A 57,671-nucleotide genomic window follows, 5' to 3' on the forward strand; every position below is an offset into this window, starting at 1 on the left:
CGCATCCACTCGTGATCCTGGTAGAACTGCTGGCGGCCGGTGATGGTGCGCCAGGGGATCAACTCGTGCACATTGGTGTAGCCGGCGTTGTAGCTCACATGCTCATCTTCCAGGCCAGACCAGGTTGGCGAGGAGATAATCTTGCGAGGCTGCGCCACGATATCGGCGAAGCGAATTTTTTCGTCTTCCTTGGGCTTGGCCAAATGGGTGTGATCGCGCCCGGTAACCTCACCGAGGGCTTCCCAGGCCTTCACGGCTACCTGGCCGTTGGTTTCAGGGGCCAGTGACAGAATCATCTCCGCAGCATCTACCGCACTGTCGATACGGGCGCGGCCATCGCGAGCAGTCTCATCTTTCCAAGTGCGATTGAGCTTCTTGAGGAAGTCCACCTCATCGTCAGTATTCCAGCTGATGCCCTTACCGCCGTTGCCGAGTTTCTCCAGGAGCGGGCCGATAGAGGTAAAGCGGTTGTAGGTGTTGGGGTAGTCGCGTTCCACCTCAATCATGCTCGGCGCGGTAACGCCGGGGATCAGGTCGCACTCGCCTTTCCACCAAGCCTGTACACCGAACGGCTGGGCGATTTCTCCGGGGGTATCGTGGTGGATCGGCAGAGTCACCAGATCCTTTTCCACCCCCAGGTGGCCATCGGTCAGGTTGGAGAATTCCTTCGCTATGCCCTTGAAGATTTCCCAGTCACTTCGCGCTTCCCAGGCCGGGTCCACCGCCTTAGTGAGCGGGTGAATAAAGGGGTGCATGTCTGAGGTGTTGAGGTCGTCCTTCTCATACCAGGTGGCCGTCGGCAATACGATGTCGGAGTAGAGACAGGTGGTGGACATACGGAAGTCCAGTGTCACCAGCAGATCCACTTTGCCCTCGCTGGGGGCGTCATGCCAGGCCACGTCTTCTGGTTTTTTGCCGCCTTCTTCACCCAGGTCTTTGCCCATCAAACCGTGCTTGGTACCGAGCAGATGGCGCAGCATGTACTCGTGGCCCTTACCAGAGGAGCCGAGCAGGTTGGAGCGCCAGATAAACATATTGCGCGGGAAGTTCTGCGGGTTATCCGGGTCCTGGTTGGAGAATTTGAGCGCACCGCGCTTGAGCTGCTGCACCGTGTAGTCTTTGGCAGACATACCTGCGGCGGCGGCATCTTTAGTCAGTTGCAGGGGGTTGATCCCCAGCTGCGGCGCGGAGGGCAACCAGCCCATGCGCTCGGCGCGGCTGTTGTAGTCGATGATGGAAGCCTGCCACTTGCTCTTGTCGGCCAGCGGCGAAACCACTTCATCCATCTCCAGCTTCTCATAGCGCCATTGGCTGGCGTGGTTATAGAAGAAGGAGGTGCCGTTCATATGGCGCGGTGGGCGCTGCCAGTCGAGCCCGAACGCGAGTGGGGTCCAACCGGTCTGCGGACGCAGTTTTTCCTGCCCCACATAGTGGGCCCAACCACCGCCGCTCTGGCCGATACAACCGCACATCATCAGCATATTGATGATCCCGCGGTAGTTCATATCCATGTGGTACCAGTGGTTGAGACCCGCTCCCAGAATTACCATGGAGCGTCCACGGGTCTTGTCGGCGGTGTTGGCAAACTCACGGGCAACCTGGATGACATTCTCACGACGACAGCCGGTCACCTTTTCCTGCCAGGCGGGGGTGTAGGGCTTATCTTCGTCGTAGTTCTGAGCACAGTTGGGGTCGTCAAGGCCGTGCTCGACACCGTAGTTCGCCAGGGTCAGGTCGTAGACGCTGGCTACTTTTAGAATCTCGCCATCTTTGTTTTGAACAAGCTTCACCGGCACCTTGTAGTCGATTACTTCATCGTGTTCGGTGTGCTGGAAGTAGTTGTGCTCGTGGGTCTGGCCGCCGAAATAGGGGAAGGCGACCTGTGCGATTTCATCGGCGCAGTCTTTGAGGCTGAGCTTCAGCTCCAACTCTTCGCCACTGCGACCATCGCGCTGTTCAATATTCCACTTGCCACGGCCTTCTTTCGCTGAGGGCTCTCCCCAGCGATAGCCCATGGAGCCCTGAGGGGAAACCAGCTGGCCATCGTGATTAACACCGATGGTTTTCCATTCCGGGTTGTTATCCTGGCCGAGGTTGTCCGCCAGGTCAGAGGCGCGCAGGAATCGGCCCTGTACCAGCTTGCCGTCGCGCTCTTCCAGGGTCACCAACATCGGCATATCGGTGGTGGTGCGCACATACTCGGTGAAGTAGGCGCTGGGCTTGTCGACGTGGAATTCTTTCAGGATCACATGGCCGAAGGCCATCGCCAGAGCCGCATCGGTACCCTGGCGCGGTGCCAGCCAGGTGTCGCCAAACTTGGAGCACTCTGAGTAGTCAGGGGTGACCACACAGGTTTTGGCGCCCTTGTAACGTACTTCACTGAGGAAATGCGCGTCCGGGGTACGGGTTTGAGGCACATTGGAGCCCCATACGATCAGGTAGTTGGAGTTGTACCAGTCGGCGGACTCGGGTACGTCGGTTTGCTCACCCCAGACCTGCGGTGAGGCGGGCGGCAGGTCACAATACCAGTCGTAGAAACTCAGGCAGTTGCCGCCGATCAGAGACAGATAACGTGCACCAGCGGCGTAAGACACCATGGACATAGCGGGAATCGGCGAGAAGCCGGTCACCCGGTCGGGACCGTATTTCTTGGTGGTGTAGACGTTGGAAGCGGCAATCAGCTCGTTAACTTCATCCCACTTGATCCGCACAAAGCCGCCCATACCGCGACGCTCTTTGTAGGACTGCGCCTTGGCCGGGTCTTCGACAATACTGGCCCAGGCCTCCACCGGATCACTGTGTCTCAACTTGGCTTCGCGCCAGAGTTTTACCAGACGTTTGCGGATCTTCGGGTACTTGAGGCGGTTAGCCGAGTACATATACCAGGAGTAGCTGGCACCACGGGGGCAGCCACGAGGCTCGTGATTGGGCAGGTCCGGGCGGGTGCGCGGGTAGTCAGTCTGCTGGGTTTCCCATGTGACCAGGCCGTCTTTGACGTAGATCTTCCAGCTGCAAGAGCCGGTACAGTTCACCCCGTGGGTAGAGCGCACGATCTTGTCGAACTGCCAGCGACGACGGTAGCCATCTTCCCAGCTGCGGTCGTCATTCGTCTTTTCCCCGTGTCCTCCGGAAAAGGGCTCTTTTTGTTTCTTCAGATATTTCAGTCGGTCCAGGAAATGGCTCATGCGGTACTCCCAGGGCATCGGCATGCGGTTAAAGCATCGGTTTACCGGGAATATAAAAGGGAGGGACGGCGGGATCACCTGACCAAAAAGGGGTAGAAAAGCGACGAAATACCCCCGAATAGGTAGGGAAACGACGCCAGGGGGCCGTTATGGTGGAGTCCTATCCCAGCAATAACAGGGCCTCTGTGTAAAAAACAGGCGCCAGGTTAAATTATGTGCAAAACTGGCGATCTTTAGTGGTACCCACAACTTTGTGCGCCAATGGACGGCACAATAGAGATCAGCCATCCACAACCGCCCCAGGGCGAAGTGAACCCGATATGCTGAACCGAATTCGACAGTCCATCGTCTACCGCATCGGCACCCTGATGCTGCTCACTGTGCTGGTAGCACTGAGCTCTATGGTGGCGTCCTATATTATCTCCGATGCCGCCGAAAACGATGCCGCCGCCGTTAACCTGGCCGGCTCATTGCGGGCTATGAGCTACCGACTTGCGGCCACCGCACCCTCCGGGGATATCGAAGCCACGGCTGAGTTGGCAGACGAGGTGACCGCACGCCTGACCCGGGTACTCAGTATTTCCGACTTCACCGCCAGCGATAACCTGCCCGCAGCGCGCAATTACCGCAAGGTTATCGAAAGCTGGGAGGGAGAAATCCGCCCACTGCTGGAGTCCATTGCCGCCGGGCGCACTTCTATGGACTCCTTACAGTTAGCCAACCGCCTGGAGCCCTTTATCGGTGATGTGGATACACTGGTGTTCGATTATCAGACCATCGCCGAGGAAAAAATAAGCCTGCTGCGTTTGGTGCAGGTGGGCTCACTGTTTGCCATTGTGACTCTGGTTTATCTCTCTTTGTGCATACTGCACCGTTCTGTGGAGCAGCCTCTCAAGCAGCTGACCAACCGCTCCCTGAGCATCGCCCAGGGAGACTTCAACCAAAACCGCCTGGAGATTAACAGCGAGGACGAGCTGGGGGTTTTAGCGCGCACCATCAATTACATGAGCGATGAAATTCACGCGACCCACAGGGATCTTGCCCACCGCGTGGAGTTGAAAACCTCCCAGTTACAGAAGAGCCATGAAGCGCTGGACTTCCAATACCGCTTGGCTCGGCGGATCAGCGAGGGTCCACTCTCGGGAGCGGAATTGGGCCAGTGGCTGGGAGAGTTTGCCAATGTCGCCAGCCTGGACAACCTGGATCTGTGCCTGATGACCCCGGAGGGCGAAGCACCCTATGAGCATCTGGTACAGGGGCTCGGCAACACCCAGTGCACAGGTAGTGAATGCCACATCTGCGTAAACACCTGCGGCCCCTCCGATGAAGACCAACAGCGCGTGTACCGATTCCCGCTGGAAGTGGACAAACGCAATTACGGCGTACTCACCTGCACCCTGCCCCGAGGTGAAAGCCTTGATGAAGAACAGCAGCAGCGCCTGGCTACCTTTGCCGACAGTGTCACTGCGGCCATCGCCATTAATGAGCGGGAGGCACAGGAGCGCCGTGTTGCCCTACTGGACGAGCGCGCGATCATCGCCCGGGAGCTACACGATTCCCTGGCCCAATCCCTGTCCTATCTGAAAATTCAGGTTACCCGACTCAACCGCGCCAATCGCAGTGAGCAGGTGGACAAATCCAAGGTAGAGGAGATTATTACCGAACTGAAAGAGGGCCTGGATTCCTCTTACCGACAGCTGCGCGAACTGCTCACCACCTTCCGTCTGCAAATAGGACCCGGCGGCCTTCGCAGTATCCTGGAACAATCTATCCTCGCTTACCGGGAGCAGCACCCGCAGATTAACGTCCTGTTGGATTACCATCTGGACGAAGTACCACTAACTCCCCACGAGGAAATTCACCTGTTACAACTGGTGCGCGAGGCCTCACAAAATGCTGTGTACCACTCCCAGGGCGATATGGTGCAGATCAGCCTGACCCAGGCCGACAACCACTCCCTCAATGTACGCATCTGCGACAACGGCATCGGCATCAGCAATGCACCGGAGAAACGCAATCACTTCGGTATGTCGATCATGCAGGAGCGCGCCAGCAACCTGAATGGCAAGCTGAATATCCGCCGCCGCGACGAAGGGGGCACCGAAGTGCAATTCAATTTTATTCCCCTCTACGCCCGCGAGCGGGAGTTGGTGTGGAAAGACGTGGGGTGATAACTCTCTACCTTTATGAAAGGTCACTTGGGGCTAGCAAATAATTGCCGCCCCTATCTTTCGGAATCCGCCAGTATCTTTATTGCTAAAAAGGGAGAAGGAGAGAATACACCGCGCTCGGGACCCTATGAGGCATGGATGCCGATTAGGAGCTTACAGGGATGTATTCACTGCGTGTCTCGAGTGCGGTGTATTCTTTCCTTCCACCCCAGTAGTAACTATCTTCAACGACCTTATTACCTATCCAAACGCTCTTCCATCCTGAAGCTCCTCCAACACCCAAGTAGCTATCGTCAAAAATACTGACTCTTAAATTGACCCCCAAGGGCCAACCGCGAGCCCATATGCTACAAGTACTTATCGCTAGCCTATCCCGTGATTCACACCAATCACATTGGTGAATATCAGCCTCCTCGATGGCCTGGCATCCAACCATTCCATCAAGCAATGACTATATCTATTTAATAGAGAGGAGAGGTTTATGAAACTGAGTTCATTGCCCAGAGCCACTTTCTTAATGTTGGCAGTATTTCTGCTGGCTTATTCTGCATTCACGGTTTCCGATAGCCATAACAAAAAAGAGAAAGATCCATCAGCTGCCAAGCATGGGGCTGGTGGTGAGAAAGCCTGGTCCAAAGCGGGCAATGACAAGATGTTCACCATCTTTAAATCTGACTTAACCACCGCTAATGAGAATATGCTCGGCAAGAAGGTGAATCCACAAACCCCCAAAGATGCCAATGGCTTCTTTATTGGCGCCTACAACAAACAGTCACATATGCTGCACTTTATGGTGGGCTACAGCGATCTATCAAAGGGCGGGGTGGCAATGTCGCACTTCCATATGCAATGTGCAGGCGATGGCAAAGAACCCCCTATTTGCAAGCCGGGTAAACCCAGTGGCCCAATTATTCAAACTATCTGCGGAATGCCCAATCACCCGGGCATGGTTCCCGACTGGCCCGAGACTAAAACTGACAAGGGCAAGCATGGCTTGGCAAAAAAATGTGCTGAAGGCACCAGTGGATATATTATGGGTAAATGGATGGTGGAGGAGCCCTATCGCAAGGCGCTAATGGATGGGAAGGTCTTTGTTAACTTGCATACCCAGCTGGACCCCAAGGGTGAGGTTTCTGGCCTGTTAACAATGGACAAGTAGATTGCAAATTTACTGACGCATCTATAAGCCAGAGTTTACTACAGAGATAAGAAAAAGCTGGGCTTCGTTATTTAGAATCCCAGCTTTTTATATCTACCTGAAAATTGTTAATTAACAATAATTAGAACTTTGCTGTAAGCATCAACCAGAGCTTATCGGTATCCTCACTGTAATCTTCTGCATCGTAAGCAGCGTATTTTACCAACGCTGAGAAATATTCATTAAACTCGTGACCGTAACTGATATTCCACTCGGTACCGTAGTCCGCTGAACCTTCATTGGCCTCAAAACTGTGATAAGTGATACCCAAATCACCCCCGGCAAGCGCCAGGCTGGCACCGAGATATAAATCTTCAACACCATCTGCTGGAGTTTCTATGAACTTATCTGTGTAGCCCTGGAATTTGTGTAGTGTCGCCAGTGGTGTGCTAAAACCCACACCGTCGTCAGAACCCAGAACTTCATAACCCAACTTGCCTTTTACTGGCCCCAATGGTGCGGCAACTTCAGCAAGGTAATAATCCGCCGCAAAATTATTGGGATTATTGCCGATATCCTCCTGGCGGGCATAACTCAGCTGAGTTTCAAACAGGCCAAAATCTCCCCGGTAAGCGGCACCGAAAGTACGGGATGAGAAGTTCTCAGCGTTATCCAGGTCCAGGTTGTAGAAGAAGGCAGTTAACTTATGCGCTTCTACCAGTGGATAGCTGGCATGAAACAGTTGAATATCCCCATCCAGGTCCGATAAGTCACTGTCTTCACCAAAAATACGGTTTACGTTGTAGATATAGCTGTAATCCAGCTGTAACTCCCCTTCCCCGCCAAATTGGTAACGCAGGCCGTCATACGTCTGTTCATTCTGGCGCCAACCCACGCCACCGATAAAGCGCTGATCGTCCAGGTTAATTCGCTGTCGACCGGCAACCACCATAGAGTTAAAACCACTGTACTTTAAATAGGCTTGATTAACCTCAGTGCCCTGGGGGTCGACAACGACGGGGTGCTCAGTATTGCCATTCACTGTTGAATTGTAATTGTCGTTGCCAATTTCACTAATGTCATCCACTTCAAAAAACGCATCAAAACCACGGTAGTTGCCACTGGTCCAGTTCAGCCGGGTTCTCAGGGTCGAGGCGATAGCAACATCGTCCATATTGTCCTGGTCAACGTTTTCTACCCGGTAACGAAGATTCACTCCCACCTCTCCTGAAGTCAGTGCATCAGTGAGTGTGGCGCTTTCATTCTCTGCTGCGATAGTCTGGTAGCTGGAAATCCCAAGGATGATGGCCGCGATTACGGTGGACAATTTCTGTTGTTTCATTCGCCGTTCCTTTGCAAAAATATTTTGGGTGGAAGGCAACTGCACAAATATGATCGAAACCATTCCCGATCACAGCAGTTATCCCAGTGCGAGTGCATTATGCAGGCGGAGTACCCAGCGATTTATTGATGTATATCAGATTGATGCCTCGCTTTAGAAAGATTTCCTAGAGGTTTCTGAATAAAAAATTTGTTTTGGAAAATAACATTGGTTAAGCAAAGTTAAAAAAATTAAAGGTGGCGGCTACTAACAAAAAAAACCGTAAAAATTTTTATATTTATCGACCAAATTAATGGGCCTTAAAAACTTGTGAAATTAGTGCCAGCTGCTAAAAGTTATATTCAAATTAGCTCCAGCAATAATAACCAAAAGGGAAAGACAATCATGCCTGACTACACCACCTCTTTCTTAAGCCCAGTCACTCAGGAAGAAGCTTACCGGGCAGTTGCTGAAAAGATGTCCCAATGGTGGACGCCAACTAGCGGTCCTTTCCTGGCAGTGGGTGATACCGCCAAGACCGGATTTGGTGGCGAGTCCTATTGGGTGTTTCGCGCCAAAGCTTTGGTCCCGCAGAAGTTAATCGAACTTGAGTGTATAGAGTCCAATATGGTTTCTGAGCAGGTTGATGATCCACAAGAGTGGCAGGGCAGTACTCTTCGCTTTGAATTTTCTAGCGAACCCGGTGGCACCCGCCTCACCTTTACCCATATCGGTCTCTCACCGGAGATGAAATGCTGGAAAATGTGCAAAAGCGGATGGGATTACTATTTGCCAGGAAGCCTTCAGGATTACCTCAAAGATGGGGCTGGCAAACCGAATAGCTATTAGTGAGATAGAAGGGCCCCGCAGATGCGGGGAACAAGAGGTGTGAAAGCAGGGCTTTTAATCGCCTTCCGGTTTACCGCTGCATCTACAGAGAACACTAAAACTCTAACCTATTGTTTTTAAACAATTTTTCGACGGCTTTGGCAATGTCTCAGGGCTGGGGCAACCCAGCCCCTTGTACCTAACATCGGGCTTTCTTTTCTCTTAGCAGTTCTCAACCACTACTCGCCACTGATCCTCTCCCACTTGGTTCAAATCGATGGTCACTCCTGTTATCTGACGCACGACTTCGATATTGGTCAAGAGGTGGAGGCTCGGCTTCAGGGTAGTGAAGCTTCCACCGACCCCCAGCACCAATGGGAGTATTAGCTGGTCGGCCAGATGTTCGCCCACTGGCACGCCGGCGTGCATATAGCGCTGCATCTGCCGAATCGCGCGATCGGCAACGCGCTCAGCGCTAACACCCTGCTCCCCCATAGCCTCAAACACCTCAGTCACTTGCTGGGATTGCAGACGCAGGGAAAGTACATTGCCAGGCCCTTGGGACTTCACCTGCCTTTGATGCAGACGCTCCGATCGCCATTCGCACTTCTTACGTACCTGCGCCAACTCCCGCTGGGCCACATGAGCAGGAATATGGGCCGAGATCGCCACAGCTTCAGCATCCAGAAGTTCACCCCGTTCTGTCAGCTCCAGTTTTGACCACTGCGATAGCGGCTGGATACGTGTGCGCCATGAACCACCCCCGGCAGGATAGAAACCGTAATCATCCAGAGCCACTTCCACACCAGCGCCCATGCGAGCCAACAGGGGTAAATATGCCTGGGCTATAAAATCAAAGCTGGGAGCCTTTTTATTATGAGTGCCGCCTTCAAGACACAGCTCACTGACACCATCGGACAATAACAGCGGTAGCAAGACGGTTTGAAACACCAAACTGGTACTACCGGCCGAACCAATAGGAAAGTGGTATTTACCGGGACGCACTTTTCCCGGTGCAAAAGTAATTTCCGAAGCACCCAATTGTTCGCCGCTGACTTCGGCATGGCTAATCGCTTTGGCTGCTCGCAAGCAGGCTAGGTGCTGACGCAACAAACCGGGTTTTTTACGACCTGCTCGAATATTCTTAATTCGAACCGCTACTCCCAAACAAACAGACAAGGTGAGGGATGTCCGCAAAATCTGTCCGCCGCCCTCCCCCTGGGCGCCGTCTATCTCAATCACTGTTTAATTCCTTAAAATTTACATCTTTTTTTGGTGAGTAGCGCCTTTAAGCCGTAGGGCGCAACTTCACCAACTCATTCATCACCCCATCGAGACCGCCATATACGGAAATCTTATCGATGCGGGTGCTGACCCGCTCCAAAGCTTCCAGTTCTTTCAAGCGCAACAGTACCGGGTTGTTATCCATCAGCTTGGCGGTATTGTGCAGAGATCGCATAGCTTGGGTTTCTTCCCGGCGCTTAATCAGGTTTGCCTCAGATTCCTTCTGCGCTTCTACGACCTGGTTGAGGATCATCTTCATATCGCCGGGCAAAATAATATCCTTGACCCCGACACTGGTAAGCTCGACACCAAATGTCGCCAGCTTGTCACGGATGCCGGTCGCAATCACAATATTCAGCCTGTCCTTATCGGCCAATAAGCTATCCAGAGTTTGTGTTCCCACAGCCTCCCTTAAGTGCAGCTGCAATTCTCGATAAATAAAACCTGTGCAATCACTGAGCTTTAGCGCCACCTTTTTCGCATCAGTAATTTTGTAAGCGCCGGTTAAATTGACACGCAGGCTGACCCGATCCTTGGTCAGAATTTCCTGGCCACTGACTTCGATAGTTTTCAGCCGCAAGTCCAGTACCTTGACTTCGATAGAGCGGTTGTATTTCCAGTAGCCATAGCTGCCGGGCTGTAGCACCTTTTCCAACTTGCCATTGACCATTAATAGTCCCACATGCTCATCGGGAATCTCGTTGTAGCTTACCGCCTGAAGAGCGGTGCGCATTTGCCCAGCACGTACACCTCGCCCCAATAGACCCAGGACTTTTTTATCGATGGCATACTCCTCGGAGATATCCACGATTTCCACCCGCACGGATTCACCGCCTTTCCACACAGCGCGAAAAGTACCGGGTGGCAAAATATCTACCAAATGATTATCCCGGTAGAATAATCCCACTTGATGGTCCGACAATTCATAAGATTGCAGGTATTTACCAAGGATTTCACCGTAGGTGTTCAATAAAAATTTGGCTTTGATTTCACCGAATACCACATCGGTAATATCGTAAGTTTCTACCCGCACATCACCGGACAATAGAGATATACGATGGCTGCCTGGTGGCAACACCCCTTCGAAACGGTTGCGGCGAAATAGCAGCACTCGCTCGCTATCCGCAACATCCACGTTCTTCCATATTTTGAACAGAGATATCATGGTTCTTATCTTTTATTCCATTTCCATTCTGCGTTACCCCATGGGGCCGCAAAGGTGGGGCCGGTCCAGCGACTGGTGGTAAACCGTTTGTGCCGAGCAGGACCCAGCGGCAGAGGAATTGCAACCTTCTCCACCAGGCTCACCCTGAGCCTTCAGCCAAATTCCCTGGCCAGGAGAAACAGTCACAAATCTTGCCGCTGGATCGCACAGGGCAAACCCACGATTAACGACACAGCTGCCGGAGCACCTCCGCGATAAACCGTTAAATCCTATTTACCGCATCGGGAGGTTGTCGGACCCCGGATAGATTTTTAACAGGGAGTCGAACCCCAGGCTCTCGCCTCTTTTCCAGATCGTTTTGAGAACGATGGGACTTTGGCAGGAATCGAACCTGCTACCAATCGATGAGTTATCGACTGCTCTACCAAATGAGCTACAAAGTAAATGTTTGAACTTCTATCCCGTGGGTACACCTGCCGCCATAGGCGGTGATGCCAGGCCGGGATTCAGAACCGGCTCCGCTGACGGGCTAAAGAACTCAAACTCGGTTGCGGCAACCCGGCAAATTCGCCCGGCGGCCTGCATACTTTAGCAATTGCCTTAGTTCGGCCGATCCCTGGCCTAAAACGCGTCAGCCTTTGACGCAAACCACTTGCTTGAGGGTGTAGACGATTTCCACCAGATCTTTCTGTGCTGCCATAACCTTTTCAATAGGTTTGTAGGCCGATGGGGTTTCATCGATCACACCCTCGTCTTTTCGGCACTCCACATCGGCGGTGGCCGCGCGGTGCTCCTCCAAGGAGACCAGCTTTTTGGCCTTGGTGCGGGACATCACTCGCCCGGCCCCATGACTACAGCTACAGAAGCTTTCTTCATTACCCAGCCCCCGCACAATAAATGACTTGGCGCCCATACTACCGGGAATAATGCCCATTTCGCCGGTACGCGCTCTTACAGCGCCTTTCCGGGTCACCAATACATCCTTGCCGTAATGATGCTCGCGGGAGACATAATTGTGGTGACAATTCACCGCTTCCATACGCGCCTCAAAATCCATCCCCAGGGCCTGCTTCACCGCGTTAATAGTGCGCGCCATCATCACTTCACGATTGATACGGGCAAACTCCTGCGCCCACTCCACCGCTTGCACATAGTCGTCAAAGTGCTCGGTACCTTCCGGGAAATAGGCCAGGTCATTGTCCGGCAAGTGGATATGCCAGCGCTCCATATCCCGCTTGGCTTTCTCAATAAAGTAAGTGCCTATTCGATTTCCCACTCCCCGGGAGCCACTATGCAACATCAACCACACGCTACCCTGTTCATCCAGGCACATCTCGATAAAGTGATTGCCTGTACCAAGTGTTCCCAAGTGATTGATATTATTAGTATTTTTTAATACCGGATGCCTCTCTTTGAGCAGTTCAAACTGGGCGGCTAGAGGCGCCCAACCGGCAAGTGCATCGTCCGGTGGGTTCTCCCAAGTCCCCTTGTCCCGCCCTCTCCCCCGGTGCCGGCCAGTGCGGCCGTGGGGCACAGCGCGTTCGATGGCGCTGCGCACTCCAGCCAGGTTGTCCGGCAGTTGCGCCGCCGTCAGGCTGGTGCGAACCGCCATCATGCCGCAGCCAATATCCACCCCTACGGCAGCGGGAATTACTGCCCCCAGAGTTGGGACCACGCTGCCAATAGTGGCGCCTTTGCCCAGATGTACATCAGGCATCGCCGCGACCCATTTATGGACGAATGGCATCTGCGAGATATTTTTGAGCTGCGCTTTGGCTTCATCTTCAAAAGGCACACCCAGGGTCCAGGACTTAATCGGTACCCCACCTGCCTGCATTACTTCATATGGCATTGGTTTCATCTTCCACTCCTTTTGAAACCGCGCTTGGTATTCATGTGTTTCATTTAGTTATTGATATAGCGAATTGGGTGCCAACTTTTGCAAACAGCTGAAAAATACTTGTAACTTGTTGTTTTTTAACGATTTATTTTCTATCTCAGGGTTTTTTAGTAGATTTCTTGAGACAAGGGATTTATAAATATCTATCTTTTTTGATAGTTAAATCATATTTTAGATAGCATGAAGACAATCGCTATCAGTATTCTCGGTACCAGTAAGGACCGGCGCGGCAAAGGCGACAAGCGCTGGGATAAGTGGCGCCCAAACATTTCCATGTGCCAGCACGATGACCTATTGATCGATAGGCTGGAGCTCCTTTTCGACAACCACTCGAGAAGCCTGGCTGACCAGGTCACAGAAGATATTGCGCGGGTCTCTCCAGAGACCGAAGTGGTCCACCACCGGGTGAACTTCAATGACCCTTGGGATTTCGAGAGCGTGTATAGCAATCTGCTGGATTTCGCCCGCGCCTATAGCTTCAAGCCGGATGACGAGCAGTACCTGGTGCATATCACCACCGGTACCCATGTAGCTCAGATCTGCTTGTACCTGTTAACAGAGGCGGGGTATTTCCCCGGGCGTCTGCTGCAAACTTCCCCGGCGCGAAAGAACAGTAGCTTGCCGGGCGAATACCAAATCATCGATTTGGACCTGTCCAAATACGACCAGATTGCCTCGCGCTTCCAGAGGGAACACCAGGAGGGCACCACCTATCTGAAGGGGGGAATCGAGACCAACAATCTCGCTTTTAACCAGATGATCGAGCAGCTGGAGCAGGTATCGATTCGCTCCGACGCCCCCATACTAATTACCGGTCCCACAGGGGCAGGTAAATCCCAGCTGGCCCAGCGTGTCTTTGAACTACGCAAGCAGCGGGGCAAGCTGGAGGGTGGCCTGGTAGCCGTTAACTGCGCCACCCTGCGCGGCGAAAATGCCATGTCCGCGCTGTTCGGCCATCGTAAAGGCGCCTATACCGGTGCCACCACCCACCGGCCAGGCTTGCTAATAGAAGCAGATAAGGGTCTGCTGTTTCTCGATGAAATCGGTGAGTTGGGATTGGATGAGCAGGCCATGTTATTGCGTGCGATTGAGCACAAACGCTTTATGCCTTTCGGCTCTGATAAGGAAGTAAGCAGTCACTTCCAGCTGATCGCCGGTACCAATCGGAATCTGGTACAGCTCTGCCAAGAAGGTAAATTTCGTGCAGACCTGCTCGCCCGTATCGATCTGTGGACCTACCGACTGCCCTCTCTACGAGAGCGCATTGAAGACCTGGAACCCAATATAGATTTTGAGTTAGAGGCTTTCTCCAGGAAATCCGGACATCTTGTCAGCTTTAATAAAGCAGCACGGGAAAAGTACCTGAGTTTTGGGCGCTCCCGCGAGGCCAGCTGGTCTGCGAACTTTCGCGATCTTAACGCCAGCATCCTGCGTATGGGTACCCTCGCCGACGGTGGGCGTATCACGACTCAGGTAGTGGAAGAGGAAATCCATAGGTTGCGAATTAAATGGCAAAACCCACTAACAGATTCATTGCTACCCCTTGCCCGTATCGAAACACTGTTGGGGCGTGACCACATCGAGCAGATGGATTACTACGAGCAAATCAAACTAGCTGGGCTAATTCAGGTTTGTGCAGAGTCCAATTCGATGGCAGAGGCCGGACGCAAATTATTTCAAGTGAGCCGCACCTCAAAAAAATCCAACAACGACTCACACCGGGTACGCCAACTTTTAGATAAATACGGTCTTAAATTCGACCAGCTGAATAAAACATAGAGGCCCTTTGGCATCTTTTTTTGTTAGTCTGATTCCAAAAGCCGGACGCTGGATCATGGAATGAGATACACCTATTTAACGCCGTTTATTTTCTTACTCAGCGCCTGTGAGCCAACCCAATTCGCAGGTGGTACCGCCTTGCCAGATGGCTCTGTTTACAAAGGCGAGATGCTTAACGGTCTGTTTCATGGGCAGGGTCAGCTCGAATGGCCCAATGGCAGCCATTATCGTGGCGACTTTCGAGAAGGTCGCATGACAGGTGAAGGTGAGCTAACTGGAAGTGATGGCTGTAGCTACGAAGGGGAGTTCCTAAACGGAGAATTCCATGGCAAAGGCCGCTATAACTGCGATGAAACTGAATGGGCGGGAGAATTCCATGAAGGGGAGCTGCAAAGCGGTACTTTAAATTGGGATGAAGATGGGAGCTATCATGGTGAATTTTTAGACTTTGATCCCCACGGCGAAGGCAAACTCACTGCGGAAGATGGCAGCCTTTATCAGGGCGTCTTTGAATACGGATACTTAATACAGGGCAGCTACTCAGATAGCGATGGCTATCGCTATACCGGCAGCTTCGAGTACGGCTCCTATTCCGGCGAAGGTGAACTCACCCAGCCTGACGGTACGATTATCCGTGCCACTTTTCGCTATGGAGAAGCAGAAGGAGAAGGCGTACGAATAAGTACGGATGCTGAAGGAAACACTGTCGAGGAGTCTGCCTATTTCTCCGGTGGTACCTATTATCCCAGCGAAGACGCCTGGCGCGCACAGACAGATATTCCCGGTGCCCAAGCAGAAGCCAGGCTCTACAGTGAGAGTGAGCGCTTACAAAGTGCCATAGCCGCCCTCCCCTCACAGCGGCCCGGCGTACGCGATATTTACACCCTACTGATAGGTGGTGACGGTACCTCTCCAGTATTTGCCAGGGAGCTGGACTGGGTGGCAGAGCGCCTCGATGAAGCCTTTAGCATTGACCAACGTATGCTGCGCCTCAGTAACGGCGGCGGATACGGTTTTCCCCTGGCTACCCGCACCAGTATCCAGGAAAGCCTCAATGCAATTGATCAGTTAATGGACCCCAAAGAAGATTTACTTCTTATACACCTGGTCAGCCATGGTGCTCGAAATGGAGATTTCAAAATTGCCGAGGGGGAGATTCCCTTAAACGATTTCTCACTGAAAGATGGGCAACAATGGCTGGATAATATTAACGCTCAGTACCAGTGGATCGTTGTTTCAGCCTGTTTTTCCGGTCAGTGGGTAGAGGTTCTGAATAGCCCCAATCGGGTAATCTTCACTTCGGCTGCAGCTGATCGCAGCTCCTTTGGATGTAGCGATGACTCTGAGCGCACCTGGTTTAGTTCCGCGCTTTACGGTGAAGCCCTCAATCAGGGAGTGAATAATCCTGAGGCATGGTTTGAAGCCGCCAAGTTAAAAGTAACCGAGATGGAACAGGAACAGGGGATTAAAAGAAGCCGCCACTCCCTGCCCCAATATTCAGTGGGAGAGAATTTCCTAATGTGGTGGCATGGAAAAAAATCGATTTATTAATTTTGGAATTCCGGTGCAAACCGACTAAAAAATTATTTTTGGTACTATTCACTATCTACCATAATACCAAGCGAAAGGAGATACCTTCTTGGAGTTCGCTAGCCTCTCTGTAGAATTATTGTTTATTTTGTTTTTCGTCGCCGTTATTGCGGGCCTACTTGATACACTAGCAGGTGGGGGCGGCCTGATAACTGTACCGGCCCTTATTCTTAGTGGCGTCCCGCCACTAGCTGCCTTGGGTACCAATAAGCTACAAGGTAGTATTGGTACTGCAACTGCTACCTACATGATGCTTAAAAACAACAAGATCAGTTGGGATGGGATTAAAAATCTAATGCTATCTGCCTTTATTGGCGCAGCCATGGGCACAATAGCAGTACAGTTCATCAATACTGATGTTTTGTCATTTATTATCCCTGCTGTTCTTTTATTTATCGCTATTTATTTTATAGTTTCTCCATCCCTTACTTATAGTAGTAGTAAACCCAAGGTCTCAAGAAAGAAATACCAATATGGCGTAATCCCATTTATTGGTTACTATGATGGTATGTTTGGCCCCGGAACTGGATCATTTTTTGCTTTATCAGGCGTTGCCTGTAGGGGACAGGATTTACTAACCTCCACGGCCAATGCAAAACCTCTCAATTTTTCCACTAATATCGCATCTTTAATCGTATTCTTATTTGCCGGTCAAATTTTATGGGTTGCGGGAATCTTAATGATGATTGGACAAGTTATAGGTGCCTGGCTGGGATCTCATTTTCTATTTAAAATTAATCCTGGTTATTTACGGGGATTGGTAGTTCTTATGTGTGGTGGAATGTTAATAAAATATATCCACTCTATGGGATGGATAGATTATATTTTCTGAAGGGTATGGAGGTGGCTGGAATTCAGAAAAATCAGATTAAACATTAAGACTTTGGATTGTTTTATGGAGCATCTAAAAAGATCTTTAATGAACTTCTTTTTTAAGCTCCATCAACTCCTTCTTGATCTCGGCAATTTGATTCGATAGCTTGCTCTCAAAATCCTCATTGATTATCGACATATACTGCTCAAACCGGCTCTGTTTTATTAGATATTCTAATCTTTCTAGCAATTCATCATTGGAAACTCTTCTCTTGGCTCGTTTCCTGGTAAATTTTATCAGTGGCTTTACCCAGTCAGGCAGTCGATAATAAGTATTTTGAAAACCTCTGCTCATGGAGTATCTAAAACCATTTTTCCGTATATAGATAGATAGCTTTGATGGTAGTAACCTACAAAATAGATTTAAATATTTATCCATCTTACTGCAGTCGGAATACCACTCTCTCACCAAACTCTGCTTATCTCTATCTAACTTCAGAGCGCCTAAAGCTTCATTAAATTCTCTTTCTGTATATTTCTCTATTAATTTTGACTTAATTAATAGAGAAATTACTTTTTTATCACCATAAAGCGGTCGTAATTCTATCAAATACAGCAACCAACACCCCAGAAGATCATTCTTATAATCCGCATCACTAGCATTTTTTGTTAAGTAGTCAAATACAAAGTGGTATTGATTCACCAATTGCTGAACCATTAGATCACTTTCCTTTTCATCCATGTTGACTAAACTATACGACCCAATTTCTGGCAAAACTAATATTGATTTAGCCTTGATGGTTGTTATCCAATGTAGAGAGTGACCATTAACGCAGGAACCCAAAATAAATTCGGATACTTTATTTCCACAAACAAAGTCCCTGCGATAAAACCTCCTGACATTTATAGAATTTATTTTTAAAACAAACCTGGATTTATCGCCAATAGATTCTGAAAATTTTTGTAGGGGTTTATTATGGCTAAAAAATACTATATCCGGATTCTCTCTATTGACTATACTCTGTAATTTGGGGATCAATGTAGGGTACCAACAATCTCCCTCATCGATAAATCCAACATACTCTCCAAAAGTATTTTTTACTCCAAATTCAAAAATTAGCTGGTCATCAATCTGTGAAGTACTCGGAATATAAATACTTCGAATTCTGGGCATTGAACCTGTAAAATTATTAATCCGACTGCACTCATCATTTTCGCAAAAATGAAGAACAAGAATCTCTATATCCTTGTATTGCTGTCGAATAATACTCTGCAGACAGGTATTGAGATAGACACCGCTAGACTTTGAAATAACGACAATCGAAATCATGCGCATACCACTGAAGTTCGGTAATCTAATACAGAATTAGCAGTATCTGGATCTTTGTCAAAGAGCATTCTCAAATCCGCATTACTCAATGATAGAAAAGATCTTGTAAACTGAGATAGAAAGCTCCCCCTATACTCTTCGTCAAGATTACGCCAGCACCAGTTAAACAATGCTAACTTGCTTTTGACATACAAGTGGTAAAATCTATCTCTAAGATTAATATTCTCATTAAAGAAATCTTCAATCTCATCAAAAACCTGTAATACAGATATACGCCGTGCATCTGAAATATTTGACAGCCTATTTCCTGTGGAATCGACATGATGAATACAAAAAGGGGATTCAAATAATGCAATATCTTTAGCATTTGTGAGCAAATTCCAATGTGCTAACACATCATTATGTACAGGCGTTTGTGAAAACCTAAGGGAAACCCTTTTTGCATAACTGGTTTTAATCAATCTATTCCAAGGGAAGGGTGTTAAACATAGAATGCTATCAAGATCAAAAGTGGAGAAAGTCCTGTTAACAAAGGCTCTAAGCGCCCTGTAGAAAATGGAATTGTCATCACCTGCCATACCGAGATTAATAGTGCTTCCGGGAAATCTACACTGATAGGCCATCAACAAAACATCACTGTTAACTTTTGTAGCAATTGAAACAGCTCGATCCAACATATTTGGGAGGATTAGATCATCGGCATCAAAAAATAAAGTCAGCGGTTCAGATATTTGATCAAGAGCACTATTCCTACAATAGCCTGCCCCATTGTTACCATCGTTTAAAATAATTTTATATGGGGTTCTATTTTTCTGAAGAAAATCAGCGGCCAACCCAACCGTGGTATCTGAGGAATTATCGTCAGATAAGTAAATTTTTACATCAGTCGTATTATTATGAACAATAGAGTTCAACGTATTGACAATATTATTTTTTTCATTGTATGTTGGTATCACCACCCCAACTTTACTGTTAGGCATACAAATTCTCTTTATAATTCTCTCAATTATCCCAAAGCAGCAGAATTAAATGAAAACACAATAAATAAATTAATTTGAATATAATCAAGTCTGATAAAGGCTGTACCACTTAAAGTAGACAGCTATACACCTTTTTTCAAACTTATTAATCGATAATTTGCTTAAGCTAGATGCTTTCGGGAAGGCTAGGGTATGTAACAAGAGAATTGGACGCCTACTCAAGGCGCCTAGATTTTCCAGAACCAACTCTTAGAGTTTTGATTAGGTGTTATATGGCAAGAATAATATCTTCAATCGGTTTATCAAATTTTATTAAATCTTTATTTTTCTCATATTTATACAGCTTGATATAAGCTTTAAACATAGCTGAAGGTGATTCCTGCAAAAGTGAAACCAGATAATCCCTCCCCTTTAACTCTTCGATTCTATTGCCGATATAGAAACCTACAAAATACAGCGGGCTATCCCATACTGCAGAAAAACCCAAATGATAGATTTTGTCAAAGTCTAAACTTGAGTCAATGCATGCACGAAAAAGCATTGTTTCAAATAAAACAAAGTTACTATCTATTCGCTGCAAATTTCTTTTAAATTTTTTCTTAAACCATTCTGTGTACTCTTTTCCGTCTGTAACATTTAATGGAGAACCCACAATAGAGGCTATACCCTCCAGACGGGTTTGATTTAAGATTTTCTCACAATTAGAGTCTGGATTTTCTCCCTTTCCATAAAAATTGGACTGAACAACATGATATAACTCATGTGTTGAAAGTGTCAGTAAACCTTCATAATCTCCTTTAAAATACTGCAGCGCAATATAAAAGTTATCATCTTTGGCCCAACCGTCAGAAGTTCCCCCGACTACCATAAAAATATTGGTATCAAAGGAAATATCTTTAGGAGAATAATCACCAATCCCCCTCTTTACACTGTTTAAGTATTGCTGAGGATTGCTCTTTATTATCTTGAGTATATCTTCAACTTCGGACAATCGTTCATTTAACTGTTGAAATCTAAAGGGATCATTTTTAACTGGATTATCTTCAACAACGTCGATCAAACTAGACCGAAATGACTCAGTATTGGCTTTACTGTCAAATCTTGAGGTTTGATGGATCGTTGCTTGTATACCCTGCAAACTCACCAGCTTATCTAATTGATCATCAGATACTTTGTCTCCGGATAAAATATCAACTAATCTATCAGCACTCTCAAAATCAATTGTTATATTATCCGTTACTTTCCCTGAGGAAAAAGCCGTAAGACTTATCAGTGACAAGCCTAAAAAAATCACGCACTTAAAGATATTCATTTTACCTCTCGTAAAAATGTAAAAGAAAAGAATAACCAGGTATTTAATCTAAAAAGAATGCTTATTGTGTGATTATTAGACCTTTATTGCCTACACAACCTCCACTCCGAATATGAGACAAAAACAATGCACTTTATGCCAACAAAGCGACTTGTGTTTTCAGCTGTCTCTAAGAAAGTTTTGCTTACGACAGAGGAAATCTTAAAAAGATTAAATCCCACCCACAGGTTGTGAATGGGATTCAGGGTAGGCTTAGGCAGACTTCTGTTCTTCAATAAAGCGCTGCATCTGCTCTTCCAGCATCGAAAGAGGCAAAGCACCATTACTTAACAGTGCATCGTGAAACGATCGCAAATCAAACTTATCGCCAAGCTCCTTTTCCGCAAGAGCTCGCAGCTGGCGAATTTTGATTTCCCCCATCTTGTAAGATAGCGCCTGCCCCGGCCAGGATATGTAGCGATCTACTTCTGCGCGTACATTTGCTGGGGACAGCGAGGTGTTATTAGATAAGAAGTTCAGTGCCTGCTGCCGTGTCCAGCCCTGAGAGTGAATACCGGTATCGATCACCAAGCGAGCGGCACGCCACATTTCATAGCTGAGTCGCCCAAAGTGCTCGTAAGGAGTGGTGTACAGCCCCATCTCTTTACCCAGTCGCTCTGAATAAAGTGCCCAGCCCTCTCCATAAGCGCTAAGGTAAAGGTTGCGACGAAAGTCCGGTACATTCTCAAGCTCTTGCGAGAGAGCATTCTGTAAGTGGTGGCCAGGTACAGCTTCATGCAGGCTGAGAGCTGGTAGCTCATACAGGGGTCGCTGGTCCAACCCATGAGTATTCAGCCAATAGGCACCGCCACGGGTGCCGCCAACGGCGGCTGGGTTATAAGAAGCTGTGGTGTAGTTGGGTGCTATTTCACTAGGCACCGGTACCACGCCATAGGGCGTACGTGGTAACAGGTTAAAGAACTCCGGCAGTACGTAGTCAATACGTTTGGCAATATAGGCCGTTTCCTTGAGCAGCTGTTCCGGTGTTTTGGCATAGAACTGAGGGTCTGTACGCAGGAACTGCGTAAACTCTGTAAAACTCCCTTTAAAGCCCGACTCCTTGATCAGAGCTTTCATTTCCGCGCGAATTCTCTTCACCTCAGCAAGGCCTGTACGATGAATCTCCGCCGGGTCCAGATCCAGGGTCACGTAGTAGCGGATATTGTGGCGATAGTAATCACTGCCACCGGGCATCTGCTCGGCACCCAGGGTCTTACTGGCAGCCTTCAGGTAGTCACCCTCAAGGAAATCCGCCACCCGTCCAAATGCGGGGATCGCCACCTGCTCGATCGCGGCAAGGCCCTGCGCACGCAGGCGCTTTTGTTCGTCGGGAGCTATGGTTTGCGGCATTTCAGCAAAAGGTTTGTACAAACTGCTCTTGCTGGGATCTTTGTATACCTGGGCGCGTACAGTTGGTGCTATACCTTCAACAACGATTTTGGGCAGCACAAAGCCTGTGCGAATTCCCTCACGCATGTTGGCAATATTCTCATCGAAGTAGCGACCAAACTCACCAATACGGGCGATATAGGCTTCATAGTCAGCAACATCCCTCATCCCCAAGCCGCTATTTGCCTCCAGTGCACTAGCGTAAAAGCTCGAGAAGGTGTTCAGGGGAATTCGATCGAGGAACAGCTCTTTTTCTTCAACGGAGCTGGCCAAGACCCAAGAGAGCAGTTCACTATTCACTCGATCTGAGGCACTCAGCTTACGTTGGTCAATCGCTTCCAGACGCCCTATAAAAGCCTGCTCTGCCTCAATACGACGCTGGCGGTCTTCGGCAGTAACGCCAGGCAGCTTGTGGTTATAATCGGAAACACCAACCCGCCCCGCAGTAATCGGGTTCTCTCTAAGGGTGAACTGCCAGTGATCGGCAATAACACTCTGAAGCTCTTCGGTAGCAGTTGCAGCCCAGGCTGAGGGCACCATTAAACTGGCGGTAATCATCGCTCCCGCCAGTGACTTCAGGTAATCAGTAAAGGATCTCTTGGATTTCACCCTGGGCTCCATAGTGTTGTTAGTATCTTTAGAGAACAACAGAGCTTGCTCAATTAATTCACCTAATGACCATAGGGAAGCAAGCTTGTTTCAGCACTATACATGAAGGGAGCTAAAGGGGCTCGGTGGGATAAACATGCCACTACGGCAAAGGCGGGGAAGTATCCCTCCCTCCGCCAAGTGGTCAGCCTATTGACAGTTAAGCAGCATGGGAATAACAGAACACATCGTATTTTTCACTCAGTCCGAGGGAGTACATCGATTTACTCCAAAAGGAGTTGATAAACCAGTTGCGGAATTCGTCCGTGGTTGGGAACCAAAATTCACCAAAATTTGGATCGAAAAACGCTACATCCTCTGCAACCCAGGCCGCCATAGCATGACCTCCCATTTTTCCTTCAATGCCGATCTTCTTATAGGTACCCACACCTTTAGGCGGCTTTCTCAGAATTTCATTAACCAGATTGGCCGGATTCTGCCGTGTCGTTTTTCCTCTCCCATAAAAGTCGCCATGAAAAGCCTGGATTCGATCCGGGGCATTTGCTCCACGATTCACGACGCTGTCATTTGTGTGTACTCTTAGAATATTATTGGATCGGAGCCATGACTCAGAGACCCTATCCTGATTAACGGCATTTCCACCAATCTGGTGCAAAGTCATTACGTGAAAAAGATGTTGTTCACTCAGTGTGCCATTGGGGAAAAGCCAATTCCAAAGGCTGCCTTCCTTTGCGTGATGCTTTATCCAGTGTACAGAAAGAGATTCACAAATTCCGGCAGAGGTATCTTTATGTATAGTGATCAGTCCCTTCACCGGATTTAAACACTGACTGAAATTGTACAGGAGCGTGCCACCATACTGTTGCACCGATCTCTGAACAGGAGCAACTCTTGTTCCAGTAATTGAAAGTACTGTTTTATCAAACCAAATTGGCATACCCACACCTCTGTATTTGCAAAAATATAAGCACTCTGTTTAGTGCATTACTGTGTCTGCGTAAGATTGAAACAAAAAAAAATTAGGGTAGGTAGGTGTCTATTTTTTTTTAAAATCGACTCTGGAACTTTTTTATTTTCGCTATAAACGCCAACTTAAAATCGGCTCTGGCACGGATATAAATTTGACTCTGGCACTATTTTTAATAGCTAGGAACATCATTCCTATTCATCAAAAATTTTCCCCTGTATCAGACTAAAACTCACAAACTAGTCAACTTGCACATATTCTGTAAATCGACTCTGACACTATTTTTAATTAAAAAAAATCGGATTATGACTGAGTTCCTTTCTGCTTTACGCCGTATTTATCTATAGATGACAGGCTATGCCTGCAGTTTCAGGTAAGTAACCACCAACTCGATATGGTTGTCTTCAAGGTGAATGTATAGTCAGATGGGCTTAGGGAGCCTCTGAATAATTCCATGGTTCCTATGTCCTCAGAGCAGTTCGCAATCGAGGCGCGGCTTTGTGCAATGTCCAAGCCTTTCCGAAAATCACATCACTAAGTGTAATTCGCTCTGAAAACCGGACAAGATGGGGCTTGACGGCCACGGCTACTGCGTTGCGGCTTTCGCAAAGGACTAAGGCCATTAGTGCGAGCTGCACCTGACATCTTTAGCCTTCAAGACCCGCTGAGATATTACGAAATTGGTCGGAGGCTCCATAAATAAAGGAGCAAAAGAAGGCAGCCGAGAATCCGGCTGCCAAGTGCCCATGGGGGGAGGGCTAAGAGGGTAGCATTGGTAGCGTTCTACTATTCCACCAGTACTACAAATTAAAACAATACCTAACCTACGCCCGACAAATATAAGAACCAACTTTATAGCCGCAGATTCAGCCATAGATAACTATTGGTCCAAAATAATAACTGATAAGGGATATTATTGATCTGGCTTATATTTTAATTTATTAAAACCCAATTTTTTCTTTTCTTCCTACACCAAGACCTCTATATGGTTGGGGAAGCCTGAAATTAACAGGATGGTATTCCAAATGTACAGGTTGAGCATTTTGGGAAATCTGTATAAATTTCTTAGCTTGACGTGCTTTCTTACTCTCAATATCCTCAAGCGCTATTTTATACTGCTCAGAATCTTTCGGTATTCTTCTCAACCTCAATATTTTAAGTGCTGGATCTTCTGGCGGCTGAAGACCTCCCTGATCTATGCCACCAAATTCAATGTCTTTTGATTTGATAGGTGTAAAATAGCTAAATTCCACTCCATTCTTCACAATCATTGCCAGCACTTTCATGTCGGGACTCATCGCATATTTTACTTTATGCTGTCTAAGGAGATTGAGAGCTCTCTTGGTAGGTGCGTTGGGCAGTTTGAGCCTTCTATAAACCTCTTTCAGTCCTTCTTCACCATCTTCCCAGCCAAATACAGCCATTTCAGGTGAAGTATATTTAGTTTGCTGGCCGGCATAACTCTGATTACCCGGCCCGGCCCACGAAAGAAGGCCAGCGGAATTAGATGCTGTATGCTCTTGAAGTAAACCTGGATCTAAGGCAAAGCTACGCATCATGGCTACGCCTCTGTAATAGAGCCACGTTTCATTCATATTTGGACATTTGCAGCCCATTACGCCGTTGACCTTATTCTGACACTTAAGAAATCCACTGAAGCCGCCCTTATGGGCATTCAAGCCTAATTTAGGAACCAATCCTCCGGCACTGAGAATGTCAGCTTTTGAGCGGGTTAGCTCGCCTCTTCTACCTGTTAATATCGGCATACTTTCTCTCCATAACTTCTATCAGGTTTTTCAAAAAAACTATTAAAGCTTTAGCTAAACTCTATCAGCCTATCTCACATCAAAACCGAGAAAATTTAGCATTCACGAAAACCCATAAAAACTAAAAAAACAACGAGCTATGTTCCACTGACGTAAAGCCTGAGAAGAATAGTTTTACCAATCCAAACTGGTATTTTTATTTCCTGGATTTTTTTAGTAGTAATAGGCATTCAAAAATCCTTTTAAACAAACATCACAGAATTTTTTGGAAGTCCTAGATTGGATCATGCCTGGTATTGAAACAGAAAAATTTTGGCGCAAAAAGTCAAACCCAGGACTTTTTAAATCCACTCTGGCACCATTTTTTTAAGCCATATAAGTTTTAAGCCTGGAAGGGAACTCGAGGAGCTGTTAGGCGAATTTAATTGATTATTGTATTGTTTTTTAATCAGTATCTTGTAAGTGGAGAAAATTTGTAGAAAGACTTGTTACACCTTGACTACAAAATGAGATTCTAGTCGCGCAATAAAAATAGGATAATTACTATTTACGCTAACCCTATATACAAAACCATTCAGTTCTCTAATTGCTTAAAAACTGTCAGCATAAAAGCTGACTTTAGCCTACACGATGATCACAGTGCGCTACGGGAAGCTATCGCGAATCCGTCAATCGAACCCGGTGATGAAGCCTGTGTAATAACCTTGCCTTAGGGGCAGCCCCGGCTAAGTATCTGCTTTGACCTGCGCTTTCCCGAACTCTACCGACGTTGGCAATAATCAGCGCGGAGGTTTCTGTGGTGCCTTCGGCGTTAACTCACGCCACCGGAAAGGCATAATGGATAAATTTATTGGGGGCACGCACCATCGAGAATGGCTGTTTGTGATTGCGGCCAACCAGAACGGCGCGCACTAGGATAAAAGACGTACCTGGGCACACTCTTTGATTATTGAGCTATGGGAAGCCGTGATCGCCGCCCGGCCAGATGCTAAAAGACTGGCCACGGCGCGTTGCCAAATGCCGCCGCTCTCCATGTACCAGCTCGGTGTCTAAATAAAAAAGGACACCCAACGGGTGTCCTTTTCCAAGATCTTAGCCGTGACCAAATGGTAGTGTTAAATCTGCTCTACCGTCTGCTCAATACGCCCAAAAATAGATTGGCCCTCACCATCCAACATCTCAATAGCGATGGTATTGCCAAAGTCCATAAACGGTGTGCTCGCTGAACCCTTTTGGATGGTCTCAATCATGCGAATCTCAGCAATACAGCTGTAACCAACACCGCCTTCTGCTACAGGCTTACCGGGGCCGCCATCCAACTTATTGGACACGGTTCCAGAGCCAATAATAGTGCCTGCACAAAGTGGACGAGTTCTGGCCGCATGGGCGACCAGTTGCCCGAAGTGGAAGGTCATATCCACACCGGCATTGGGCTCGCCAAACTTCTCACCATTCAGATGGGAAACCAGTGGCAGATGCAATTTACCCTCGCTCCAGTTTTCACCCAGTTGTTCAGGGGTTACGCAAACAGGGGAGAAAGCACTAGAGGGTTTGGACTGGTAGAAACCAAATCCTTTGGCCAGTTCTGCAGGTATCAAACCGCGCAGGGATACATCATTGACCAACATTACCAACTTGATATGGGACAGTGCATCCTCAGCGGACACCCCCATAGGGACATCGTCGGTAATCACGGCGATTTCTGCCTCGAAGTCGATGCCAAAGCCATTGCTTTGCGGCATTTTTACCGGCTCGCGCGGGGCCAGGAAGGTATCGGAACCACCTTGATACATGAGCGGATCACTGTAGAAGCTCTCCGGCACCTCGGCACCGCGGGCTTTGCGCACCAGCTCAACATGATTCACGTAAGCACTACCGTCGGCCCAGTGATATGCGCGCGGTAAAGGTGAAGCACACAGAGTTTGGTCAAAGGCTTCCCCTTGAATCTCACCATTCTGCAGGCGCTCATGTAGCTTCTCCAACTTGCTGCTGACAGATGCCCAATTGTCCAACGCACTCTGCATGGTGGGGGCAATATCGCCAGCTGGCACCATACGGGTAAGATCGTCGCTAACAACAACCAATTGGCCATCGCGGCCGGATTTAAGGCTGGCTAACTTCACTGTGCCTCCCCTTCAGTTTTTTCCACAAATTCTTCTTCCCCATGCATCCAGGCGGCGTGCCTTGGGGCTTTTTTAGTACGCGACCACTCTTCCAACATATCCTCAGCAACCCGCTTCAGCTCTTTGTGCATACCAGGCTTGGCGGTATTGGCGGCCAGCTCAATACGATGGCCGTTGGGGTCGAAGAAGTAGATCGACTGGAAGATAGTGTGATTGGTAGGGCCGAGTACGTCGACCCCGGCCGCCTCCAGTCGCGCTTTAGTCTCAAGCATTTCTTCCATGGACTCCACTTCGAAAGCGATATGCTGCACCCATTTAGGTGTGTTCTCATCGCGCCCCATCTCCGGGGAGTTAGGGATTTCGAAGAAGGCAAGCACATTCCCCATACCCGCATCCATAAAGACGTGCATGTAAGGGTCCGGCTCACCGGTTGAGGGTACCTCGTTTTCGGCAATGGCCAGCTGGAAGTCCATGCCGAGAAGATCGCGGTAGAATTCCACTGTCTCCTTGGCGTCCCTACAGCGATACGCCACGTGGTGAATGCGCTTAATGCCCATTGAAGCCTCCGTTATTATTCCTTTTCTTTAATGACGCCACGCTTGAGCTGGTCGCGCTCAATGGACTCGAACAGGGCCTTAAAGTTACCCTCACCAAACCCTTCATCTTCCTTGCGCTGGATAAACTCAAAGAATACCGGGCCGAGCATATTAGCGGAGAAAATCTGTAGCAGCAGGCGTGGTTGGCCGCCCTCGGTGGTGCCATCCAGCAGGATGCCACGGCTCTGGAATTCTTCAGTAGGTTCACCGTGCCCAGGCAGGCGCTCTTCCAGCATTTCGTAGTAGGTGTCCGGCGGCGGGGTCATAAACTCCATGCCGCGCTCTTTCAGGCGATCCCAACAGGCAATTAAGTCATCACAAGCAAAGGCGATATGCTGGATACCTTCGCCGTTGTACTTCATCAGGAACTCTTCGATCTGGCCGCCGCCACCAGCTGCTTCTTCGTTCAGCGGAATACGGATCTTGCCATCCGGTGCAGTCATCGCCTTGGACAGCAGGCCGGTGTATTCACCTTTGATATCGAAGTAACGAATCTCGCGGAAATTGAATAGGTCTTCGTAATACTTGGCCCAGTAATCCATACGGCCGCGATACACGTTGTGGGTAAGGTGATCCAGAGTGTGGAAACCACAACCTTCAGGGCGACGCTCTACGCCTTCTTCCCAGATAAAGTCGATATCGTAGATGGACTCACCATCTTCGTAGCGATCAATCATGTACAGGGTTGCACCGCCAATACCTTTGATTGCCGGCAGGTGCAGTTCCATCGGGCCGGTATTCACATGAACAGGCTGTGCACCTTTACGCAAGGCCTCTTCGTAGGCGAACTTGGCATCTTTCACGCGGAAGGCCAGGCCACAAGCGGAGGGACCGTGCTCCTGGGCGTAGTAATAGGCGTGGCTGTCGGGCTCGTAGTTGGTGATAAAGTTGATATCACCCTGGCGCCACAACTCCACTGCCTTGGAGCGGTGACGGGCGATTTTCTCAAAGCCCATGGCGGAAAAAACGGTTTCAAGGATGCCTTTTTCCGGCGCAGTAAACTCTACGAATTCGAAGCCGTTAAGTCCCATCGGGTTTTCAAATAAGTCGGCCATGCGGTCCTCCATTTCTTATCATCGCAGCACTTCAAAGCGGGGCTGCGGATTGTGGATTTAAAGCGCAAACGAAGTTAGTTGCAGATGTAACTAATGTCAAGAAACTCTGGATCAGCTAACAAATGAGTACTAAAAGAGTATTTTTAGTCACCAGCCTCCAAAGCTAGCGCCTGGAAGAATAACCAGCTGGCAACGGGTCCTTGGACAGGATCGGAAGAGTAATCGGGAGCCGGGTGCGACACATTGGCTGCGCCACACCCGTGCACAGCCGACCTTATTTACGCGTGCATTTTCCGGTATCGGTACGACACATATGATCCTTGTGAAACTTGCCGGTCATCTGGTCGCACTGGGATTTGCTCACATCTCCGGCACAGGCATTTTCGGCATGCTGGCAGCAACCGGTTTCAGCGGTACCCATTCCCTTACCGCCTTCCATACCTTCATCTTTCTTGCGCTGTTCGCAGGCAGATAGGGTCAATACCATCGCTGCGGCCAGTATCCCAATTGAAGCTTTGAGTCTCATTAAGGCCTCCTAAATACCCGGCTTAGCGGCCGGTGACATGGATATCGCGGAATCTGCCGCGCATAGCTTTGTGCGACCCGCGTAGATTTACCCGACATCTCCACCAGCTCAGGGATTTTGCGATTAGGCGCGCCATCCCATTGTCACCCTGCAGATTTACCGGGCCATGCATTGACTGTAGCCCACACTGGCAGCGAAACCATCTGACTGACGGGACATTTACGTTAATTTGCCCCTGACAGCCCATCCAGATAGCTGAATACCTTTTTGTATTTGCCAGAGCCGGTACAATCGGCCCCCGTTTGTCGGGTAAAAAGCCCCGACAGGAATGTATTTATTGAGGACCCCCTATGCTTCTCGCCGCTGCTGCCATCATTGCCGGCTTTATTGTGCTGGTCTGGAGTGCCGACCGCTTTGTGGATGGAGCTGCCGCCACGGCCAAACACTGCGGCATGCCCACATTATTAATTGGTATGGTGATCGTCGGCTTTGGCACTTCTGCCCCTGAGATGGTGGTCTCAGCCATTGCCGCATTAAACGGCAACCCAGGCCTGGCCCTGGGTAATGCCTATGGCTCCAATATTGCCAATACCGGTCTGATTCTCGGCTTCAGTGCCCTACTGATCCCCCTCTCAGTCCACTCAAAGATTGTGCGTAAAGAGCTGCCACTGCTGCTGGCAATCACCCTGCTCAGTGGTGCCTTCCTGTGGAATGACCGCTTGGAGCGCTGGGAGGGCATTGTTCTGTTATTCGGTTTCTTCGCCTTGATCGGCTGGAGTATCTTTTCTGCCATGCGCAATAAAGGTGACCAGCTTGAGGGAGAAGTAGAAACTGAGCTGGAAGACAACCCTATGCCGCTCGGAACTGCCATATTTTGGTTGACAGCGGGACTGGTGCTATTGATTGTCAGCTCCCGAATTCTCGTATGGGGAGCAGTCACCATTGCTGAATCTTTGGGGGTTAGTGACCTGGTAATAGGCCTGACTATTGTTGCCCTGGGAACCTCACTGCCGGAACTGGCCGCAACCTTAGTGGCCGCACGAAAAGGTGAGCACGATATCGCCATCGGTAACGTTGTCGGCTCCAATATGTTTAACCTACTGGCAGTAGTCGGTATTGCCGGTACCATCGCTCCCATGGAGCATGTACCACACGAGGTGCTGTCCCGTGACTGGCCGATGGTTCTGGGCCTCACAATCGCCCTGTTTATTTTTGCCTACGGCTTCAAAGGCCAGGGCCGGATCAATCGCTGGGAAGGCTCCGCGCTGCTTATGGCATACCTCGTATATACCGGCTACCTAGTGGGAACCATTACCAAAGCTGCACTCTGATAATATTTGGGGTGGTGCCGCACCACCCCATAGTTACCGCCTGAATTCACCGTAATTCACCACCTCTGCGCCCATTTCTCTTCCCAAAAACTGACTAATATCTGCAAATACTTTCCAAGGAAAAGTGCTGAGCAGCTTGATGAAGAGAAGCACCATTGGCAAAACCGTCGCGCTAACCGCCCTATTTGGACTCGGTGCAATTTACCTTCCCAATGCCTCTTGGCTGGCGACAGCCCAGCAAGGAAAACCGATCCTGATTGCCCATCGCGGTGTCTACCAAACTTACAACCGGGATAATTTAGCCCGTGACGTGTGCACCGCCGCCCGTATCCATACCCCGCAACACCACTACCTGGAAAACACGATTCCCTCTATGGAAGCTGCCTTTTCCCATGGCGCGGACATTGTCGAAATCGACGTCCATCCCACCATTGATGGCGACTTCGCAGTATTTCACGACTGGACCATAGACTGCCGCACGGATGGAACAGGTGTCACCCGGGAACAGTCCAGAAAGGACTTAAAGAAGCTGGATATTGGTTACGGCTATACCTTTGATGGCGGCAAGACATTTCCCTTTCGTGGCCAAGGGGTGGGCTTACTTCCCACTTTAAAAGAAGTCTTACTGCACTTTCCCAGCAAGCAGTTTCTGATCAATATTAAGAGTAATGATCCGACAGAAGCAGACCGATTGGATAACTATCTTCGGCTACACCAATTGCCTATTAATTCCCGGCTTATGATCTACGGCGGCGATCGCCCAATTAAAAGGATACGGCAGCTGCGGCCAAATGTACTGGCCTTCAGCAAAACCAGTGCCAAGCAATGCATTCTGCGCTACGTGCTACTTGGTTGGAGCGGTTATTTCCCCGAGGCTTGCCGAAACAGCATTGTTGTTGCACCCAATACCTGGCGGTGGGCTTTATGGGGTTGGCCCAATCGCTACTCTGAACGAGTGGCCAAAGCCAATAGCTTGGTGATGGCGGTGGACCATAAAAATGGTAAGCGAGGCTTGCCCGGTATTTACACACCGGAAGAACTCAGTTTTCTGCCCGAAGGTTACAGCGGAGCTATTTGGATTGAGAAGATAGAGCTTATTGGTCCATATCTACAAGCAAGACAATAAATAACCTTAGCGTTTTCGAACTTTCTCCAGCCGTGCCAGATGCGCCTGAAGACGCTCTATTTCTTCCAGCAGCTCTATCGCTAATGCAGCGCCGGCAAGATTTACCCCCAGATCACGCTCCAGGCTGTAAACCCGGCGCACCCGGCGCACACAAATTCCGCTAAAGCGCCACTGCAGTTCCCTGCTGCGCGGCTCAATAATTCCCTCCTCAACCAAGGCAATAATGCGCTCCGCCGGCACACCACAAGCCCGGCACAGTTCGCTCAAAGTTAACTCACTCTCTTCATCCAGGAGAACACCGCTAAGCTGCTCAACCTTTTTAGGCATCACAATTATCCTCCCATGGACTGACGCGGATTGAAGTTGAATGCGTCTCCAAACTGACGGTATGCCTCGCGTTCATTATCAGTCGTGGCTGGCGGCGTAGCAGTTTGCATCACTATATACATATCCCCCGGCTGCTTTGCCGGGATACCACGGCCCTTGAGGCGCAGTTTTTTACCATTGGTGCTGTTTGCTGGAATGGTCACTTTAATGGGACCATCGGGAGTGGGTACCTGAACCTTAGCTCCAAGCGTTATCTCCCAGGGAGCCAAAGGCAAATCCAGGTAAACCGTTTTACCTTCTGTATGGAAAAGGGGATGGGGGTTGAAAGCAATTTCCAGGTAGAGATCACCAGGCTTACCTTCTCCAATGCCAGGCTCACCCTGTCCAGCCAAGCGAATCTGTTGCCCTTCAGTGATCCCCTTGGGAATTTTTATATTGAGAATGCGCTCACGCAATTGCGGTCGCCCATCTGCACCCAACACCGAGTGCTTTAAGGTTACTTGGCGCGTACCGCCACGATAACTATCTTCGAGGTCTACTGTGATGCGGGCATAGGTATTTTCACCCTGGGCACTGTAAGAGCGGCGCTGCCCCTGCCCATAAGCCTGACGAAACCCGCTGCGGCCAAACAAGCTTTCAAAGAAGTCACTAAAAGCTTCAGGGTCAGCTTCGGTATATCCACCACCGTGAAACTCAAAACCCTGGTCCCAATTGGGGGGCGGTCGGAAATCCTGCCCAGACTGAAAACCACTGCCGAGCTGATCGTAAGCAGCTCGTTTCTCTGGGTCCTTCAATACTTCATAGGCCTCATTTACTTCCTTAAAGTGCTCTTCGGCGCCCTCTTCCTTACTTACATCAGGATGATATTTGCGTGCTAGCTTTCGATAGGCACGCTTAATCTGCGCCTGGTCAACGCTCCGGTCCAGGCCGAGTATTTTGTAATAGTCCTTGTATTCCATGGCTTTAATAAAAGCCGATGATGGTACATTTTTCCATCATTCTTAAATGGTAAAACTAACCCTTGCCAATATATCTCCCATAAATTTCTTATTAACAGGCCTCAGTTACCCTTAGGTTATTATCTACCTCTGGCCTCGGTTGAGTATTTTTTATCTAGAGTAATTTTATGAAAATAGTATAGATTTGGCGCCAACATAAAACTGGCGCCAAACCCACTAATTAGTGGCCGGTTTCATACCACATCTCAGCTTCAACATATTCAATGCTGCCGTCATCATAGTGAATATAAGCTTGTGCTTCATTGGATGTATAAGCCCTTACGGTAACCGAACATGAAAGTCCAGAAGAGCATCCTTTTACCCAGAAAATTCTATCGATCGATTTGGTTACATTTGTAATGCTCCACGAACCTGATGTGGAATTACCAAAACTAAAATCCTGCCCGAAACAATAAGATGTTCCATTGCCAAACGCATATCCACCGGACTTAACACTTACATGACATACGAGATCAGCAGACATAGCTGGAAGGGCGAGAGATGATGAAACAATCAATAAACTCGCTAACAATAACTTTCTAATATTCATATTTATAACCTTTATTGTTTTTATACTTCGATTATTCTGACAAATGAGCTTGCAACACAACTGAGACTACCACTACAGCCGTGAACTTTATATGGATTTACAATTATATATTTATAGATAAATGAGCATAAGGTATCAAATTAAATCGACTTAAGTTCGTTATACTAAAATAATATATCAATGTTGCTCATATAAATATTCTACATATGTAAATCGAAACCTTTTGTTCAGTTTGTAGCATTTCGTAGAATCCCCTAAACACTCGTTCCCGGTGAAATTTCCTTAGGAATTACCAAGATGTGCAAACTAAATAATATCAAGATAAAGCATTATCACTTTGAATCCAGCTGTTAGCTAAATTAGCTGTATCTAGCTGTTTGTCTAATAGTCCCCATAAGATGATTTACCTCTCTGCAGAATATGGGTCCTCAGCATTTAAATAAGCCAAGATATCTGATTTATTTTCGTTGGAAATTAACCACTCACGAACTTCTTTAACTTTATCATAAAGATCCTCACCAAATTTATTCTTATACATTTCAGAGAAATTCTTATACGCCTTACTTTCTCTTATTTTCTTTTGCCATTCATGGGTTACCAAAAAATTTAGTGAACCTGCAAGTCCCTCAGCTTTTAACAGATTCCACTCGCCCTTATCCAACCAAACCCCACCGACAACAGTGCTGTAATCGATACGATGCTCACTACTTGCCAGTATTTTTACCTTCTGCATAATGGAGCCCGATTCCGGGCACAAAATCGCCCTCTTGGTATCTTCAGCAACTATATCACTAAGGTTATTTATATCTTCTGAAAAATGGTATTCAGGATTTTGTCTTTTCCAGGTTAAGTAATCTTCAATAAGAACCCAATTTCCCCCACAGGAAGAACAGGTATAACCACGAAATAGTTATTCGATAAATCCTGGGTTAAGAATGCCATTTTTACAGCTAGTGCAACATTTCATATTTTGTATATCATAATAAAAAATCCGGATCTATTTATTTAGATCCGGATTAAAGAAATCAATTCTTCTAACTACATTATAGTGATTTGTGCAATATATCTTTTAAATACGTACATTTCACTAACTATCAATTTCTGTAGTTTTATTCAAGTCGCCAACTCCAGCTTCTTTTAAGAGCGAGTCTACCAGCGGCGCCATAGCCCTGTGTTTTAGAGCACTACCCACCAGAGCCTCAGGCAAGCTTTGTCCTTTGGATTCAGCCTCGCTATCTAAAATGCCGCTGCTTGCTCTACCATCAACACCATTTAGGCCCTCAACAGAGATAATTTTCATACCCTCAATACTCTCCATCGGCTTAACGCTTTCACGGATAATATTGGGCAGATTTTCGTGCAGACTAAGGACCTTCTTAAGTGCAACCTGAGCTTCATTTAGACTATTAAAAGCCTCATTCATTAGGCGCTGCCCCTCAGCGTCCACCGCATATTTTTCACGATCAGCTTCAACTTTAATACGAACGGCTTCAGCTTCAGCAGCAGCCTGCAAGCGCAATGCTTCAGCCTTATCCTCTGCAGCCGCTTTTTCTGCATCGGCCATTACCTTAATACCAGTCGCCTGGCGCTCCGCTACTTTTTGAGCTTCGATGATTTCAATGCGCTTATCACGCTCGGCAACTTCAACATCCTGAGCTGTGCGAACTTGCTCTTCAGCTTTTACAGCCTCAGCTCGAGCTACGTTGGCCTGTTGGTCCGCAAGAGATTGTTCTTTGGACTTTTCTGCAACAGCAATTGCACGTTCCTGCTTGGCAATTTCCACTGACTTCTCTTTGGAAATACGCTGCTCATCAAGAATACGCTCACCTTCAATCTCTTGCTCTTTCAAGCGACGCTCTTTCTCGATTTCCAGCAACTTAGTTGCCTGTTCCGCAGCAATTTGGGATTGACTGACTTCACGCTGGGCTTCAATTTCAGCTTTGCGTGCTGCGCGTTCCTGCTCTGCTTGTTCACGGGCAATATCCGCTTTCTGAGCAGCTTCACGATTTTCCAGCTCGCGCTGCTGCTCCAGATGTGCGTAACGTTTTTCTTTATCAATTTCTAACTTTTGGCGTTCAGCTTCGAGGTTTTTCTTCTCGATCTGCACCATGGTTTCCTGCTCGACATCATTGACCTCTTTACGACGCGTCTCAATAGAGCGGGTCATACTGGCGAGGCCCTCAGCATCAAACACATTATCCTGATTGAAGAATTCTTTATGGGTTTGATCCAAACCAGTCAAAGATACAGCCTCAAGTTCCAATCCATTTTTCAATAGATCTTCGGAAACTACCTGCTGAACTTTTTGTACAAACTGACTGCGCTGCTCATGCAATTCAGCCATTTCCATTTCAGCTGCTACCGAGCGTAACGCATCAACAAATTTACCCTCGATCATTTCTTTTAATGCTTCGGGGTCTAAAGTACGCAGACCCAAAGTCTGTGCAGCATTGGCTATCGCATCTGCATCCGGCTTTACCCGCAGATAAAATTCAGCAAGTACATCAACACGCATACGATCCTTGGTGATAAGCGCTTGATGCTCTTTTCGGGAAACCGCCAGGCGCAAAGTATTCATGTTCACAGGAATAATTTCATGTAGAACCGGTAGTACCAATGCACCTCCATTCATTATGACTTTTTGACCACCCATACCGGTACGTACAAATGAGCGCTCTTTTGAGGCTCTCGTATACAGGCGCGCAAAAATAGTTCCAATAACAATTAAGGCCACTAGTACAGTCCCGGCAATAAATACCATAACCGGTAGGTTTCCTATCACTTCTAGATTCTCCATTTAGTTATTCTCCATAAGATGTATACTGCTGGGGCGAGTTACTCGAAAATGTGCTCCCAGCTCTTCAACCAGCAACACCTTATCCCCCTGATTAAATATTTCACTTTCATCCGGTTCCACCATTACATAGTGTGTGGTTCCGTATTCATCACTAAAACGCGCTTCTGCTGGTGAACCGATTTCTGCTTTACCGATCGTAATAATCGCTACACGGCCAATAAAGGAATTTCTCTCAACTGCCTCGGATTCATCACCCACAGCGAAGCGCCGCATAATGTTGCCAACAAAACGTACCTGAGGTAGCGCAAGAAAAAAGACTGCCACAGCAAGTAAACCGCCCGGCAATAAATATCCAACAAGAGACTCTATGAGCATTTGGGCTACTAGGCCGGTCACTCCAAAGCTAACCAGAAAAGTTACTAACAGTATAAGTGCAGGAACTTCACCGAAACGCAACCACCCAAGCAGCTTAGTCATCCCGCCAGACAACCCTGTATCTGGCACGTCAACATCAAAATCTGGTAATAAATTATCCAGTAAATCTGAAATACCAACACCAATCAATGTCATGACGCCTTCAAGAAGCGCTATCATGAACATTAAAATCAGCGCACCGGTAAAGACCAGGTTTTGGTCTTGCAATAAAAATATCATCAGCCCCCCGATTTAATCTTGGCTAAACGTTCTTTCACACGATTATTTCGCGCGAACTCCTCAAGCTCTGCTAATTTGCTGGCATCTATCCCAGAGTCAAATGTCGATATAGCTGTATTACCTACTGCTCGATTAAATGCATCGGTAGCTTGTTCTACCTGGGCTTTTGGCTTTCTATCCCTGCCATATTCATCGGCAGTAACTCTATTGCTTACCTTTTTATTGGCTGCAATAAATTCTTGTAACTGCTCACGCATTTCACGTTTCTTACCTTGCAGGGCAAGAATATAGGAACCTAGTTCCTTTATTTCTATCTCATTTTCATTGATCGCTTTTTCTAAAATTGGAAGTTGCGCCTCAATATCCATTTGTTTGGCAATGGCGACTTCAGCCAAATCATCACGACCTTCATTTATAGCAATATCAATTTGTTCAGCTAAACGCTTATGACGAGCATTTTCATCGCTTAACGCTCTACTGTTTAGATACTTGGATGCCTCCACCTTCCCTAGCTGATCTCGCACATCTGCAATTGCATCATCCACCTCCCGAATTGCCTGCTCCATCACTGACTCTGGTGCAGTGGCTTCAACCGAGTCCACGACGGCATTGGCGGACACAGAGATTAAACGTGATATGCGCTTTATAAACCCTTCACTCATAACTTATCTCCTGCTCCCAAATAGAAAAATCCACCTTATTATTAGCTACAAACTTCAAATGATGTCGAAGCAGTATCCAATCTCTCACCATAGATACTGTTTATGCTTTCCTGCTATGACGGCAAGACAATTTTTCCGCAAAGTATTACGAGTCTGCAGCAGAATTTTTATAAGTAGCTCAATAGGATTGGAATCAATACTAAATTATATCAATGCCGTATTCTCTACGAGTAATTTCAATATCATTCCAATTAGTAAACTGCGATGACTTTTTCTCAAACAACAAGCCATTAAAGGAAGGAACACTTCTACATAAGAAAGTTATGACCGGGCAGATTTCTTTCTGCTCTGCCGAACTTCTCATTATAGCAATCAACTTACGGGTTCTTACTTCGTATGACAGCGCTACTGTGATCGATCAACACCAAGGCAGGCACAGTCATCCGCTGGTAAATACGCCGAAATCTGCTGGGGCTCATTGAGTATGACGTTCCTTTGCCTCACATGCATATAAATGTACACATACCAATAGAGTAGGTCAATCAATAGGAGATAAAATGAGTGGATGACAAGTTTTTAAACGTGCATCGCTTGCATTTATGCTTTGCTAAAGTAGCAGCTAATAGCACTGTAAAACTGAACATTGTGGTAGGCATACAATTCAAAAATCAATTACACGCTATAACAGCAGGCAAATGATGACCTAAAATCGACGCCAACTTATGGTTTTGAAAATATGAACACGCCCTGTTCTAATTCATCCTTTCAGTGCTTGGGAAATCCTATTCTCAATGTCGATAGCTATAAAACTAGCCATTATCTGCAGTACCCCCCAGGAACATCACATATAAGTAGTTATGTAGAGTGTCGTGGTGGTGAATTTGCGTCGACGGTATTCTTTGGCTTGCAGGCGTTTATAAAGCAATACCTGAGCACCCCCATCAGTTCTCATCAAATAGATGAAGCTGAAAATATTTTAAAACCCCATGGACTGCCATTTAATCGTGCTGGATGGAATCATATTTTAAATGACCACAATGGTTTAATGCCCCTTGAAATTACAGCGATAGAAGAAGGGCAAGTCATTCCAGTAACCAATGCTTTAGCTCAGGTTGTTAATACCTGTCCTTACTGCTTTTGGCTTACCACTTATATTGAAACCGCACTTTTACGAAGCATCTGGTATCCATCAACCGTAGCTACCCAGAGCCGCGAAATAAAGAAAATTATCTCACAGTATTTATTTGAAACAGCAGAAAATCTGGATACTCTGGAGTTTCGTTTACACGACTTCGGGGCTCGGGGAGCCAGCAGTCTCGAAACAGCCATGCTGGGAGGTATGGCTCACTTGGTGAATTTTAAGGGGACTGATACGATATCCGGAATATTAGCCGCAAAAAGATTTTACAACGCCGCTGTACCTGGAGCTTCCATTCCCGCCGCTGAACACAGCACAATTATTGCTTGGGGACAACAGCATGAGGAAGATGCTTACCGTAATATACTTGAGCAATTTTCTGGGGAAGGAAAAACTGTGGCTGTTGTCAGCGATAGCTACGATTTGTGGAATGCTATAGAGAATATCTGGGGAAAAAAATTAAAGGATAAAGTTACTCACAGTGGCGGCACATTAGTAATAAGGCCTGACTCCGGCAACCCAGAGGAAGTCGTGATAGAAGCAATAGAAAGGTTGATGCGGATATTTGGCTCGCAGAAGAATAAAAAAGGATATCGATTACTACCCCCCTTTATTCGAGTTATACAAGGAGACGGTATCACCCGCTTTGTAATCCCAAAAATTCTCCAAGCAATGAAAGAAAACAATCAAAGCACAGAAAATCTGACCTTTGGTATGGGCGGAGGATTACTACAAAAAGTTGACCGCGATATGATGGGATTTGCAATGAAAGCCAGCGCTATCTGTATCAATGGCAGTTGGTACGATATTTTTAAGAATCCTAGAACCGGGCCCGAGAAAAGGTCCAAGGGTGGCCGCCTTGCCTTGATTCGCGACGATGATGGTGCACTTCGAACTATTGCGCAGAGCGATCTAAAATCAGAAGCTAACCTGCTGAGGCCGGTTTACCGCAACGGTATTCTGCTTAAGGACATTACTTTCGACAAAGTTCGAAGAAATGCTGCCCTCTGATTCCCGTTCCACCCTCACAACGTCTTACCCCTACGAAACTTCACTTTACCGAGCGAGTACTTTACAACTTTAGGTTGGTCCTGTTAGTTGTGCGTATCCAAAGCCTGACCTCCGTGCACACAAGGCCTCCAGCGTCAGTCGTAATAACAATAAGTACCCGCAGAGAGTGCTCGTGCTCTCGTGGGGTAAAGGTAGCCAATGGAAAGAAGAAAATTCCTCAAGATCGCCGGCGTCGGCTCCAGTGGTATTTTGTTGCCTCTACAGGGCATTCAGGTCAGCGCCGAGCAGCTGCTCAATGAAGGCATGCACAGCTCCCATAAAAGACACCTGGCGGATGTAGTCTTGAATACCGCGCGCAAAGCCGGGGCCAGTTATACCGATGTGCGTATCGGCCGCTATCTGAACCAGTATGTTATGACCCGCGAAACCAACGTGGAGAATATCGTCAACACAGAATCCCTTGGCGCTGGTATTCGTGTGATCGCCAATGGTACCTGGGGCTTCGCCGCCACCAACGACCTTACAGCGGATGGCGTCGCCCTTGCCGCGCGCCAAGCAGTTGCCGTAGCTAAGGCCAATGCCAAGTACCAAACCGAGCCCGTGCGTTTGGCACCGGTAAAAGGCGTGGGCGAGGTTTCCTGGCAGACACCTATCGAACAAAATGCCCTGCAGGTCCCCATCAGTGAAAAAGTCGATTTCCTGATGGATGTTAACAATGGGGCACTCAAAGCTGGGGCCAGCTATATCCGTTCTTCCCTGTATCTGGTCAATGAGCAGAAGTACTTTGCTTCTAGCGACGGCTCCTATATTGACCAGGATGTCCATCGCCTCTGGGCACCTATGCAGGTGACCGCTGTTGATAAGCAGAGCGGTGCTTTCAAGACTCGCAACGGTCTCAGTGATCCAGTGGGAAGAGGCTATGAATACCTGGCCGGTCACGACAAAGACAAGATTCGCGGTCAGACCACGCTCTACAAAGCTTCCTATGATATGGCCGAGGATGCAGTGCTTGCAGCCGAGCAAGCCCAAGCCAAGCTGTCAGCCAAGTCCATCGATCCGGGCAAGTACGATTTGGTACTGGAACCCTCACATCTGTGCCTGACCATCCACGAATCTGTGGGCCATCCTCTTGAGCTGGACCGCGTGCTGGGTTACGAGGCCAACTATGCGGGAACTTCCTTCGCCACCCTGGATAAGTGGCGCAGCGGTAAATTCCAGTACGGCAGCGATAAGGTCACTCTGTTTGCCGACAAGGTGCAACCGGGCTCCCTCGGTGCCGTCGCCTATGACGACGAAGGGGTTAAAACCAAGCGTTGGGACTTGGTGAAAGACGGCATCCTGGTGAACTACCAGGCTACCCGCGATCAGGTGCATATGATCGACCAAAAGGAATCCCACGGCTGCAGCTATGGCGATAGCTGGTCCAGCGTGCAATTCCAGCGCATGCCTAATGTCTCTTTGGCGCCAAGCGAAAAAGAATACTCGGCAAAATCCATGATTCGCGATGTGGAAAAAGGCATTTACATTGTCGGGCGCGGTTCTTATTCCATCGACCAGCAGCGCTACAACTTCCAATTCGGCGGGCAGCTGTTCTATGAGATCAAAAACGGCGAGATCGTCGGTCAGGTTGAAGACGTCGCCTACCAGTCCAACACCCAGGAATTCTGGAATTCCTGCTCGGCGATTTGCGACAGCAGTGATTACCGCTTGGGCGGAACCTTCTTCGATGGCAAGGGCCAGCCGAGCCAGGTGAGTGCAGTCTCCCACGGCTGTTCCACCACCCGTTTTGACCAAATTAATGTAATCAATACCAAGCGCAAGATTTCCTGAGCGGCGCACAAGAATAAGTAATTGGAGAAAAGGCAATGGCCATTCTGAGTAGAAGTGAAGCGAAGCGTATTCTCGACAAGGTTTTAAAATACAGCCGCGCCGATGAAGCCAGCGCGCAGCTGGCCGGCAGCGAAACCGGCAATATTCGCTACGCGCGCAACAGCGTTTCCACCAGTGGTATCGTCAATGATATCGAGCTGGCCGTAGAGGCCCGTTTCGGCAAGAAATCCGGTGTGGCCACTATCAATGAATTCAGTGATGCCTCACTCGAAAAAGTGATGCGTCGCGCCGAAGAGTTGGCCAAGCTATCTCCGGAAAACCCGGAAGCCATGCCGATGCTGGGACCGCAGAAATATGTCAGCGTAGACGGCTTCGCCAAGTCCACTGCAGATATCACTCCAGACCAGCGCGCCAAGGCTGCGGCAGATTCCATTATTGCAGCCAAGGAAAAGAAAGTGGTTGCCGCAGGTTACCTGGAAGACCAGCGTTCTTTTGCTGCAGTCGCCACCAGTAAAGGCTTGTTCGGCTACCACGCTTCTACCTCTGCCAATTTCACTGTAACTATGCGCACCGAGAATGGCCTGGGTTCTGGTTGGGCCGAAAGTGACGTTACCGATTTCGGTGCAATGAATACCGGCAGCACCTCCTCTGTCGCCATCGACAAAGCGGTCCTGTCCCAGGAAGCCCGTGCCCTGGAACCGGGCAAGTACACCGTGATCCTGGAGCCCAATGCGGTGTCCGGCCTGGTGGGTTACATGATGAGCGGCTTCGATGCGCGCAGTGCCGACGAGGGCCGCAGCTTTATGAGCAAAAAGGGCGGCGGCAACCGTACCGGCGAGAAGATGTTCGACAAGCGAGTAAATTTCTACTCCGACCCCACCAGCCTCGATGTGCCGGCTCAACCCTGGACCGACGGTGATTTTATGCAGCTGGGACGCACCGAATGGGTGAAAGACGGCGTAGTGAAAAACCTGGCGCGCAGCCGCTACTGGGCCGAGCAAAGCAAAGGCGAAGTGGTCCCCGAACCCAACAACCTGATTATGATCGGCGGCGATAAAACCACCGAAGAACTGATCAAAAATACCCGCCGCGGTATTTTGGTATCCCGCACCTGGTATATCCGTATGGTCGATCCACAGTCCATGCTGCTCACCGGCCTCACCCGCGACGGCACCTTCTATATCGAAAACGGCAAGATCAAATACCCGGTGAAGAACTTCCGCTTCAACGAGAGCCCGGTAATCATGCTCAACAATATCGAAGATATGGGCGTCCCCCAGCGAGTGGGTATGTGGGGCATGTCCGCCATGATTCCCGCGTTGAAAGTGCGCGACTTCACCTTCAGCAGCCTTTCCGACGCCGTATAACAGCCAGCACCCATCGAGGATAACGAAATGGAAAGAAGAAAATTTCTCCAGCTCAGCGGTGCCGGCCTGGGTGTTTCCATGTTGCCGCTGTCCGGCAATCTGGTCGCCGAGAGCAAACTGACGCAAAGCGGTATTGATCTCTCGGTAAAAAAAGAATTTGCCGATGTCGCCCTGAATACCGCCACTAAACTCGGCGCCACTTATGCCGATGTGCGTATTGGTCGCTACCTGAACCAATACGTGATCACCCGCGAGATGAAAGTGCAGGACGTGGTGAACACCGAATCTATCGGCATGGGGATTCGGGTTATTGCCAACGGCACCTGGGGCTTTGCTGCCACCAATGACCTGACAGCCGATGGCGTTGCTCGCGCCACCCGCCAGGCAGTAGCTACCGCCAAGGCCAACTCCAAGTACCAGCAGGAGCCCGTACAGTTGGCTCCGGTAAAAGGCCACGGCGAGGTGAGCTGGCAGACACCCATCCAGAAAAACGCTATGCAGATCCCCCTGGCCGACAAGGTGGACCTGTTAATGGACGTGAACAAGTCCGCTATGGATGCCGGCGCCAGCTATATCAACTCCATGTTGTACCTGGTGAATGAACAAAAGTATTTTGCCTCTACCGACGGCTCCTATATCGACCAGGACGTTCACCGTTTGTGGGCGCCCTTCTCGGTCACCGCAGTGGACAAGAAAACTGGCGGTTTCCGTACCCGCCAGGGCCTCAGCCAGCCGGTAGGACGCGGCTTTGAATACCTGGATGGCCGCGCCGAAGACAAGATCCAAGCACAGACAGTGCTCTACCGCGACTCCTACGATATGGCCGAAGACGCACGCCTGGCGGCGCAACAAGCCAAGGAAAAGCTTACGGCTAAATCGGTCAAACCGGGCAAGTACGACCTGGTGCTGGACCCAAGCCACCTCTGGCTCACCATCCACGAATCCGTCGGCCACCCACTGGAGCTGGACCGCGTGCTCGGCTACGAGGCCAACTTTGCCGGAACCTCTTTCGCCACTATCGATAAATGGCGCAGCGGCAAATTCCAATACGGCAGCGACAAGGTCAATCTGTTTGCCGATAAGGTACAGCCCGGCTCTCTCGGCGCCGTCGGCTACGACGATGAAGGCGTGAAGACCCGCAACTGGGATCTGGTAAAAGACGGTGTGCTGGTGAACTACCAGGCCACTCGCGATCAGGTACATATGCTGGGGCAAAAGAAATCCCACGGCTGCTGCTACGCCGACAGCTGGTCCAGCGTGCAATTCCAGCGCATGTCCAACGTTTCGCTGTTGCCTGGCAAGGAGGAGCTGAGCGTCGACGATATGATCAAGGATGTGGAAAAAGGCATTTATATTGTGGGTGCCGGTTCCTTCTCCATCGATCAGCAGCGCTACAACTTCCAGTTTGGTGGACAGCTGTTCTACGAGATTGAAGACGGCAAGATTACCGGCATGGTGGAGGATGTCGCCTACCAGTCCAACACCCAGGAATTCTGGAATGCCTGCTCGCAGGTCTGCGACAAAGATGATTACCGCCTGGGTGGTTCCTTCTTTGACGGTAAGGGACAGCCGATGCAAACCAGTGCCGTGTCTCACGGTAGTTCCACTGCACGCTTCGACGGTATCAATGTGATTAACACCAAGCGCAAGCTGGGCTAGCCATTGATCCAGGCGGGAGCTGGCCAGCAAACCAGTCAGCTCCCAGCATTGAAAATAAATGGGTAGAAGGAAATAAGGTGCTCCGTTCGAGACCGTATGAGGCATGGATGCCGATTACGAGCGTACAGGGATGTATTTACAGCATGTCTCGAACGGAGCACCTTCTTTCCTTTGCTCTCAACAGTAAAAACCAACGCAGTAACAGAGTTATCTCGTGTCCCTCACCCGCAAGGCTTTTCTCCAGCGCCTGATCCTGGGTAGCTGCGCCGCAGCGCTGCCGCTGGGTACACGCGCGCAAAATACCGCACCGGGTAGTGCACAGGAGCACTACGATTTCTATTTCACCCGCTTGATGTACGAGTCCGGTGACTGGGATGTGGATCAGCGCATGCCCTCCAACCTGCTCAATTCACTGGTGGAATACACCAATCTCAGGGTTGATGCCAAAGAGCACATAGTGCCGCTGGCCGATAAGAAAATGCTGCAGGCGCCTTTCTGCTACCTGGCCGGACACAAGCTGGTGCAATTCACCACGGAAGAGGCAAAGAATTTTCGCGATTACGTCAATCGCGGCGGCTTTGTATTTGTCGACGACTGCAACCACGATATCGACGGTCTCTTTGCCAAATCCTTCGAAGCGCAAATGGCTGAGCTGTTTGGCGAAGACTGCCTGCAAAAGCTCCCGGATGATCACGACCTCTACCGCTGCTTCTTCCAATTCGACGAATTGCCAGTAACCAGCTTTGAATTAAATGGCTGGGGTGATGATCTGGTACACGACTACCTGAAAGCCATAGTTGTTAACGGCCGTATCGCCGTACTCTATAGCAACAAGGATTTCGGCTGCGAATGGGACTACGACTACCGCAACAAACGCTGGCTCGCCATCGATAACACAAAATTTGCGGTGAACATTGTTATTTACGCACTGACGAGCTGATTATGCTGACCACCCTGGAAAATAGTATCGAAGAACAACTGCACAGCCTCGACAATCTGCAACGGGAGATTGCGCGGGTGATTGTCGGCCAGAAACCTGTGGTGGAGCAGATGCTGATCTGCCTGTTGGCCGGCGGCCACGCCCTGCTCGAAGGGGTGCCGGGGCTGGGTAAAACCCTGCTGGTAAAAACCCTCGCCGATGCCAGTGCGCTGGATTTTAAGCGGGTACAGTTCACCCCGGATTTAATGCCCGGAGATATTCTCGGCAGTGAGATCCTCGAGGAGGATCACAGCACCGGCAAGCGCTTTTTTAAATTCCAGCAGGGCCCGGTTTTCACCAATATCCTGCTCGCCGATGAAATTAACCGCACACCGCCGAAAACCCAGGCAGCCCTATTGGAGTCCATGCAGGAAGGCTCAGTAACCGTGGGCGGTAAAACACTGAAATTGCCCGATCCTTATTTCGTACTGGCCACACAAAACCCCATAGAGCAGGCCGGCACCTATCCGCTGCCGGAAGCTCAGCTGGACCGCTTCCTGTTAAATATTCATATCGACTATCCCGATGAGCGGGATGAAGTTGAAATCCTGCGCTCCACCACCGGTGCCAGCAGGGTCAAACCCAGCCCCAGCCTGGATGCGGAGCAATTGCGCGAAATGCAGCAACTGGTGCGGGAAATTCATGTGAGCGACGATTTATACCGCTACGTGGCGGCACTAGTGCGCGCTACCCGTATTGAAACCAGCGGCAGCGATACCCTGCAACAGTGGATCAAGTGGGGCGCCGGCCCCCGAGCGGGGCAGGCTCTGATTCTCGCTGCCAAGGCGCGGGCCCTTTTGCAAAGACGCCTCGCCGTCACCCGCGAGGATATCCGCAGCCTGTTACTGCCGGTACTGCGCCATCGGGTGCTGCTCAGCTTCCAGGCCCAGGCCGATGGCGTGCAGATGCCACAGCTGATTGACGAATTACTGACGGCGGTGCCGGAACCGGGCCGGGACTGATCAGCGTGGAATACCTGTCCCCCAAAACCCTGGCCAGTTGTCGCGATCTGGTGTGGCTGTCGCGGCATATTGCCGAGGGCGTGATGCTCGGTGTGCAACACAGCCAGCGCCGTGGCACCGGCCTGGAATTTCACCAATACCGAGGCTATCAAGCGGGTGATTCCATCCGCCATATCGACTGGAAACTGTTCGCCCGCAGCGATCGCTACTATGTGCGCGAGACCGAGCAGGAGAGCCGTATGCACGTGTGCTTTGTGCTCGATAGCAGCGCCTCCCTGGGCCAGGCAAGCTTTGTCGAGCCCAGCCTGAATAAACTGCATTACGCCAAGTGCTGGATTGCCAGCCTATGCTGGCTGCTCAACGCCCAGGGAGACAGCTATTCCCTATTGGCGTTTAACAGCCGTCGGACGGTTTATGTGCCCGAAGGCCAGGGCGAGAGCCACCAGCGTCAAATCGCTCTTCAGCTACAACAACTCGACGCCAGCGACCACTGGCCAGATCACACTCAACTGGCGCCGCTGTGGCAATACTTTGAGCGGCCCTGTCAGGTGGTGTTACTGAGTGATTTTTTTGAACAGGGTAATGAGATCGGCGATTTTGCCGCACGCCTGCATGCCGCCGGCCGCCCCTGCCTGCCACTGCAATTGTTAATTGAGGCAGAACAGACTTTTCCTTTTGGCGGAGAGCTAAAGCTGCTCAATCCAGAAGTAAGCGCCAGTACTCCCGCAACTTTAGAAGTGGATGCCGAGCGGCAACGCCAGTCTTACCTGGATGCTTTTGCTCAAGCGCAGAGCGAGTTAAAAGCACGCTTTGCCACACAGGAGTGTTCACTGCAGACCGACCTTATCGAGCAGCCTGTGGAAAAGTCACTGCGGCAATTTATTCAACTGCACGGCAGGTTGTGCTGAGATGTTGTGGATAAATAACTTATTTCAATCCCCACAGTGGCTATGGCTTTTGGCCGCCCTACTTATTCCCATCGCCATTCATTTGCTACGCCGCAGTAATCCACAGCAGATCTCCTTTGCTGCGCTGCAATGGGTACAAAGATATTCACAGAGTCGCGCGCGCCGCCCGACTGTGGATAACAAGTGGTTACTGCTGTTGCGCCTGCTAATTGTCGCCCTGCTGGCAAGTTTATTGGCGCAGCCGCTGATAAAACGGGAAATTTATCCCCAAGAGGCCGTGATACTGGTAGACCCAAGAATTGAATCGGGGGAAGCGAACATATTTATCCACAATTCTCTGCCGCAGCTTGTGGGGGAGAATTATAAAGTGCTGTGGTTATCCCCAGAAACGCCCGCCACAACCTCACCCCCACCACAAAATGTGGACCTGTGGAAAACTCTATCGGCACTATCACGCCGTGCACATTTACGCAGGGCTCATATCCTGTTGATAAACAATGGGGGCCCAGCATCCCATCAGGCACTAAGAGTCAGTCCCCACTGGCAGTGGCATGGCCTGGATAAACCATCCACAGCTCCGAGCCCGGTATTACCGAGTATCGCTTTAATGGGCAAAGCGCCCAGCTGGTGGATGCCAGTGCTGGAAGACTGGCACAGCAATATGCCGGAGCTATCGGTACAAACCCTGCTGCGAGAAGAGACCCCCAGTGCCGAGCAGACAGATTGGCTTATCTACACCGGACCCGCGCCCCTGTCACAAGCCGTACTGGAGTTTGTTACAGATGGGGGCCTGTTACTCACTGACAACAGTATCCCCCCTGCCGATAATCTCAACTTCGTTGCTGTGGATAACAGCCAGTCAACTCAAGCGGCCTCAATCGGACGGGGAAGTTGGCTGCGTTACCAAGATGACTGGTCCAGCGAGGCGTTTTATCGCCGCGCGGATTTGCCCGAACTCCTGTGGCAGCACTGGTCCGGGCAAGACTGGGCTCTGCAACACCACAATCGTAGCCACTGGTCTGGCCATCGGCTGCCGGCAGGGATAGGCCTTCCTGTGGCCGATAGCGAAGTGGAAAACCGCCGCACCGAGCAGCTGTCTCCCTGGATAATAGCCGCCCTGCTGTTACTACTGGCTTTTGAGCGCCTAATTGCCCTATCGCAATCTCCTGCCAAACATAATCGGGAGGCGAACCGTGGATAAGCGCCAGTTAACCCTTAACGGTGTGCGCAGGCGCTGGCAACGGATAGCCCTGCGGCCCTACCTCTGGCTCGCCACTGGCCTCTGTCTTCTGGCTGGCTTGGGTATTTTTGTATTCGGCTGGCCACAGTGGCTATTGCCCGCCTGGCTCGGGATTATTGTTGTAGCGATACTGCTAGATCGCAGCTGGCGCCCAAGCCCCGAGCGCTTGTGCCGACAGTTGGATGGACAATATCCCCAGCTGCAAGACAGCAGCCAGTTGCTTAGCCAGCAGGAATCCTGTCTAAGTCCATTGCAGCAATTACAGCGCGCGCGTATCGAAACAGAGCTGCAACAACTGCTGGAAAGTGGCGACCGGTCGCCTTTCGGTCCAAAAAAACTCCGCAGTACCCTGACAAATGCCTTCGGTGCCTGCCTGGGACTGTTGCTATTTGTACTGAGCGATTCTCACTTCACTGGGGATAAAACTGAGACCACGCAACAAAATACAGCTATTCCCATTGCCGAAAAACTCGCCATAACCCGCGCGGCAACCCATATCCAGCCACCCGCCTACACTGGGCTCACGGCCGACAGCCAATCCTTACAAATCGATGTGCCGGAGCAGTCTGCGGTCGAGTGGCAACTTGAATTGAATCAGCCGGTGCAAGGGCTGGAAATGCTGGCCGAAGCTGAGCGCTTCACCTTTTCTCCGCTAGGTAATCTACCCAGTAAAAAGTGGCAATTACAACGCACTATCGCTAAGGCAGACTTTTACCAGCTCTCAATACAACTCGCGGAGAGCCAAATGCTATTGCCGGAAATTCATAATATTCGGGTGCAAAAAGACAATGCTCCGGAGTTTACCTTTGAGGCACCCAGCCTGCGCGTCGATACCATTCAAGGGAGCACCCAGGGTATTCCCGTGAAAGTAATCATTAATGATGATTACCAGGTGAGTTCTGCAGATTTATTGGTCACCCTCGCCAGCGGCACCGGGGAAAATTTACGCTTTCGCGAAGAGCGTATTCCACTCACCAGTTTGCAATCCACTGCTTTATCAACAAGCCTCTCGGAAGATAAGAAAGCAGCTCGCTACGATTTCACCCTGCCCATCCACCAGTTTTCCATGGAAGCGGGAGATGAACTCTACTGGTATCTGGAGGCCAGGGATAACCGCGAGCCCAGCGCCAACGTTGCCAAGAGCCAACACTTTATCTTGCGCTGGCCGCAAGAAGAGATTTTCGGGCTGAGTGACAGCGAGGGGATGGCGATTAAGATATTACCGGAGTACTTCCGCAGCCAACGCCAGCTGATTATTGACACCGAGGCCTTGCTAGCCGAGCGAGAGCAGCTGCATCCACAGGAGTTTCGCAAACGCTCCGAGGGTTTAGCCTATGAACAGAATTTGCTGCGCATGCGCTACGGCCGTTTTCTCGGCGAAGAGGATTCGGAAGCGGAGCATTCTGGCGCAGAGAGCGAGAAGCACGATGATAAAGAAGAATCCGAACACGGCCATAGCCACGATCATACAGAACAAGGTGAGCACCAGGCACATGGCGAAGAAAATGCCACTCCCTTTGCACAGCGAGACTCCCATTTCCAACAGGCAGAGCGCATAGCTGCTTCTGCCGGACACCGGCATGACAGCTCAGAGCATGCCACCCTGTTCGACCCCCAAACCAAGGAGCTGCTGCGCAATGCGCTGAATGCCATGTGGAGTTCATGGCGCGACCTGTCGGTTATAGAGCCCCATGCCTCCCTTCCCCATCAGCACCGAGCTCTGCGTTTTATCAAGGAAGTACAACAGGCTTCACGTATTTACTTACAGAGAGTCGGGTTCGAGGCGCCCCCCATAGATGAAAGCCGCCGACTTAGCGGTGAACGGGAAGACGTAGCGCCCGAAACTGTCGACAGTGCCTTTGAACAAAAACAAAGAGCACAGGTGCTCGCCCTAATGGCCCAAGTAGACTCTGGCGCCGAACTCGATACCGATCTGCTGGTGCAGATAAATGAGCTAGCCACAGAGCAATCACTGGATCTCGGCCTGGAGCTATCCAAACAGCTGCGTTTATACCAGCAGCGCCACCAGCAACCGAATTGCATTGATTGCACAAACTCCCTGAATCAGCTGCTCTATCAGCTACTGCCAGCACCGGAATCTGCGCCTTCACTGCCTTTGCAAACAGAGGCCGACGGCCATTTCAGACGTTGGCTACACCAGCAAGGGGGGAAATCATTGTGATTGATTTCTTGATACCCGGCCTGTGCCTGTTGGCCTGTTTAGCATCACTCGTACTGTTGCGCCGCCGAGGCGCCAAACCGTTCGACTATGGCCTGCAACTGGCGATTTGGTTAAGTGCCTGGATACTTTGGCAGCCACCGGCAATCACTCCCGCCGAGCGCAATATCTCTATCGACAGCAAACAGCTGGCGAGCTCAAATCCAATAAATCTCAATGGTGTGGAAAATATCTCCCTCAATGGGGAGCCACTCGGCCGCGACAAACTGCGGGACCTGGCACCGGTGCGCCTGGAGCTATCGAATATCAAGGAATCTGATAGCAGCTGGGAATTCGACTGGCAGCGGCGAATTACCCTGGGTGATTCTTTAAAGTTAAAGGTTCACAACAACCAGCCACTGACTGAAAACCGACAAATTAGTCTGCTCAATCCCTACGGCCATATTGAAGACAGTCTTGAGCTGAAAGTGGGAGAAGCAATTCAGGCACAACTCACTGCCACTCCAAAACTCGCGGGCCCCCAGCTATACCGAGTACGGACGGAAAGCGAAACCGGCGAAATTCATACAGATCCTTTACCCATCCTGGTGCGAGAACCGCTCCAGCCCAAATTGTTACTGTGGCTGGCACGCCCCTCTTTTGAGACAGCCGCCCTCTCCCGCTGGCTGCGTCAATCCAGTGTAGCAGCACAAGTGATGACCCAGTTGGCACCTGAAATTAGTAGAAAAGAGACTCTCAATGGGCTTCCACTTACCGAGTCTGCGGATCTACTCACAAAGGAAAGTCCCTTCGATTTAGTCATTCTCGATAGCAGTTTGTGGCCGCAACTCTCCTCTCAACAAAAACATCAGCTCAGCGAGCTGGCCACCACAAAGTCACTGTTATGGTTAGTCAGTGGCGATAGCTCTGAAGAGTTTCTCCAATACGCTGCAGCCCAATCCATGCCTCTGCAAAAGGGAGAAGATACCCGTTTACACTCCGGCTTTGGCTACCAAAAAGTGGACAATCCAGAGATTCCCCCACTGCGTAATCTTGGCTTCAAAGTCACACAGCTCGGCTCCTACGACTTTTTACTGGGCAATGGAGAGTCCCCACTTTTCTGGGGGCGTTCGACGGAGACACAACACCTGGGATTTATCCTATTTAGCGACAGCCACCGATGGCTAACCAGTGGCTTTGCTACAGAATTTGCCAGCCTGTGGAAGTCCATTATCGATTACCAACTCAAGCATTTGGGTAGTCAGCCACCAGTAACGCTCTCCAATGAGTTACCGCGTACACAGGAACGCATCACCCTATGCAGCCCACTTTTTTCTGATCAGAGTCCATTCTTATCAGAGTTTCAAGATAGCTCCCGCTCTACCAGAGGAATCGCCGCAAGTAGAAGTTCCCAGGGTCAGTGCTACAGCTTCTGGCCCCAAAATTCAGGTTGGCACCAGCTTTGGACTGAACTGGGAGGGGAGTCGGTACTAGACCTCTATATTTTTGCCAAAGAGGACTGGCCCCTATGGCAGCAGTCCCTGAATACCAGGGAAACCCAACTGATGGCTGCCGCACGTTTGGGGCCAGAAGCAAATAATCACGCAAACAGAGTACTGCTGGGGCGCCAATGGCCGGCCCTTATATTGCTGTTACTAGTGTGTATAAGCTGGTGGCGGGAACGCAGGCTTTTGAACAGATCACGACCCTGAGGGCTGCGCCGAGGGTTTATTTCCCGACTTAACCTCTTGCTTGGGAAATATCATCTGGTCGACGGGATACCCCAAAGCTTTGGCCTTCTGTAAAAACTGCTCCAATACATCCTTGGGCATGGTTGGGGTGCGGGACAATATCCACAGATAGGATTTATCGTAGCCAGATACCATCGCGTATTGGTAGTCATCCGATATAGCAATCACGATATAGGATGAGTAGAAGGGACCGAGAAAAGAGACTTTCAAATGGCCCACATTTTTCGGGCCGACAAACTCGGCCCTCCCCTCCGCCATTTGCCAGGCATCACGCGCTTTTGAATAGCCGGTATTGATCACCGCGACAGAACCATCATGGTTGAGACTGTAGTCGGCAGTTACCTGGGTCAGGCCGCGCTCGAATGAGTGATCCAATCGAGCAATCTCATACCAGTGGCCTAAATATCGCTGTAGTTGGAAGTTTTGGACAGGCTCAACCCCCTCCGGCACCCGTGTACAGGCACCCAGCCAGAAAAAGAAAAGCAGTAATACACCCAGTGAAAACAGCTTCATCTAGCCACTCCCAGCAAGCTCCCCCTCAAGTCAGAATAGAAGGCAGGGGTTTCACAAGATCAGGATAGTTTCGGGAATCTGTATTTCACCCATAAAAAAACCACCGCGAGGGTGGTTTTTTTATCGCTGGACTGACCAACTTATTTTTCGACGAAAGCGCGTTCAATCACATACTCGTGAGGTACACCTGCGCGGGTCTCCTTGAATCCCCAGTCATCGAGGATATTGGTGAGATCCTTCAGCATTGCCGGGCTGCCGCACAGCATAAAGCGATCTTCCTCAACACTCGGCTTGGGCACACCCAGATCGGTGAAAAGCTTTCCGGACAGCATGAGATCAGTCAGGCGGCCAGTATTCCGATAGGGCTCACGGGTCACGGTTGGGTAGTAAAGCAGTTGCTCGCGTACCATCTCGCCAAAGTACTCGTGTTCCGGCAATTCGTTCTCGATCTGCTCCTGGTAAGCCAGCTCAGAAACATAGCGAACACCGTGAGTAAGGATTACCTGGTCAAAACGCTCGTAGACCGTGGGATCTTTGATGATGCTCATGAAAGGTGCCAAGCCAGTACCCGTGGACAGCAACCACAGGCGTTTGCCCGGCAGCAGGTGGTCCGCCACCAGAGTACCGGTGGGTTTTTGGCTCACGTAGATCTCATCGCCCGGCACAATCTTCTGCAGGCGGGAGGTCAGGGGGCCGTCGGGAACCTTGATACTAAAGAATTCCAACTCATCTTCGTAGTTGGCACTGGCAATAGAGTAGGCGCGCAGCAGCGGACGGCCATTGTCCTGCTGCAAACCGATCATCGTGAAATGTCCGTTCTCAAAGCGAAAACCCGAATCCCGGGTGGTCTTGAAGCTAAACAGTGTGTCGTTCCAGTGATGGACTTCCAACACCTTCTCTATATTCAATTTGGACATAAACTTAAAACCGGTTATTCCACGAGTCTCTTGATAGTTGAATTTTAGCCCTAGAAGATCTATTGGCAAAGTGGGATATTTCGATATTCCTTATCTATTTTAACGATCAACTGGAGATATCCCCTTGCGCTACACGCTCCGCCAGTTAGAGGTGTTCCTTGCCTGTGCCCATCACGAGAATGTCAGTCGTGCCGCGGAGAGCCTGAGTATGTCCCAGTCCGCAGCCTCCACAGCGCTGAAAGAGTTTGAACAGCAGTTTGAGTTGCGCCTGTTCGAGCGCACCGGTAAGCGATTGCGTCTCAATGAACTGGGACGGCAATTGTGGCCAAGGGCGGAAGAACTCCTGGAGCGAGCCCAGGAACTTGAGCAGACACTGGCCACTCACCGGGAACTGGGAAGCCTGAAGATCGGAGCCACCCTGACCATTGGCAACTACCTGACTGCCAGCGTGATGGCTCGTTATATGGAAGAGCAGCCCGGTACTCAAGTACAACTGGAAGTTGCCAATACCGCAGCGATTGCCGAGAGGGTGCTCAATTTTGAATTGGACCTGGGATTAATTGAAGGAGAGATCAATCACCCGGATCTGGAAATCATCCCCTGGCGCCATGATGAGCTGGTTGTTTTCTGTGCACCAAATCACCCTTTGGCAGGCCGCAGGCGCCTCGCCGATAAAGACCTGATCGGTGCGACCTGGATCACCCGGGAATCGGGCTCTGGAACGCGACAGACTTTTGAGAGAGCCATGGCAGGGCTATTGCCACAACTACATATCCTATTGGAATTGCAACATACAGAAGCGATCAAGCGAGCCGTAGAAGCGGGGCTAGGTATCAGCTGCCTTTCCCGTGTTTCATTAACTGATGCTTTAAAGCGCGGCTCGCTTATTGAGCTACCCGTACCACATAGAGACTTTCATCGAGAGTTCTATTTTGTCCTGCATCGACAAAAATACAGAAGCGCCGGAATTAAGCGATGGATGGAATTATGTGACTCAGCAGGATAAAAAAAGATTAATTATTTGAGAAAATTTGTATTTAAATCATAGAGTTATCTAGCTTGCTTAAAATCAGTAGAATTACACCATTTCAGCCTATAAGCCATATGGGCTAACCCTGAATTTTGCATATGAAGAGTTCTCATCCATGTCCATCATCAATTCAAGATCTACTACCCATCTATTTATTTTGGTAAATTACGCAACCTAAGACGACCTCCCCAACTTATAGTTTTATCTATGATTATTTAAGTGGTCTGCTCCTTACTTACAAAGAGATTATATGAAGATTAAAGGAATTTTATTGTTTGGTGCTGTTTTCAGCCTCTCACTACCCGCTTACGGAAATGGCCTGATTTCCATCAATAAAAAAGCCGAATATCACGACGAAGAATTAATTGCATCCAATATAGTTAAAGAGTGTAATAACCTTGGTTATCAATTTTCTAGCTCAGCCAAGAAATTTCTTGGTAAGCATGGATTTGCCAGTTCACTAGACCCAGAGTTGGATATTCAATCAGAGGGATACAGTCTTAAATTAACAATTCTCAATGCATATAGCGGAAGATATATTTCAGGTAGCCATCAAAAATCAGTCTCAATTGAGGCTGAACTCTACAAAAACGGCGACTTGATAGATACTCTCAAGACCACCAGAAATTCAAGTGGAGGTTTATTTTATAAATTCAAAAGCTCCTGCAGTGTTCTCGAACGTTGTGTTCACACCCTTGGTAATGACGTAGCCAAGTGGATCTCTAGAAACCATAAAATTTAGCTTCACCCCAATAAGGAAATTTCATGAATTATATTATTAAATCTATATCTATTGCAGCCTTTGCATTAATAGTATCTGGCTGTACAAGTAATCCGGTTATGAATATTGAAAGTAGACTAATTCCCGATCGTCTTGACGGATCAGCTCAAACTCAAGATTCAATTAAAACATCAATTATTGCAGGGTGTATCGCGAGAAACTGGACTTGTCAACAAGTTGCTCCTGGGAAAATATTAGCCACCATTAACGTTCGCAAGCATCATGCTGAAGCAGATATTATATATAACCTTAATAGTTATAGTATCACCTATAAAGACAGCGATATGCTTGACTATAGTGAAAAATATTACACCATTCACAGAAACTACAATCGCTGGGTTAGAAATTTGAATGACGCAATTATAAAAGAACTGTCCATTTGATAGTTTTTATATCCCCAGTAGCTGTGACTACTGGGGAGCTATCTTAACTGAAAATCAGATTTTCATGCCCAAATTAATAACAAACGGAACATCTATTCCATCATTGTCACTGAACAGGTTGGCGTTGGAGAAGTGTTTCCAGGAAACCATTAGCACCAGATCTTCTTTCCCTCTCCAGTTAATTCGCGCAGCATATCCAACCTGTGCCTGGAAAGAAAAGTTATTATCCTGACGACGGTTTCCCAATTGGTTGCTGGAAATATAGCTAGGACCCAACGCTCTAACAAAGAAATAAGGTTGCCCCCAACTTCTTTGCCTGGGATATAGATTTAATTGAGGATAGATGGAAAACGCTCTTATACGTTTATTTTCATCAGCATCAGTAGTTAGCTCAGTATAGCTAACACCTATATCAATATGCTGACGGTAACTCTTTTTAAATGTTTTAAAGGAGTAATCTATCCCGTAGGTTTTATTATTCTGACTTGAATCAGGTTGCGGGCCACCGCCAAAACTCACTAAGAGTTCATCAGCAGTAACTGGCTGAGCCAAAAGAATTGTCGAAACTACAGCCAGTACCCACTTCATATGCTATCCCTAGATTAAAGCTCTCTGAGAGGAAAATTAAATACGTCTTTTAAATATTAAAGACGTATTGATTCCGCCAAAGGCAAAATTATTACTCATCACATACTCAGTATCGATGTGCTTTCCACTGCCTTGGATATAATCC

Annotated in this window: 48 protein-coding genes and 1 tRNA gene (2 of these 49 running past the window's edge); 22 read left to right on the forward strand and 27 right to left on the reverse strand. The window is 49.1% G+C overall.

Features of this window, described 5'->3' with window-relative positions; translation table 11 throughout:
• Positions 1-3,185, reverse strand: partial view of a nitrate reductase subunit alpha gene (locus tag ACJJIW_RS05600; RefSeq protein ID WP_282930425.1) — the 5' portion only. The gene continues 586 nt to the left of window position 1, outside the view; the window shows 3,185 of its 3,771 coding nt (coding positions 1-3,185); it begins with the start codon at positions 3,183-3,185; the stop codon falls past the left edge of the window.
• Positions 3,186-3,505: 320 nt separating this feature from the next.
• On the opposite strand from ACJJIW_RS05600, the gene ACJJIW_RS05605 reads away from it, so the two are divergent.
• Positions 3,506-5,356 (forward strand): histidine kinase, encoded by a 1,851-nt coding sequence (locus ACJJIW_RS05605; protein WP_444936867.1) that lies wholly within the window; start codon positions 3,506-3,508, stop codon positions 5,354-5,356.
• 481 nt (positions 5,357-5,837) lie between these two features.
• Positions 5,838-6,515: a CHRD domain-containing protein gene (locus ACJJIW_RS05610; RefSeq protein WP_444936868.1), complete on the forward strand. Its 678-nt coding sequence runs from the start codon at positions 5,838-5,840 to the stop codon at positions 6,513-6,515.
• A 121-nt stretch (positions 6,516-6,636) separates the two neighbouring features.
• Here the strand turns inward: ACJJIW_RS05610 and ACJJIW_RS05615 are convergent, their stop codons facing one another.
• Positions 6,637-7,836: an alginate export family protein gene (locus ACJJIW_RS05615; RefSeq protein WP_282930428.1), complete on the reverse strand. Its 1,200-nt coding sequence runs from the start codon at positions 7,834-7,836 to the stop codon at positions 6,637-6,639.
• Between the two features lie 384 nt (positions 7,837-8,220).
• On the opposite strand from ACJJIW_RS05615, the gene ACJJIW_RS05620 reads away from it, so the two are divergent.
• Entirely contained in the window at positions 8,221-8,664 is a 444-nt protein-coding gene (locus tag ACJJIW_RS05620) for an SRPBCC family protein (RefSeq protein WP_282930429.1), read from the forward strand.
• A 201-nt stretch (positions 8,665-8,865) separates the two neighbouring features.
• On the opposite strand, the gene rtcA is transcribed toward ACJJIW_RS05620, so the two are convergent.
• The 4 genes from rtcA to ACJJIW_RS05640 form a co-directional block, all read right to left on the reverse strand.
• Positions 8,866-9,885, reverse strand: coding sequence for an RNA 3'-terminal phosphate cyclase (rtcA, locus tag ACJJIW_RS05625; RefSeq protein WP_444936869.1), 1,020 nt, complete (start codon positions 9,883-9,885; stop codon positions 8,866-8,868).
• Between the two features lie 46 nt (positions 9,886-9,931).
• Positions 9,932-11,092: a slipin family protein gene (locus tag ACJJIW_RS05630; protein WP_444936870.1), complete on the reverse strand. Its 1,161-nt coding sequence runs from the start codon at positions 11,090-11,092 to the stop codon at positions 9,932-9,934.
• Positions 11,093-11,462: 370 nt separating this feature from the next.
• Positions 11,463-11,534: transfer RNA gene (locus tag ACJJIW_RS05635), tRNA-Ser, on the reverse strand.
• A gap of 189 nt (positions 11,535-11,723) precedes the next feature.
• On the reverse strand, positions 11,724-12,953 hold the full coding sequence (locus tag ACJJIW_RS05640) for an RtcB family protein (protein WP_444936871.1): 1,230 nt from the start codon (positions 12,951-12,953) through the stop codon (positions 11,724-11,726).
• Positions 12,954-13,172: 219 nt separating this feature from the next.
• On the opposite strand from ACJJIW_RS05640, the gene rtcR reads away from it, so the two are divergent.
• The 3 genes from rtcR to ACJJIW_RS05655 all read left to right on the forward strand — a co-directional run bounded on the left by rtcR (position 13,173) and on the right by ACJJIW_RS05655 (position 17,193).
• Positions 13,173-14,771 carry an RNA repair transcriptional activator RtcR gene (gene rtcR / locus ACJJIW_RS05645; RefSeq protein WP_444936872.1) on the forward strand — a complete coding sequence of 533 codons (1,599 nt, stop codon included), beginning with the start codon at positions 13,173-13,175 and terminating at the stop codon, positions 14,769-14,771.
• Positions 14,772-14,831: 60 nt separating this feature from the next.
• Entirely contained in the window at positions 14,832-16,322 is a 1,491-nt protein-coding gene (locus ACJJIW_RS05650; RefSeq protein ID WP_444936873.1) for a C13 family peptidase, read from the forward strand.
• Between the two features lie 88 nt (positions 16,323-16,410).
• Entirely contained in the window at positions 16,411-17,193 is a 783-nt protein-coding gene (locus ACJJIW_RS05655; RefSeq protein WP_444936874.1) for a TSUP family transporter, read from the forward strand.
• An 84-nt stretch (positions 17,194-17,277) separates the two neighbouring features.
• Here the strand turns inward: ACJJIW_RS05655 and ACJJIW_RS05660 are convergent, their stop codons facing one another.
• The 10 genes from ACJJIW_RS05660 to ACJJIW_RS05705 form a co-directional block, all read right to left on the reverse strand.
• The gene (locus ACJJIW_RS05660) at positions 17,278-18,504 is read right to left on the reverse strand and encodes a glycosyltransferase family 2 protein (protein ID WP_444936875.1); all 1,227 of its coding nucleotides are present in this window, start codon (positions 18,502-18,504) and stop codon (positions 17,278-17,280) included.
• Positions 18,501-19,484 carry a glycosyltransferase family A protein gene (locus ACJJIW_RS05665; protein WP_444936876.1) on the reverse strand — a complete coding sequence of 328 codons (984 nt, stop codon included), beginning with the start codon at positions 19,482-19,484 and terminating at the stop codon, positions 18,501-18,503. The genes ACJJIW_RS05660 and ACJJIW_RS05665 overlap by 4 nt, the downstream gene beginning before the upstream one ends.
• A gap of 268 nt (positions 19,485-19,752) precedes the next feature.
• Positions 19,753-20,796 (reverse strand): DUF5700 domain-containing putative Zn-dependent protease, encoded by a 1,044-nt coding sequence (locus ACJJIW_RS05670; protein ID WP_444936877.1) that lies wholly within the window; start codon positions 20,794-20,796, stop codon positions 19,753-19,755.
• Positions 20,797-21,048: 252 nt separating this feature from the next.
• Positions 21,049-22,833 (reverse strand): DUF885 domain-containing protein, encoded by a 1,785-nt coding sequence (locus ACJJIW_RS05675; RefSeq protein WP_444936878.1) that lies wholly within the window; start codon positions 22,831-22,833, stop codon positions 21,049-21,051.
• Between the two features lie 199 nt (positions 22,834-23,032).
• On the reverse strand, positions 23,033-23,770 hold the full coding sequence (locus ACJJIW_RS05680) for a YopT-type cysteine protease domain-containing protein (RefSeq protein ID WP_282930441.1): 738 nt from the start codon (positions 23,768-23,770) through the stop codon (positions 23,033-23,035).
• A gap of 971 nt (positions 23,771-24,741) precedes the next feature.
• Complete coding sequence (locus tag ACJJIW_RS05685) at positions 24,742-25,566, reverse strand: hypothetical protein (protein ID WP_282930442.1); 825 nt, start codon at positions 25,564-25,566, stop codon at positions 24,742-24,744.
• 1,115 nt (positions 25,567-26,681) lie between these two features.
• Positions 26,682-27,689 (reverse strand): fumarylacetoacetate hydrolase family protein, encoded by a 1,008-nt coding sequence (locus ACJJIW_RS05690; RefSeq protein WP_282930443.1) that lies wholly within the window; start codon positions 27,687-27,689, stop codon positions 26,682-26,684.
• Positions 27,686-28,246, reverse strand: a complete 561-nt coding sequence (locus tag ACJJIW_RS05695; protein WP_252084079.1) for a VOC family protein — start codon at positions 28,244-28,246, stop codon at positions 27,686-27,688. The genes ACJJIW_RS05690 and ACJJIW_RS05695 overlap by 4 nt, the downstream gene beginning before the upstream one ends.
• A gap of 14 nt (positions 28,247-28,260) precedes the next feature.
• Positions 28,261-29,340, reverse strand: a complete 1,080-nt coding sequence (hppD, locus tag ACJJIW_RS05700) for a 4-hydroxyphenylpyruvate dioxygenase (protein ID WP_282930444.1) — start codon at positions 29,338-29,340, stop codon at positions 28,261-28,263.
• A 274-nt stretch (positions 29,341-29,614) separates the two neighbouring features.
• Positions 29,615-29,866, reverse strand: coding sequence for a hypothetical protein (locus ACJJIW_RS05705; RefSeq protein ID WP_282930445.1), 252 nt, complete (start codon positions 29,864-29,866; stop codon positions 29,615-29,617).
• A gap of 350 nt (positions 29,867-30,216) precedes the next feature.
• On the opposite strand from ACJJIW_RS05705, the gene ACJJIW_RS05710 reads away from it, so the two are divergent.
• Together ACJJIW_RS05710 and ACJJIW_RS05715 are read left to right on the forward strand one after the other, a co-directional pair.
• A complete protein-coding gene (locus ACJJIW_RS05710) occupies positions 30,217-31,197 on the forward strand; it encodes a calcium/sodium antiporter (protein WP_444936879.1) in 981 nt (326 codons plus the stop codon).
• A gap of 139 nt (positions 31,198-31,336) precedes the next feature.
• Positions 31,337-32,323 (forward strand): glycerophosphodiester phosphodiesterase family protein, encoded by a 987-nt coding sequence (locus ACJJIW_RS05715; RefSeq protein WP_444936880.1) that lies wholly within the window; start codon positions 31,337-31,339, stop codon positions 32,321-32,323.
• 6 nt (positions 32,324-32,329) lie between these two features.
• On the opposite strand, the gene ACJJIW_RS05720 is transcribed toward ACJJIW_RS05715, so the two are convergent.
• The 7 genes from ACJJIW_RS05720 to ACJJIW_RS05750 all read right to left on the reverse strand — a co-directional run bounded on the left by ACJJIW_RS05720 (position 32,330) and on the right by ACJJIW_RS05750 (position 38,311).
• A complete protein-coding gene (locus tag ACJJIW_RS05720) occupies positions 32,330-32,650 on the reverse strand; it encodes a chaperone modulator CbpM (protein ID WP_444894780.1) in 321 nt (106 codons plus the stop codon).
• 5 nt (positions 32,651-32,655) lie between these two features.
• On the reverse strand, positions 32,656-33,609 hold the full coding sequence (locus tag ACJJIW_RS05725; RefSeq protein ID WP_444936881.1) for a DnaJ C-terminal domain-containing protein: 954 nt from the start codon (positions 33,607-33,609) through the stop codon (positions 32,656-32,658).
• 220 nt (positions 33,610-33,829) lie between these two features.
• Positions 33,830-34,198 (reverse strand): hypothetical protein, encoded by a 369-nt coding sequence (locus ACJJIW_RS05730; protein WP_444892502.1) that lies wholly within the window; start codon positions 34,196-34,198, stop codon positions 33,830-33,832.
• A gap of 403 nt (positions 34,199-34,601) precedes the next feature.
• Positions 34,602-34,931, reverse strand: coding sequence for a TFIIB-type zinc ribbon-containing protein (locus tag ACJJIW_RS05735; RefSeq protein WP_444936882.1), 330 nt, complete (start codon positions 34,929-34,931; stop codon positions 34,602-34,604).
• 354 nt (positions 34,932-35,285) lie between these two features.
• Positions 35,286-36,995: a flotillin family protein gene (locus tag ACJJIW_RS05740; RefSeq protein ID WP_444936883.1), complete on the reverse strand. Its 1,710-nt coding sequence runs from the start codon at positions 36,993-36,995 to the stop codon at positions 35,286-35,288.
• Positions 36,996-37,649, reverse strand: a complete 654-nt coding sequence (locus ACJJIW_RS05745; protein WP_444892499.1) for a YqiJ family protein — start codon at positions 37,647-37,649, stop codon at positions 36,996-36,998.
• Positions 37,649-38,311 carry a PspA/IM30 family protein gene (locus ACJJIW_RS05750; RefSeq protein WP_444936884.1) on the reverse strand — a complete coding sequence of 221 codons (663 nt, stop codon included), beginning with the start codon at positions 38,309-38,311 and terminating at the stop codon, positions 37,649-37,651. The genes ACJJIW_RS05745 and ACJJIW_RS05750 overlap by 1 nt, the downstream gene beginning before the upstream one ends.
• Positions 38,312-38,872: 561 nt before the next feature.
• On the opposite strand from ACJJIW_RS05750, the gene ACJJIW_RS05755 reads away from it, so the two are divergent.
• The 11 genes from ACJJIW_RS05755 to ACJJIW_RS05805 all read left to right on the forward strand — a co-directional run bounded on the left by ACJJIW_RS05755 (position 38,873) and on the right by ACJJIW_RS05805 (position 53,275).
• Positions 38,873-39,010 (forward strand): hypothetical protein, encoded by a 138-nt coding sequence (locus ACJJIW_RS05755; protein ID WP_444892497.1) that lies wholly within the window; start codon positions 38,873-38,875, stop codon positions 39,008-39,010.
• Between the two features lie 37 nt (positions 39,011-39,047).
• On the forward strand, positions 39,048-40,460 hold the full coding sequence (locus ACJJIW_RS05760) for a nicotinate phosphoribosyltransferase (protein WP_444892496.1): 1,413 nt from the start codon (positions 39,048-39,050) through the stop codon (positions 40,458-40,460).
• Between the two features lie 198 nt (positions 40,461-40,658).
• Positions 40,659-42,290, forward strand: coding sequence for a TldD/PmbA family protein (locus ACJJIW_RS05765; RefSeq protein WP_444892495.1), 1,632 nt, complete (start codon positions 40,659-40,661; stop codon positions 42,288-42,290).
• Between the two features lie 35 nt (positions 42,291-42,325).
• Positions 42,326-43,657 carry a TldD/PmbA family protein gene (locus ACJJIW_RS05770; RefSeq protein ID WP_413663965.1) on the forward strand — a complete coding sequence of 444 codons (1,332 nt, stop codon included), beginning with the start codon at positions 42,326-42,328 and terminating at the stop codon, positions 43,655-43,657.
• 27 nt (positions 43,658-43,684) lie between these two features.
• The gene (locus ACJJIW_RS05775; protein ID WP_108731287.1) at positions 43,685-45,316 is read left to right on the forward strand and encodes a TldD/PmbA family protein; all 1,632 of its coding nucleotides are present in this window, start codon (positions 43,685-43,687) and stop codon (positions 45,314-45,316) included.
• Between the two features lie 214 nt (positions 45,317-45,530).
• On the forward strand, positions 45,531-46,256 hold the full coding sequence (locus ACJJIW_RS05780) for a DUF4159 domain-containing protein (protein ID WP_444936885.1): 726 nt from the start codon (positions 45,531-45,533) through the stop codon (positions 46,254-46,256).
• Positions 46,257-46,258: 2 nt separating this feature from the next.
• Positions 46,259-47,257 carry an AAA family ATPase gene (locus tag ACJJIW_RS05785; RefSeq protein WP_444936886.1) on the forward strand — a complete coding sequence of 333 codons (999 nt, stop codon included), beginning with the start codon at positions 46,259-46,261 and terminating at the stop codon, positions 47,255-47,257.
• A 5-nt stretch (positions 47,258-47,262) separates the two neighbouring features.
• A complete protein-coding gene (locus tag ACJJIW_RS05790) occupies positions 47,263-48,165 on the forward strand; it encodes a DUF58 domain-containing protein (RefSeq protein ID WP_444936887.1) in 903 nt (300 codons plus the stop codon).
• Between the two features lies 1 nt (position 48,166).
• On the forward strand, positions 48,167-49,366 hold the full coding sequence (locus tag ACJJIW_RS05795) for an N-terminal double-transmembrane domain-containing protein (RefSeq protein ID WP_444936888.1): 1,200 nt from the start codon (positions 48,167-48,169) through the stop codon (positions 49,364-49,366).
• On the forward strand, positions 49,359-51,587 hold the full coding sequence (locus ACJJIW_RS05800; RefSeq protein ID WP_444936889.1) for an AI-2E family transporter: 2,229 nt from the start codon (positions 49,359-49,361) through the stop codon (positions 51,585-51,587). The genes ACJJIW_RS05795 and ACJJIW_RS05800 overlap by 8 nt, the downstream gene beginning before the upstream one ends.
• The gene (locus ACJJIW_RS05805; RefSeq protein ID WP_444936890.1) at positions 51,584-53,275 is read left to right on the forward strand and encodes a hypothetical protein; all 1,692 of its coding nucleotides are present in this window, start codon (positions 51,584-51,586) and stop codon (positions 53,273-53,275) included. Before ACJJIW_RS05800 ends, ACJJIW_RS05805 begins: the two co-directional genes overlap by 4 nt.
• Here the strand turns inward: ACJJIW_RS05805 and ACJJIW_RS05810 are convergent.
• Together ACJJIW_RS05810 and ACJJIW_RS05815 are read right to left on the reverse strand one after the other, a co-directional pair.
• A complete protein-coding gene (locus tag ACJJIW_RS05810; protein ID WP_444936891.1) occupies positions 53,264-53,827 on the reverse strand; it encodes a lipocalin family protein in 564 nt (187 codons plus the stop codon). The genes ACJJIW_RS05805 and ACJJIW_RS05810 overlap by 12 nt on opposite strands.
• Before the next feature lie 140 nt (positions 53,828-53,967).
• Positions 53,968-54,744, reverse strand: a complete 777-nt coding sequence (locus ACJJIW_RS05815) for a ferredoxin--NADP reductase (RefSeq protein WP_282930466.1) — start codon at positions 54,742-54,744, stop codon at positions 53,968-53,970.
• A gap of 124 nt (positions 54,745-54,868) precedes the next feature.
• Between ACJJIW_RS05815 and ACJJIW_RS05820 the strand changes: the two genes are divergently transcribed.
• From ACJJIW_RS05820 to ACJJIW_RS05830, 3 genes are all read left to right on the forward strand, one after another.
• Positions 54,869-55,750 carry a LysR family transcriptional regulator gene (locus tag ACJJIW_RS05820; protein WP_282930467.1) on the forward strand — a complete coding sequence of 294 codons (882 nt, stop codon included), beginning with the start codon at positions 54,869-54,871 and terminating at the stop codon, positions 55,748-55,750.
• Positions 55,751-56,024: 274 nt separating this feature from the next.
• Positions 56,025-56,516, forward strand: coding sequence for a hypothetical protein (locus tag ACJJIW_RS05825; protein WP_282930468.1), 492 nt, complete (start codon positions 56,025-56,027; stop codon positions 56,514-56,516).
• A gap of 23 nt (positions 56,517-56,539) precedes the next feature.
• Positions 56,540-56,938: an ApeA family protein gene (locus ACJJIW_RS05830; protein ID WP_282930469.1), complete on the forward strand. Its 399-nt coding sequence runs from the start codon at positions 56,540-56,542 to the stop codon at positions 56,936-56,938.
• Between the two features lie 54 nt (positions 56,939-56,992).
• Here the strand turns inward: ACJJIW_RS05830 and ACJJIW_RS05835 are convergent, their stop codons facing one another.
• A complete protein-coding gene (locus ACJJIW_RS05835; protein WP_282930470.1) occupies positions 56,993-57,526 on the reverse strand; it encodes an acyloxyacyl hydrolase in 534 nt (177 codons plus the stop codon).
• 36 nt (positions 57,527-57,562) lie between these two features.
• Positions 57,563-57,671, reverse strand: partial view of a beta-ketoacyl-ACP synthase gene (locus tag ACJJIW_RS05840; RefSeq protein ID WP_282930471.1) — the final stretch only. The gene runs 1,118 nt beyond the window's last position; only the last 109 of its 1,227 coding nucleotides appear in the window; the start codon falls outside the window, past its right edge; it ends in the stop codon at positions 57,563-57,565.

The sequence above is a fragment of the Microbulbifer maximicatervae (SeqCode) genome (assembly GCF_052467815.1).

Excerpts from the sequence above, each read along its gene's own strand:
- ACJJIW_RS05715 (WP_444936880.1), top strand. The coding sequence starts at position 31,337 with ATGAAGAGAAGCACCATTGGCAAAACCGTCGCGCTAACCGCCCTATTT.
- ACJJIW_RS05795 (WP_444936888.1), top strand. The coding sequence starts at position 48,167 with ATGTTGTGGATAAATAACTTATTTCAATCCCCACAGTGGCTATGGCTT.
- ACJJIW_RS05760 (WP_444892496.1), top strand. The coding sequence starts at position 39,048 with ATGAACACGCCCTGTTCTAATTCATCCTTTCAGTGCTTGGGAAATCCT.
- ACJJIW_RS05615 (WP_282930428.1), bottom strand. The coding sequence starts at position 7,836 with ATGAAACAACAGAAATTGTCCACCGTAATCGCGGCCATCATCCTTGGG.
- ACJJIW_RS05725 (WP_444936881.1), bottom strand. The coding sequence starts at position 33,609 with ATGGAATACAAGGACTATTACAAAATACTCGGCCTGGACCGGAGCGTT.
- ACJJIW_RS05695 (WP_252084079.1), bottom strand. The coding sequence starts at position 28,246 with ATGGGCATTAAGCGCATTCACCACGTGGCGTATCGCTGTAGGGACGCC.
- ACJJIW_RS05610 (WP_444936868.1), top strand. The coding sequence starts at position 5,838 with ATGAAACTGAGTTCATTGCCCAGAGCCACTTTCTTAATGTTGGCAGTA.
- ACJJIW_RS05735 (WP_444936882.1), bottom strand. The coding sequence starts at position 34,931 with ATGCAGAAGGTAAAAATACTGGCAAGTAGTGAGCATCGTATCGATTAC.
- ACJJIW_RS05785 (WP_444936886.1), top strand. The coding sequence starts at position 46,259 with ATGCTGACCACCCTGGAAAATAGTATCGAAGAACAACTGCACAGCCTC.
- ACJJIW_RS05650 (WP_444936873.1), top strand. The coding sequence starts at position 14,832 with ATGAGATACACCTATTTAACGCCGTTTATTTTCTTACTCAGCGCCTGT.
- ACJJIW_RS05605 (WP_444936867.1), top strand. The coding sequence starts at position 3,506 with ATGCTGAACCGAATTCGACAGTCCATCGTCTACCGCATCGGCACCCTG.
- ACJJIW_RS05745 (WP_444892499.1), bottom strand. The coding sequence starts at position 37,649 with ATGATATTTTTATTGCAAGACCAAAACCTGGTCTTTACCGGTGCGCTG.
- ACJJIW_RS05765 (WP_444892495.1), top strand. The coding sequence starts at position 40,659 with ATGGAAAGAAGAAAATTCCTCAAGATCGCCGGCGTCGGCTCCAGTGGT.
- ACJJIW_RS05730 (WP_444892502.1), bottom strand. The coding sequence starts at position 34,198 with ATGAATATTAGAAAGTTATTGTTAGCGAGTTTATTGATTGTTTCATCA.
- hppD (WP_282930444.1), bottom strand. The coding sequence starts at position 29,340 with ATGGCCGACTTATTTGAAAACCCGATGGGACTTAACGGCTTCGAATTC.
- ACJJIW_RS05810 (WP_444936891.1), bottom strand. The coding sequence starts at position 53,827 with ATGAAGCTGTTTTCACTGGGTGTATTACTGCTTTTCTTTTTCTGGCTG.
- ACJJIW_RS05825 (WP_282930468.1), top strand. The coding sequence starts at position 56,025 with ATGAAGATTAAAGGAATTTTATTGTTTGGTGCTGTTTTCAGCCTCTCA.
- ACJJIW_RS05665 (WP_444936876.1), bottom strand. The coding sequence starts at position 19,484 with ATGCCTAACAGTAAAGTTGGGGTGGTGATACCAACATACAATGAAAAA.
- ACJJIW_RS05670 (WP_444936877.1), bottom strand. The coding sequence starts at position 20,796 with ATGAATATCTTTAAGTGCGTGATTTTTTTAGGCTTGTCACTGATAAGT.
- ACJJIW_RS05815 (WP_282930466.1), bottom strand. The coding sequence starts at position 54,744 with ATGTCCAAATTGAATATAGAGAAGGTGTTGGAAGTCCATCACTGGAAC.
- ACJJIW_RS05775 (WP_108731287.1), top strand. The coding sequence starts at position 43,685 with ATGGAAAGAAGAAAATTTCTCCAGCTCAGCGGTGCCGGCCTGGGTGTT.
- ACJJIW_RS05705 (WP_282930445.1), bottom strand. The coding sequence starts at position 29,866 with ATGAGACTCAAAGCTTCAATTGGGATACTGGCCGCAGCGATGGTATTG.
- ACJJIW_RS05640 (WP_444936871.1), bottom strand. The coding sequence starts at position 12,953 with ATGAAACCAATGCCATATGAAGTAATGCAGGCAGGTGGGGTACCGATT.
- ACJJIW_RS05770 (WP_413663965.1), top strand. The coding sequence starts at position 42,326 with ATGGCCATTCTGAGTAGAAGTGAAGCGAAGCGTATTCTCGACAAGGTT.
- ACJJIW_RS05710 (WP_444936879.1), top strand. The coding sequence starts at position 30,217 with ATGCTTCTCGCCGCTGCTGCCATCATTGCCGGCTTTATTGTGCTGGTC.
- ACJJIW_RS05680 (WP_282930441.1), bottom strand. The coding sequence starts at position 23,770 with ATGCCAATTTGGTTTGATAAAACAGTACTTTCAATTACTGGAACAAGA.
- ACJJIW_RS05750 (WP_444936884.1), bottom strand. The coding sequence starts at position 38,311 with ATGAGTGAAGGGTTTATAAAGCGCATATCACGTTTAATCTCTGTGTCC.
- ACJJIW_RS05720 (WP_444894780.1), bottom strand. The coding sequence starts at position 32,650 with ATGCCTAAAAAGGTTGAGCAGCTTAGCGGTGTTCTCCTGGATGAAGAG.
- ACJJIW_RS05830 (WP_282930469.1), top strand. The coding sequence starts at position 56,540 with ATGAATTATATTATTAAATCTATATCTATTGCAGCCTTTGCATTAATA.
- ACJJIW_RS05620 (WP_282930429.1), top strand. The coding sequence starts at position 8,221 with ATGCCTGACTACACCACCTCTTTCTTAAGCCCAGTCACTCAGGAAGAA.
- ACJJIW_RS05685 (WP_282930442.1), bottom strand. The coding sequence starts at position 25,566 with ATGCCGATATTAACAGGTAGAAGAGGCGAGCTAACCCGCTCAAAAGCT.
- ACJJIW_RS05835 (WP_282930470.1), bottom strand. The coding sequence starts at position 57,526 with ATGAAGTGGGTACTGGCTGTAGTTTCGACAATTCTTTTGGCTCAGCCA.
- ACJJIW_RS05660 (WP_444936875.1), bottom strand. The coding sequence starts at position 18,504 with ATGATTTCGATTGTCGTTATTTCAAAGTCTAGCGGTGTCTATCTCAAT.
- ACJJIW_RS05630 (WP_444936870.1), bottom strand. The coding sequence starts at position 11,092 with ATGATATCTCTGTTCAAAATATGGAAGAACGTGGATGTTGCGGATAGC.
- ACJJIW_RS05740 (WP_444936883.1), bottom strand. The coding sequence starts at position 36,995 with ATGGAGAATCTAGAAGTGATAGGAAACCTACCGGTTATGGTATTTATT.
- rtcR (WP_444936872.1), top strand. The coding sequence starts at position 13,173 with ATGAAGACAATCGCTATCAGTATTCTCGGTACCAGTAAGGACCGGCGC.